This window comes from Streptomyces sp. NPDC001568, from assembly GCF_042893755.1.
Lineage (GTDB): Bacteria > Actinomycetota > Actinomycetes > Streptomycetales > Streptomycetaceae > Streptomyces.
In genome coordinates, this window is the sequence record NZ_JBIAVF010000003.1 from 250,578 (window position 1) to 307,800 (window position 57,223).

General features: G+C 69.9%; 50 protein-coding genes, 3 tRNA genes and 3 pseudogenes (2 of these 56 only partly in view). 21 read left to right on the forward strand and 35 right to left on the reverse strand.

The window, feature by feature from the left end; genetic code table 11:
* On the reverse strand, positions 1–730 hold the start of the coding sequence (locus ACFY0I_RS06935) for a sensor histidine kinase (protein ID WP_388891231.1). It extends 962 nt beyond the left edge of the window; the window shows 730 of its 1,692 coding nt (coding positions 1–730); its start codon is at positions 728–730; the stop codon falls past the left edge of the window.
* A 245-nt stretch (positions 731–975) separates the two neighbouring features.
* Positions 976–1,058, reverse strand: a tRNA-Leu gene (locus ACFY0I_RS06940).
* Between the two features lie 293 nt (positions 1,059–1,351).
* On the opposite strand from ACFY0I_RS06940, the gene ACFY0I_RS06945 reads away from it, so the two are divergent.
* The 6 genes from ACFY0I_RS06945 to pknB all read left to right on the forward strand — a co-directional run bounded on the left by ACFY0I_RS06945 (position 1,352) and on the right by pknB (position 9,393).
* On the forward strand, positions 1,352–2,173 hold the full coding sequence (locus ACFY0I_RS06945; RefSeq protein WP_388891234.1) for an FhaA domain-containing protein: 822 nt from the start codon (positions 1,352–1,354) through the stop codon (positions 2,171–2,173).
* Between the two features lie 10 nt (positions 2,174–2,183).
* Positions 2,184–2,681 carry an FHA domain-containing protein gene (locus tag ACFY0I_RS06950; RefSeq protein WP_266575716.1) on the forward strand — a complete coding sequence of 166 codons (498 nt, stop codon included), beginning with the start codon at positions 2,184–2,186 and terminating at the stop codon, positions 2,679–2,681.
* Between the two features lie 144 nt (positions 2,682–2,825).
* Entirely contained in the window at positions 2,826–4,289 is a 1,464-nt protein-coding gene (locus tag ACFY0I_RS06955) for a PP2C family protein-serine/threonine phosphatase (RefSeq protein WP_388891237.1), read from the forward strand.
* Between the two features lie 31 nt (positions 4,290–4,320).
* Complete coding sequence (locus ACFY0I_RS06960; protein WP_388891239.1) at positions 4,321–5,745, forward strand: FtsW/RodA/SpoVE family cell cycle protein; 1,425 nt, start codon at positions 4,321–4,323, stop codon at positions 5,743–5,745.
* Positions 5,742–7,205, forward strand: coding sequence for a peptidoglycan D,D-transpeptidase FtsI family protein (locus ACFY0I_RS06965; protein ID WP_388891241.1), 1,464 nt, complete (start codon positions 5,742–5,744; stop codon positions 7,203–7,205). Before ACFY0I_RS06960 ends, ACFY0I_RS06965 begins: the two co-directional genes overlap by 4 nt.
* A gap of 157 nt (positions 7,206–7,362) precedes the next feature.
* The gene (gene pknB / locus ACFY0I_RS06970) at positions 7,363–9,393 is read left to right on the forward strand and encodes a Stk1 family PASTA domain-containing Ser/Thr kinase (protein WP_388891244.1); all 2,031 of its coding nucleotides are present in this window, start codon (positions 7,363–7,365) and stop codon (positions 9,391–9,393) included.
* Between the two features lie 197 nt (positions 9,394–9,590).
* Here the strand turns inward: pknB and ACFY0I_RS06975 are convergent, their stop codons facing one another.
* The 6 genes and pseudogenes from ACFY0I_RS06975 to ACFY0I_RS07000 all read right to left on the reverse strand — a co-directional run bounded on the left by ACFY0I_RS06975 (position 9,591) and on the right by ACFY0I_RS07000 (position 13,572).
* On the reverse strand, positions 9,591–10,325 hold the full coding sequence (locus ACFY0I_RS06975) for a class E sortase (RefSeq protein ID WP_388891246.1): 735 nt from the start codon (positions 10,323–10,325) through the stop codon (positions 9,591–9,593).
* Positions 10,326–10,338: 13 nt separating this feature from the next.
* Positions 10,339–11,028, reverse strand: a pseudogene (locus ACFY0I_RS06980) (class E sortase); the annotation flags it as partial.
* Positions 11,029–11,174: 146 nt separating this feature from the next.
* The gene (locus ACFY0I_RS06985; RefSeq protein ID WP_388891248.1) at positions 11,175–11,813 is read right to left on the reverse strand and encodes an aminodeoxychorismate/anthranilate synthase component II; all 639 of its coding nucleotides are present in this window, start codon (positions 11,811–11,813) and stop codon (positions 11,175–11,177) included.
* The gene (locus ACFY0I_RS06990; RefSeq protein WP_362875158.1) at positions 11,810–11,986 is read right to left on the reverse strand and encodes a hypothetical protein; all 177 of its coding nucleotides are present in this window, start codon (positions 11,984–11,986) and stop codon (positions 11,810–11,812) included. Before ACFY0I_RS06990 ends, ACFY0I_RS06985 begins: the two co-directional genes overlap by 4 nt.
* A gap of 79 nt (positions 11,987–12,065) precedes the next feature.
* Positions 12,066–12,827, reverse strand: a complete 762-nt coding sequence (locus ACFY0I_RS06995; protein ID WP_388891252.1) for a class E sortase — start codon at positions 12,825–12,827, stop codon at positions 12,066–12,068.
* Positions 12,796–13,572 (reverse strand): DUF881 domain-containing protein, encoded by a 777-nt coding sequence (locus ACFY0I_RS07000; protein WP_388891255.1) that lies wholly within the window; start codon positions 13,570–13,572, stop codon positions 12,796–12,798. The genes ACFY0I_RS06995 and ACFY0I_RS07000 overlap by 32 nt, the downstream gene beginning before the upstream one ends.
* Before the next feature lie 91 nt (positions 13,573–13,663).
* On the opposite strand from ACFY0I_RS07000, the gene crgA reads away from it, so the two are divergent.
* Positions 13,664–13,921: a cell division protein CrgA gene (gene crgA / locus ACFY0I_RS07005; protein WP_388891258.1), complete on the forward strand. Its 258-nt coding sequence runs from the start codon at positions 13,664–13,666 to the stop codon at positions 13,919–13,921.
* A 139-nt stretch (positions 13,922–14,060) separates the two neighbouring features.
* Here crgA and ACFY0I_RS07010 read toward each other — a convergent pair whose 3' ends face one another.
* The gene (locus ACFY0I_RS07010; protein ID WP_388891261.1) at positions 14,061–14,936 is read right to left on the reverse strand and encodes a rhomboid family intramembrane serine protease; all 876 of its coding nucleotides are present in this window, start codon (positions 14,934–14,936) and stop codon (positions 14,061–14,063) included.
* A gap of 108 nt (positions 14,937–15,044) precedes the next feature.
* Positions 15,045–15,593, reverse strand: a complete 549-nt coding sequence (locus tag ACFY0I_RS07015) for a peptidylprolyl isomerase (RefSeq protein WP_388891812.1) — start codon at positions 15,591–15,593, stop codon at positions 15,045–15,047.
* Positions 15,594–15,767: 174 nt separating this feature from the next.
* On the opposite strand from ACFY0I_RS07015, the gene ACFY0I_RS07020 reads away from it, so the two are divergent.
* Positions 15,768–16,469: a DUF5324 family protein gene (locus ACFY0I_RS07020; protein WP_388891264.1), complete on the forward strand. Its 702-nt coding sequence runs from the start codon at positions 15,768–15,770 to the stop codon at positions 16,467–16,469.
* Between the two features lie 133 nt (positions 16,470–16,602).
* Here ACFY0I_RS07020 and ACFY0I_RS07025 read toward each other — a convergent pair whose 3' ends face one another.
* Both ACFY0I_RS07025 and ACFY0I_RS07030 read right to left on the reverse strand, forming a co-directional pair.
* Positions 16,603–17,181: a LysM peptidoglycan-binding domain-containing protein gene (locus tag ACFY0I_RS07025; protein ID WP_388891267.1), complete on the reverse strand. Its 579-nt coding sequence runs from the start codon at positions 17,179–17,181 to the stop codon at positions 16,603–16,605.
* A gap of 114 nt (positions 17,182–17,295) precedes the next feature.
* Positions 17,296–17,775: a MarR family winged helix-turn-helix transcriptional regulator gene (locus ACFY0I_RS07030; protein ID WP_388891268.1), complete on the reverse strand. Its 480-nt coding sequence runs from the start codon at positions 17,773–17,775 to the stop codon at positions 17,296–17,298.
* A 157-nt stretch (positions 17,776–17,932) separates the two neighbouring features.
* Between ACFY0I_RS07030 and ACFY0I_RS07035 the strand changes: the two genes are divergently transcribed.
* Positions 17,933–19,387: an MFS transporter gene (locus ACFY0I_RS07035; RefSeq protein WP_388891271.1), complete on the forward strand. Its 1,455-nt coding sequence runs from the start codon at positions 17,933–17,935 to the stop codon at positions 19,385–19,387.
* Between the two features lie 138 nt (positions 19,388–19,525).
* Here the strand turns inward: ACFY0I_RS07035 and ACFY0I_RS07040 are convergent.
* A tRNA-Ala gene (locus tag ACFY0I_RS07040) sits at positions 19,526–19,598 on the reverse strand.
* A 161-nt stretch (positions 19,599–19,759) separates the two neighbouring features.
* Between ACFY0I_RS07040 and ACFY0I_RS07045 the strand changes: the two genes are divergently transcribed.
* Positions 19,760–20,308, forward strand: a complete 549-nt coding sequence (locus ACFY0I_RS07045; RefSeq protein ID WP_362875149.1) for a DNA-binding protein — start codon at positions 19,760–19,762, stop codon at positions 20,306–20,308.
* Between the two features lie 31 nt (positions 20,309–20,339).
* Positions 20,340–21,668 (forward strand): protein kinase, encoded by a 1,329-nt coding sequence (locus ACFY0I_RS07050; RefSeq protein ID WP_388891274.1) that lies wholly within the window; start codon positions 20,340–20,342, stop codon positions 21,666–21,668.
* A gap of 112 nt (positions 21,669–21,780) precedes the next feature.
* Here ACFY0I_RS07050 and ACFY0I_RS07055 read toward each other — a convergent pair whose 3' ends face one another.
* The 12 genes and pseudogenes from ACFY0I_RS07055 to dnaA (ACFY0I_RS07110) all read right to left on the reverse strand — a co-directional run.
* Complete coding sequence (locus ACFY0I_RS07055; protein ID WP_388891816.1) at positions 21,781–23,094, reverse strand: hypothetical protein; 1,314 nt, start codon at positions 23,092–23,094, stop codon at positions 21,781–21,783.
* Positions 23,095–23,216: 122 nt separating this feature from the next.
* Positions 23,217–23,351, reverse strand: coding sequence for a DLW-39 family protein (locus tag ACFY0I_RS07060; RefSeq protein ID WP_208809277.1), 135 nt, complete (start codon positions 23,349–23,351; stop codon positions 23,217–23,219).
* Positions 23,352–23,508: 157 nt separating this feature from the next.
* A tRNA-Ile gene (locus tag ACFY0I_RS07065) sits at positions 23,509–23,582 on the reverse strand.
* A 118-nt stretch (positions 23,583–23,700) separates the two neighbouring features.
* The gene (locus ACFY0I_RS07070; RefSeq protein ID WP_362875145.1) at positions 23,701–24,330 is read right to left on the reverse strand and encodes a DUF3566 domain-containing protein; all 630 of its coding nucleotides are present in this window, start codon (positions 24,328–24,330) and stop codon (positions 23,701–23,703) included.
* A 2-nt stretch (positions 24,331–24,332) separates the two neighbouring features.
* Positions 24,333–26,957: a DNA gyrase subunit A gene (gene gyrA, locus ACFY0I_RS07075; RefSeq protein WP_388891277.1), complete on the reverse strand. Its 2,625-nt coding sequence runs from the start codon at positions 26,955–26,957 to the stop codon at positions 24,333–24,335.
* Between the two features lie 40 nt (positions 26,958–26,997).
* Positions 26,998–29,067, reverse strand: a complete 2,070-nt coding sequence (gene gyrB, locus ACFY0I_RS07080; RefSeq protein ID WP_388891280.1) for a DNA topoisomerase (ATP-hydrolyzing) subunit B — start codon at positions 29,065–29,067, stop codon at positions 26,998–27,000.
* Positions 29,068–29,463: 396 nt separating this feature from the next.
* Positions 29,464–29,991 carry a DUF721 domain-containing protein gene (locus ACFY0I_RS07085; RefSeq protein ID WP_388891283.1) on the reverse strand — a complete coding sequence of 176 codons (528 nt, stop codon included), beginning with the start codon at positions 29,989–29,991 and terminating at the stop codon, positions 29,464–29,466.
* Positions 29,988–31,124 carry a DNA replication/repair protein RecF gene (gene recF, locus ACFY0I_RS07090; protein WP_388891286.1) on the reverse strand — a complete coding sequence of 379 codons (1,137 nt, stop codon included), beginning with the start codon at positions 31,122–31,124 and terminating at the stop codon, positions 29,988–29,990. Before recF ends, ACFY0I_RS07085 begins: the two co-directional genes overlap by 4 nt.
* A 92-nt stretch (positions 31,125–31,216) precedes the next feature.
* The gene (gene gnd / locus ACFY0I_RS07095; protein WP_388891290.1) at positions 31,217–32,092 is read right to left on the reverse strand and encodes a phosphogluconate dehydrogenase (NAD(+)-dependent, decarboxylating); all 876 of its coding nucleotides are present in this window, start codon (positions 32,090–32,092) and stop codon (positions 31,217–31,219) included.
* A 220-nt stretch (positions 32,093–32,312) separates the two neighbouring features.
* The gene (gene dnaN, locus ACFY0I_RS07100) at positions 32,313–33,443 is read right to left on the reverse strand and encodes a DNA polymerase III subunit beta (RefSeq protein ID WP_281210588.1); all 1,131 of its coding nucleotides are present in this window, start codon (positions 33,441–33,443) and stop codon (positions 32,313–32,315) included.
* A gap of 865 nt (positions 33,444–34,308) precedes the next feature.
* Positions 34,309–35,445 (reverse strand): annotated as a pseudogene (gene dnaA / locus ACFY0I_RS07105) (chromosomal replication initiator protein DnaA); the annotation flags it as partial.
* A 137-nt stretch (positions 35,446–35,582) separates the two neighbouring features.
* Positions 35,583–36,090: pseudogene (gene dnaA / locus ACFY0I_RS07110) on the reverse strand (chromosomal replication initiator protein DnaA); the annotation flags it as partial.
* Between the two features lie 357 nt (positions 36,091–36,447).
* Between dnaA (ACFY0I_RS07110) and rpmH the strand changes: the two are divergent.
* The 9 genes from rpmH (at position 36,448) to ACFY0I_RS07155 (ending at position 42,978) form a co-directional block, all read left to right on the forward strand.
* The gene (gene rpmH / locus ACFY0I_RS07115; protein ID WP_008741645.1) at positions 36,448–36,585 is read left to right on the forward strand and encodes a 50S ribosomal protein L34; all 138 of its coding nucleotides are present in this window, start codon (positions 36,448–36,450) and stop codon (positions 36,583–36,585) included.
* A 21-nt stretch (positions 36,586–36,606) separates the two neighbouring features.
* A complete protein-coding gene (gene rnpA, locus ACFY0I_RS07120; RefSeq protein WP_388891293.1) occupies positions 36,607–36,981 on the forward strand; it encodes a ribonuclease P protein component in 375 nt (124 codons plus the stop codon).
* Positions 36,978–37,259: a membrane protein insertion efficiency factor YidD gene (yidD, locus tag ACFY0I_RS07125; protein ID WP_383987261.1), complete on the forward strand. Its 282-nt coding sequence runs from the start codon at positions 36,978–36,980 to the stop codon at positions 37,257–37,259. The genes rnpA and yidD overlap by 4 nt, the downstream gene beginning before the upstream one ends.
* Before the next feature lie 3 nt (positions 37,260–37,262).
* Positions 37,263–38,369: a membrane protein insertase YidC gene (yidC, locus tag ACFY0I_RS07130; RefSeq protein ID WP_388891296.1), complete on the forward strand. Its 1,107-nt coding sequence runs from the start codon at positions 37,263–37,265 to the stop codon at positions 38,367–38,369.
* A gap of 15 nt (positions 38,370–38,384) precedes the next feature.
* Positions 38,385–38,897, forward strand: a complete 513-nt coding sequence (locus ACFY0I_RS07135) for a protein jag (protein WP_385572844.1) — start codon at positions 38,385–38,387, stop codon at positions 38,895–38,897.
* A gap of 116 nt (positions 38,898–39,013) precedes the next feature.
* On the forward strand, positions 39,014–39,730 hold the full coding sequence (gene rsmG, locus ACFY0I_RS07140) for a 16S rRNA (guanine(527)-N(7))-methyltransferase RsmG (RefSeq protein ID WP_388891299.1): 717 nt from the start codon (positions 39,014–39,016) through the stop codon (positions 39,728–39,730).
* A 276-nt stretch (positions 39,731–40,006) separates the two neighbouring features.
* Positions 40,007–41,104: a ParA family protein gene (locus ACFY0I_RS07145; protein ID WP_388891302.1), complete on the forward strand. Its 1,098-nt coding sequence runs from the start codon at positions 40,007–40,009 to the stop codon at positions 41,102–41,104.
* Complete coding sequence (locus ACFY0I_RS07150) at positions 41,101–42,201, forward strand: ParB/RepB/Spo0J family partition protein (RefSeq protein WP_388891305.1); 1,101 nt, start codon at positions 41,101–41,103, stop codon at positions 42,199–42,201. The genes ACFY0I_RS07145 and ACFY0I_RS07150 overlap by 4 nt, the downstream gene beginning before the upstream one ends.
* 159 nt (positions 42,202–42,360) lie before the next feature.
* Positions 42,361–42,978, forward strand: a complete 618-nt coding sequence (locus tag ACFY0I_RS07155; RefSeq protein WP_388891308.1) for a GNAT family N-acetyltransferase — start codon at positions 42,361–42,363, stop codon at positions 42,976–42,978.
* Positions 42,979–43,090: 112 nt separating this feature from the next.
* On the opposite strand, the gene trxA is transcribed toward ACFY0I_RS07155, so the two are convergent.
* From trxA to ACFY0I_RS07190, 7 genes are all read right to left on the reverse strand, one after another.
* On the reverse strand, positions 43,091–43,435 hold the full coding sequence (trxA, locus tag ACFY0I_RS07160; protein ID WP_356882853.1) for a thioredoxin: 345 nt from the start codon (positions 43,433–43,435) through the stop codon (positions 43,091–43,093).
* 51 nt (positions 43,436–43,486) lie between these two features.
* Positions 43,487–44,446, reverse strand: coding sequence for a thioredoxin-disulfide reductase (trxB, locus tag ACFY0I_RS07165; protein ID WP_388891311.1), 960 nt, complete (start codon positions 44,444–44,446; stop codon positions 43,487–43,489).
* A gap of 124 nt (positions 44,447–44,570) precedes the next feature.
* Positions 44,571–45,644 carry a hypothetical protein gene (locus tag ACFY0I_RS07170; protein WP_388891314.1) on the reverse strand — a complete coding sequence of 358 codons (1,074 nt, stop codon included), beginning with the start codon at positions 45,642–45,644 and terminating at the stop codon, positions 44,571–44,573.
* A complete protein-coding gene (gene sigM, locus ACFY0I_RS07175; protein ID WP_388891317.1) occupies positions 45,641–46,336 on the reverse strand; it encodes an RNA polymerase sigma factor SigM in 696 nt (231 codons plus the stop codon). Before sigM ends, ACFY0I_RS07170 begins: the two co-directional genes overlap by 4 nt.
* Before the next feature lie 24 nt (positions 46,337–46,360).
* The gene (locus ACFY0I_RS07180; protein WP_388891319.1) at positions 46,361–48,085 is read right to left on the reverse strand and encodes a protein kinase family protein; all 1,725 of its coding nucleotides are present in this window, start codon (positions 48,083–48,085) and stop codon (positions 46,361–46,363) included.
* A 126-nt stretch (positions 48,086–48,211) separates the two neighbouring features.
* Positions 48,212–50,389, reverse strand: coding sequence for a murein biosynthesis integral membrane protein MurJ (murJ, locus tag ACFY0I_RS07185; RefSeq protein WP_388891322.1), 2,178 nt, complete (start codon positions 50,387–50,389; stop codon positions 48,212–48,214).
* Positions 50,390–50,435: 46 nt separating this feature from the next.
* Entirely contained in the window at positions 50,436–52,703 is a 2,268-nt protein-coding gene (locus ACFY0I_RS07190; protein ID WP_388891325.1) for a DUF6049 family protein, read from the reverse strand.
* A gap of 185 nt (positions 52,704–52,888) precedes the next feature.
* Here ACFY0I_RS07190 and ACFY0I_RS07195 point away from each other — a divergent pair, with 185 nt between their 5' ends.
* Complete coding sequence (locus tag ACFY0I_RS07195) at positions 52,889–54,340, forward strand: CCA tRNA nucleotidyltransferase (RefSeq protein WP_388891327.1); 1,452 nt, start codon at positions 52,889–52,891, stop codon at positions 54,338–54,340.
* 108 nt (positions 54,341–54,448) lie between these two features.
* Here the strand turns inward: ACFY0I_RS07195 and ACFY0I_RS07200 are convergent, their stop codons facing one another.
* From ACFY0I_RS07200 to ACFY0I_RS07210, 3 genes are all read right to left on the reverse strand, one after another.
* Complete coding sequence (locus ACFY0I_RS07200; protein WP_388891330.1) at positions 54,449–55,717, reverse strand: MFS transporter; 1,269 nt, start codon at positions 55,715–55,717, stop codon at positions 54,449–54,451.
* Between the two features lie 104 nt (positions 55,718–55,821).
* On the reverse strand, positions 55,822–56,904 hold the full coding sequence (locus tag ACFY0I_RS07205; RefSeq protein ID WP_388891332.1) for an inositol-3-phosphate synthase: 1,083 nt from the start codon (positions 56,902–56,904) through the stop codon (positions 55,822–55,824).
* Between the two features lie 50 nt (positions 56,905–56,954).
* On the reverse strand, positions 56,955–57,223 hold the 3' portion of the coding sequence (locus tag ACFY0I_RS07210; protein ID WP_281204955.1) for a PadR family transcriptional regulator. 334 nt of this gene lie beyond the right edge of the window; 269 of the gene's 603 nt are visible here — the last part of the coding sequence; the start codon falls outside the window, past its right edge — the gene reads right to left on this strand; it ends in the stop codon at positions 56,955–56,957.

Consider the following 57,223-nt stretch of genomic DNA (forward strand, 5'->3'; position numbering starts at 1 on the left):
CGTGCATCGCCGCCACCGAGGCCTGCCGCAGCACCCCGACGGCCTCGCGCTGCCGCTCGGTGATCGCGGGATCCACCTCCAGCGCCCCCGTGTGCACGGAGATCAGCGCCAGCTGGTGGCCGAGGCTGTCGTGCATGTCCTGGGCGATCCGCTGCCGCTCCCGCAGCCGGGCCTGCCCGGCCACCATCGTCCGCTCGCGCACGAGCTGGGCGTTGCGTTCCTGAAGTGCGCTCAGCAAGGTCCGGCGCTGGTGCCAGTAGCGGCTGGCCAGACCCGGCATGACCGTCGACGCCAGGAACATCAGCGTGGAGAACACGATCACCAACAGCGGACGCAGCTGCGACCACTGGTCGATGAGGCTGATGCCCACTTCCGCGACGAACGCGACGACGAAGACGCTCAGCGCCCGGCCGACGCCGACGATCCGCCGGCCCGCGGACCAACCGAGCACGATCGTCACGAGGAACACACCGGGCAACAGCCCGCTCGCCGCGGCGCCCACGATCAGGGTCGTCGCGGGCAACCGCCGGCGCAGCAGTGTGAGAGCGATCACGAGCACGGCGGCCGCGGTCGTCTTCAGTCCGGAGCTCTGGCTGAGTTCGTCGACGCCCACGCCGAGCAGCGCTATCGCCGCGGCGATCGTCAGGTCCCCCGCGAACGCGCCCCGGGACCAGGGCTCCGGCCCTTTCAGCCAGTCCCAGCCCGCCCGCGCCCTCGCCCTCGTATCCACCCGAGCGACCCTAGACACCCGCCACACCTCCGGTCAGCCTCCTTTCGTCGCGCACCGCGCGACGAAAGTCGGACGGTGGACGGACCGCAGCCGACGAACGGAAAACCGAAGGAGGTTGGGGCGGCCCGGAACCCGCGCGGCGAACCCACCGCCGTCGCTCGGCCGCGCCCTCCTCCACGGGAGGCCGCGATGGCCGATAATGCAGGAAGCCCCGATCCGGATTCCGGATCGAGGCTTCCTCGATGTGGGCGAGGGGGGATTTGAACCCCCACGTCCCGAAGGACACTGGCACCTGAAGCCAGCGCGTCTGCCGTTCCGCCACTCGCCCGAGCAGCTCTCCAGTGGATCTTCCCTTTCGGGCCGTTCCCCTGGCGACGTCGAAAGATTAGCACGTCGGACGGGGTGGATTCACATCGCTTTTTCGGCACCCCCGCAGGGCGTCCGGGACGGCCCCTCCCGCACTCCCCTCCGGGTGCGGGACACTGTCACCGGAGCACCCCTACGATCCCTTGTGAGCACCAACACTCCTGCGCACGGGACCGAAGGGGAACCAGCCGAATCCGCCACGCGTGGATACGATCAGTAAGCAGTACAGGGCGACAACGACGGAGGAGGTGCCCCATGGGAGTTCTGAAGCGGTTCGAGCAGCGACTCGAAGGTCTGGTGAACGGCACCTTCGCCAAGGTGTTCAAGTCCGAGGTCCAGCCGGTGGAGATCGCCGGAGCCCTCCAGCGGGAGTGCGACAACAACGCCACCATCTGGAACCGCGAGCGGACCGTCGTCCCGAACGACTTCATCGTGGAGCTCAGCACGGGCGACTACGAGCGCCTGAGCCCCTACTCCGGCCAGCTCGGCGACGAGCTCGCGGGCCTCGTCCGCGACTACGCCAAGCAGCAGCGGTACAGCTTCATGGGACCGATCAAGGTGCACCTGGAGAAGGCCGACGACCTCGACACCGGTCTGTACCGGGTTCGCAGTCGTACGCTGGCTTCCAGCACCTCCCAGGACGGACCGCAGGCAGGGCAGCAACAGCAGCAGGGACAGCAGGGCGGATACGGCTATCCGCCGGTCTCCGCCCCGCCCATGCCCTCGGGACCGCCCCCGGGCGGACCCGGCAACCGCCCGGCACCGGGCGGACCGGCTCCCACCGGCGCCCCCGGCACCACGCGCCGGTGGATCGAGATCAATGGCACACGCCACCAGATCTCGCGCTCCACGCTCGTACTCGGCCGAAGCACCGAGGCCGATGTGCGGATCGACGACCCCGGCGTATCGCGCCGGCACTGTGAGATCCGGACCGGAACACCCCCGACGATCCAGGATCTCGGGTCCACCAACGGCATCGTGGTGGACGGACAGCACACCACCCGCGCTACGCTCCGCGACGGCTCGCGGATCGTCGTGGGCAGCACCACCATCATTTACCGGCAAGCCGAAGGGTGAAGCGGGGGCAATGTCAGAGCTGACCCTGACGGTCATGCGGTTGGGTTTCCTGGCCGTTCTGTGGCTGTTCGTCATCGTGGCCGTTCAGGTCATCCGCAGCGACCTGTTCGGCACGAGAGTGACGCAACGCGGCTCGCGCCGCGGCGGCGCCACCAGTGCGCCGCAGCAGACCGGGCGGCAGTCCGCGCCACCCCAGCAGCGCCAGCGCCGGGGTGCGCCGACCAAACTCGTCGTCTCCGAAGGCACCCTCACGGGCACCACGGTGGCCCTCGCCGGCCAGACGATCACGCTGGGCCGCGCCCATGACTCCACGATCGTGCTGGACGACGACTACGCCTCCAGCAGGCATGCCAGGATCTACCCGGACCGTGACGGCCAGTGGATCGTCGAGGATCTCGGGTCCACCAACGGCACGTATCTCGACCGGACCCGGCTTACCACCCCGACGCCCATTCCGCCGGGCGCCCCGATCCGCATCGGCAAGACCGTCATCGAGCTGCGGAAGTAGTACGAGAATGAGCGAGCGGAGCGAGCGAGCCGCGGCGGTCCGTCCCACCGGGGACACGGACCCGAGCGCGCTCCCGACCGGAGGGTGGGCAGTGTGGCTCGAGACCGGTTGTACCCGGACGCAGCGTCGACAGGGCAGGTGCGCATGAGTCTGTCCCTGCGTTTCGCCGCCGGATCGCACAAGGGCATGATCCGCGAGGGCAACGAGGACTCCGGCTACGCCGGTCCTCGGCTCCTCGCGATCGCCGACGGCATGGGCGGCCAAGCCGCCGGCGAGGTCGCCAGCTCCGAGGTGATCTCGACCCTCGTGCAGCTCGACGACGACGTCCCGGGCTCCGACATCCTCACCGCGCTCAGCGTGGCCGTGCAGCGCGCGAACGACCAGCTGCGCGTCATGGTCGAGGAGGACCCCCAGCTGGAGGGCATGGGCACCACGCTCACCGCCCTGCTGTGGACCGGTCAGCGGCTCGGGCTCGTCCACGTCGGCGATTCGCGCGCCTACCTGCTCCGCGACGGCGTCCTCACCCAGATCACCCAGGACCACACCTGGGTGCAGCGCCTCGTGGACGAGGGGCGCATCACGGAAGAGGAAGCCACCACCCACCCGCAGCGCTCGCTCCTCATGCGGGCGCTCGGCAGCGGCGACATCGTGGAACCCGACCTCTCGATCCGCGAGGTCCGGGCCGGTGACCGCTACCTCATCTGCTCCGACGGACTGTCCGGCGTCGTCTCCCACCAGACCATGGAGGAGACCCTCGCCGACTACCACGGCCCCAACGAGACGGTGCAGTCCCTGATCCAGCTCGCCCTGCGCGGCGGCGGTCCGGACAACATCACCTGCATCGTCGCGGACGTCCTCGACACCGACAGCGGCGACACCCTCGCCGCCCAGCTGAACGACACCCCGATCGTCGTCGGCGCGGTGGCCGAGAACCAGCACCAGCTCTTCGACGGCGGCAACGCCATGCAGACCCCGGCCGGGCGCGCCTCGGGCCTCGGCCGGCAGGCCGCTCCGCCCGCCGGTTCCTTCGGCCCTCCCGGCAGCGGCGAGGCCCAGGGTTACGGATACCCCGACCAGAACCCGGGCGGCGGCGGTTACGGCAGCTTCGGCGAACCCGACGCCTACGAAGCCGACGCGCAGTACGAGGACACGTACGACCACCCGCGCAGGCGCCGCAGCAAAGGGCGCAAGTGGACCACCCGGACCCTGATCCTGCTGATCGTGGCCGGTGTCGTCGGTGGCGGGGTGTACGCGGCGCACCGCTGGACGCAGACCCAGTACTACGTCGGTGTCAAGGGTGAACACGTCGCGCTGTACCGCGGCATCAGCCAGAACCTGGCCTGGATCCACCTCTCCAAGGTGGAGACGGATCACCCCGACATCGAACTGAAGTACCTGCCGTCCTTCAAGCGCAAGCAGGTCGAGGCCACCATCACCGAAGGCAGTCTCGACGGCGCCCGCAAAAAGGTCGACGAACTGGGCACCCAGGTCGCCGCCTGCAAGAAGGACGAGGCCCGCCGCGCCGCCGAGGCGCAGAACAACCAGACGCCCGGCCCCGTCCTGACTCCCACGGAGCAGACGATGGCCGGTCTGTGCGAAAAGCAGTAGAGATACGCGGGCACAGGGGGCCTGCCACACCATGAGCGTTGTCACCAACACGACCACCATCGGCGCCATCGAGGCGCCGAGCCGGCGGAACACCGAGCTCATGCTGCTCGTCTTCGCCGTGGTCATCCCGATCTTCGCGTACGCCAACGTCGGTCTGGCGATCCACGACGAACTCCCTCCGGGCATGCTGCTGTACGGGCTCGCCCTCGCCGTGCTCGCCGGCATCGCGCACTTCATCGTGCGCCGCTACGCGAAGTACGCCGACCCGCTGCTACTGCCCATCGCCACCCTGCTCAACGGTCTGGGTCTCGTCCTGATCTGGCGGCTCGACCAGTCGGAGCGGCTGCAGAAGCTCGCCAAGAACAACTTCGGCGCCTTCTCGGAGTCCGCGCCGCGGCAGATGATGTACACGGCGATGGCCATCGCCCTGTTCGCCGTGGTGCTGCTGGTCCTCAAGGACCACCGCGTGCTCCAGCGGTTCACGTACATCTCCATGGCGGGCGCGCTGGTCCTGCTGATCCTGCCGGTCATCCCGGGTCTGGGCGCGGACGTCTTCGGCGCCAAGATCTGGATCAGCGTCGGTGGTTTCTCCATCCAGCCCGGCGAGTTCGCGAAGATCGTCATCGCGGTGTTCTTCGCGGGCTACCTCATGGTCAAGCGCGACGCCCTGGCCCTGGCCAGCCGCCGGTTCATGGGCCTCTACCTGCCGCGCGGTCGCGACCTCGGCCCGATCCTGATGATCTGGGCGATGAGCCTGCTCGTCCTCGTCTTCGAGAACGACCTCGGCACCTCGCTGCTGTTCTTCGGCATGTTCGTGATCATGCTGTACGTGGCCACCGAGCGGACCAGCTGGATCGTCATCGGTCTACTCATGTCCATCGGCGGGGCCGTGGTCGTCGCGTCCTTCGCGAGCCACGTCCAGGCCCGTGTCGACGCCTGGCTCGACCCCTTCGGCTGCTACGCGACCTCAGGGGCCTGTGAGCAGGTCGGCCAGTCGATCATGAGCTTCGGTTCCGGCGGGGTCCTCGGCACCGGCTGGGGACAGGGCAATTCCGACCTCATCGGCTTCGCCGCGAACTCCGACTTCATCTTCTCGACCGTCGGCGAGGAACTCGGCCTCACCGGCGTCATGGCCTTCCTCCTGCTCTACGGCCTGATCATCGAGCGGGGCGTCCGCACAGCCCTCGCCGCCCGCGACCCCTTCGGCAAGCTCTTCGCCATCGGGCTCTCCGGCGCCTTCGCCCTGCAGATCTTCGTCGTCGCCGGCGGCGTCATGGGCCTCATTCCGCTCACCGGCATGACCATGCCGTTCCTCGCGTCGGGCGGTTCCTCGGTCCTCGCGAACTGGGTGCTCATCGCGATCCTCATCCGGATCAGCGACACCGCACGCCGACCCGCCCCGGCCCCCGCGCCGTCCCCCGACTCCGAGATGACCCAGGTGGTCCGCCCGTCATGAACAAGCCCCTGCGCCGCATCTCGCTGTTCTGCGGGCTGCTCGTCCTCGCGCTGCTCATCCGGACCAACTGGCTGCAGTACGTCCAGGCCGAGGACCTCAGCACCCGCAAGGAGAACCGCCGGGTCCTGATCGCCCAGTACGCCACCGAACGCGGCAACATCATCATCCAGGGCGGGCAGCCCATCACGGGTTCCGCGGAGACCCCCGGCAGCGACTTCAAGTTCAAGCGGACCTACGTCGACGGCCCCCTGTGGGCGCCCGTCACCGGTTACGCCTCGCAGGTCTTCGGCTCCACCCAGCTGGAGAACATCGACGACGGCATCCTCACCGGCAACGACGACCGGCTGTTCTTCGACCGCACCATCGGCATGTTCACCGGCGAGAAGAAGCAGGGCGGCAACGTCGTCACCACCCTGAACGCGGCCGCCCAGAAGGCGGCCTTCAGCGGTCTCGGCAACCGCAAGGGCGCCGTCGCCGCCATCGACCCGCGCACCGGCGCCATCCTGGCCCTGGCGAGCACCCCGTCGTACGACCCGTCCAGCTTCGCCGGGTTCTCCAAGGCCGACGGCAAGGCCTGGAACGACCTGAACGCCAGCCCGGACAAGAACCTGGTCAACCGCGCCCTGCGCGAGACCTACCCGCCGGGTTCCACCTTCAAGGTCGTCACCGCCGCCGCCGCGCTGGAGAACAACGTCGTCACCGACGTCAACGCGCCGACCGACACCCCCGAGCCGTACATCCTGCCCGGCACCCGCACCCCGATGGTCAACCACGCGAGCGGATGCGAAAAGGCCAGCCTCAACGAAGCGCTCCGGGTGTCCTGCAACTCGGTCTTCGCGAACCTGGGCGACAAGGTCACCCGCGACAAGATGGTGCAGACCGCCGAGAAGTTCGGCTTCAACGACACCGTCGACACCCCGGTGCGTGCCTTCGCCAGCGTCTACGACAAGACCATGGGCCGGGACGGCAACGCCCAGAGCTCCATCGGCCAGTTCAACACCGCCGCCACCCCCCTCCAGATGGCCATGGTCTCCGCTGCCATCGCCAACGACGGCAAGCTGATGAAGCCGTACATGGTCGACCAGCTGACCTCGCCCAACCTCGACGTGATCGAGAAGCACGAGCCGCAGGAGATGAGCCGGCCCCTCTCCGCGGCGAACGCGCAGAAGCTCCAGCAGATGATGGTCAACGTCGTCGACAAGGGCACCGGCAGCAACGCCGGCATCAAGGGCACCGTCGTCGGCGGCAAGACCGGTACCGCCCAGCACGGCGAGAAGAACGCCAAGCGCCCCTACGCCTGGTTCATCTCCTACGCCGAGAACCCCGACGGCACCTCGCCGGTCGCGGTCGCCGTGGTCATCGAGGACAGCAGCGCCGACCGCGAGGACATCAGCGGCGGCGGTCAGGCGGCTCCCGTCGCCAAGGCCGTCATGGAAGCCGTACTGAAGAACAAGGGATGACGAGCGGGGGCGGGGTCCGAGCACCCGGTACCGGTCCGATATCAGCCTGTGGTCACGAACGGATCACCGACGATCGGCCGGTAGCCTTGCCGCGAACAGCACACCGCCGGACCACACACCGGTGCGGTCGGGACTGACGGAGAGGGCTGCAAACGTTATGGAAGAGCCGCGTCGCCTCGGCGGCCGGTACGAGCTGAGCCACGTGCTCGGCCGTGGTGGCATGGCCGAGGTCTACCTCGGTCACGACACCCGGCTCGGCCGTACCGTCGCCGTCAAGACCCTGCGCGCCGACCTCGCCCGCGACCCGTCCTTCCAGGCCCGGTTCCGCCGCGAGGCCCAGTCGGCCGCATCGCTCAACCACCCGGCGATCGTCGCCGTGTACGACACCGGCGAGGACTACGTCGACAACATCTCCATCCCGTACATCGTGATGGAGTACGTCGACGGCTCGACCCTGCGCGAGCTGCTGCACTCCGGCCGCAAGCTGCTGCCCGAGCGGACCCTGGAGATGTGCATCGGCATCCTCCAGGCCCTGGAGTACTCGCACCGCGCCGGCATCGTGCACCGCGACATCAAGCCCGCCAACGTGATGCTGACCCGGACCGGACAGGTCAAGGTCATGGACTTCGGCATCGCCCGCGCCATGGGCGACTCCGGCATGACGATGACGCAGACGGCCGCCGTGATCGGCACCGCCCAGTACCTCTCCCCGGAGCAGGCCAAGGGCGAGCAGGTCGACGCGCGCTCGGACCTCTACTCCGCGGGCTGCCTGCTGTACGAGCTGCTGTGCGTCCGGCCGCCGTTCGTCGGGGACTCCCCGGTGGCCGTGGCCTACCAGCACGTCCGCGAGGAACCGCAGCCCCCGTCGAACTTCGACCCCGAGATCACGCCCACGATGGACGCCATCGTCCTCAAGGCACTGGTCAAGGACCCCGACTACCGCTACCAGTCCGCCGACGAGATGCGGGCCGACATCGAGGCCTGCCTCGAAGGCCAGCCCGTCGCCGCCACCGCCTCCATGGGCGCGGCCGGGTACGGCTACCCCGACCAGGGCGGCTACGGACACCAGGGCTACGACCAGCCCACCACCGCTCTGCGCTCCGCCGACTCCGGCCAGACCTCGATGCTGCCGCCGATGCCCCCGGGCGACAACGGCTACGGGGACCAGGGCCACGGCGGCGGCTACGACCAGAACGGCCACGGCCGCCGCCAGAAGAAGAGCCGGGCCTCCACGGTCCTGCTCGTCCTCGCCGGCGTGCTGGTCCTGGTCGGCGCGATCCTGATCGGCCAGGCCCTGTCCAGCAATACCGCCGACAACCGGCCCACCGTGCCGAAGTTCATCGGCGACACCCTCCAATCGGCCCAGGGCCGTGCCCAGAGCGTGGGCCTCAAGGTGGTCAAGGAAGCCGACGAGCCCTGCGACAACCAGCCGAAGGGCAACATCTGCTCCCAGGTCCCGGCCGCCGACCTGAAGGTGGACAAGGGCACCGAGGTCAAGGTGAAGGTCTCCGCGGGCGCCCCCAAGGTCCCGGTGGTCGACGTGGTGCGCATGAAGTACGAGCTCGCCGAGTCCACGCTGAAGGCCAAGAACTTCCAGGTCGAAAAGGAACTCAGGGAGTCGTCCGACGCCAGCCCGGGCATCGTCCTGGAGCAGAGCCCCAAGAGCGGAACCGAGGCCGAGAAGGGCTCGGTCATCAAGCTGATCGTCTCCAAGGAGATCTCCAAGGGCACCGTCCCGGACCTCACCGGGAAGACCAAGGAAGAAGCGATCAAGTTGCTCACGGGCGCCAAGCTCAAGCTCGGCAGCACCACCGAGGTCGACCGGCCCGGCGCGGCACCCAAGACGATCGTCGATCAGCAGTACCAGCCGGGTGAGCAGCTCGCCAAGGACACTCCGGTCAACGTCAGCATCGCCAAGGCGGCCGCGGCCCCGACCCCGGTGCCGCTGCTCTTCGGCCGGACCGTGGCCCAGGCCAAGGACGACCTCAAGCGGGCCGGCCTGGTCTTCGGGTCGGTCCTGTCCGGCCCGGCCGACGACAACGCCACGATCCTGCAGTCCGACCCCACGGCCGGTACCCCGCAGCCGGCGGGCACCGTCATCAACGTCCACACCTCGCCCGGCAGTGGCCAGGGCGGCGGGAACAACGGTGGCGGCGGCGGCTTCATCGGCGGCCTCGGCGGCCGCTGACCGCCCGACCCCACCCCGTACGAACGAAAGCCCGGCCCCTCTCCACGGAGAGGGGCCGGGCCTGTTTCACGTGAAACGCGAGCGGCTGTTTCACGTGAAACTCGGGCGGTTGCCTCGCGTGGAACAACCGGGGACCTGTTTCACGTGAAACGACCGCTGACCGGCCGTGTTTCACGTGAAACGCGGACCGACACGGCTCAGCGCAGCTCCGCCGGCAGCGTCCGCTTGTCGTCCACCTTTTCCGTCCGCACGAGCTCGCCCCACACGATGTACCGGTACTTCGAGGTGTACACGGGCGTGCAGGTGGTCAACGTGATGAAGCGCCCGGGGGCCGTCCTGCCCGATTCCTTGGGGACCGGGCTGATGACGTCCACGTTGTACTTCGAGGTCTGCCGCAGCTCGGCGAACACCTTGTACACGTACCAGGTGTCCCGGGTCTCGAAGACGATCGCGTCGCCGCTCTTCATCCTGTCGATGTTGTGGAACTTCGCCCCGTGCCCGTCGCGGTGCGCGGCCAGCGAGAAGTTGCCCTTGGCGTCCCAGGGCAGGGCGGACTTCACCGGCTCCGTGTAGTACCCGGCCACCCCGTCGTCCAGGATGTCCGGCGCGGTACCCGGCTTGACCAGTACCTCGCCGTTCTTCATCGCCGGTACGTGCAGGAAGCCGATGCCGTCCCCGGTGTCGAGGGCGCCGGGCTCGGCGGGCGCGCCCGCCGCGGGAGCCGGGCTCTCCTGCCACAGCTGTCGGACCTCGTCGCCGCGCGCCGAAGCCTCACGGTCCGCGAGGACGTTCGTCCACCACAGCGAGTACGCCACGAACAGGGCGAGGACCAGGCCCGTCGTGATCAGGAGCTCCCCCAGCAGGCTCAGGAACCCGGCGATCACGCTGCGGTTTCGGGGCGGCGGTGCGGAGCGGCGGCGGGCACGAGACACTGCGGATTCGTCCTTACGGGCTGTTCAGCGCGGGCGGTGCGCCCTGACTGCGGGGGCGTTCTTCGGTCATCCTGCCCCATACGATCATCCGGTAGGTGCTCGTGAACTCGGGAGTGCAGGTCGTGAGGGTGATGTACCGGCCCGGGCCGGTGAATCCGGAGCCCTCGGGCACCGGCTTGATCACGGAGACGTTCGTCGGGGGAGTCTGCGGCAGGATCGAGGTCATCTCGTACGTGTAGAACGCGTCCCGCGTCTCCACGACGATCGGATCGCCCGGCGCCAACCTGTTGATGAAGCGGAAGGGCTCGCCGTGCGTGTTCCGGTGCCCGGCCACCGCGAAGTTCCCCTGCGGGTCGGACGGCATCGCCGTCTTCAACGCGCCTTCGCCGTAGTGCCCCACCATGCCCCGGTCCAGCACCTTCGGCTTGCTGATGCCCTCGGCGACCGGCACCTTCAGGTCGAGCTTCGGGATGTGGAGGATCGCGAACCCCTGCCCCGGTTCGAAGGCGGCCACGGGGGGCGCGCCCTGGCCGGCCGTCGCCGGGTCCGGGGCGCGTTCCCAGGTCTGCCGCAGGGAGCCGGCGGCCCCGTTCGCGGTGCGCTGCGCCAGCAGGTTCGTGTACCAGAGCTGGTAGGTGACGAACAGCAGCATCACCAGGCCGACGGTGATGAACAGCTCACCGACCGCGCGGCTCAGCACCACGACCGGGCCGCCGGAGCGCGGGCGGGCGCGTCTGCGGCCCCGCCCACCCCGGCGGCGTGTCCGTGCCTGGGAGCGCTTCGCGGCCTCCTGAGCGGCCTTGCGCCGCGCGGCCCGGCCCTCGGTGGGCGCGGACGGCGCGACCGTCGTCACGCGACGGCCTTGCCCACCACCGGGGCCAGCCCCACCGAGCGCTCGACGGCTCCCGCGTCCCCGCAGCGGACCAGCCAGTTCGCGAGCATCCGGTGCCCCCACTCGGTCAGTACCGACTCGGGGTGGAACTGCACGCCCTCGACGTCGTGCTCCCGGTGCCGCAGTCCCATGATGATCCCGTCCTCGGTGCGCGCGGTGACCTCCAGCGCGTCGGGGAGGGTGAGGGGCTCGGCCGCGAGCGAGTGGTAGCGGGTGGCGGTGAAGGGGGAGGGCAGCCCTGCGAATACGCCCAGGCCGTCGTGCACCACGGGCGAGGTCTTGCCGTGCAGCAGCTCGGGGGCCCGGCCGACGACGCCGCCGTAGGCGACCGCCATCGACTGCATGCCGAGACAGACCCCGAACACCGGGACGCCGGTGTCGGCGCAGTGGCGGACCATGTCGACGCAGACGCCCGCCTCCTCCGGGGTGCCCGGTCCGGGGGAGAGGAGCACGCCGTCGAAGCCGTCCTGGGCGTGGGCGAGTTCGACCTCGTCGTTGCGCAGCACCTCGCATTCGGCGCCGAGCTGGTAGAGGTACTGGACCAGATTGAAGACAAAGCTGTCGTAGTTGTCGACAACCAGAATGCGCGCGCTCACGGAGTGGCTCCCGATCCCTCGTCCACCGTCACATCGTTGAACGGAAGGAGCGGCTCGGCCCACGGGAAGACGTACTGGAACAGCACGTACACCACCGCCAGGACCAGTACGAGTGAGATCAGCGCGCGCAGCCACGCATTGCCCGGCAGGTGCCGCCAGATCCAGCCGTACATTCCGTCCGCGTCCCTTTCGCTCCACGCACCGCGGGGGCGGTACCGCAACAGCCTAAAGGCAGCGGCCCCGCGGGGTGGGTCACCCGGGCGATCCCCCTGCTCGGGCGGGCTCCGCGGAGCGGGTGTCCGTGAGTTCCGCCCAGACGACGAGGCGGTGGCTGTGGCCCCATTCCGGCTCGCAGGTGGTCAGGGTCAGGTACTTGCCGGGGGCGGTGAAGGGGGACTTCTCCGGTATCGCGTCCACGACCCCCGTCTCGGTGGGCAGGACCCGCAGGGCCGGCGCGCGGACGGTGTACGTGTACCGGTGCGTGGCGTCCCGGACCTCCACGGTGTCCCCCGGACGCAGCTTCGGGACGTCCTTGAAGGGGTCTCCGTACGTCCGCCGGTGCCCGGCGACGGCGAAGTTCCCGGTGGTGCCGGGCCGGGCCGAGCCCGCGTAGTGGCCGAGGCCCTTCTTCAGCAGTTCGGGATCCGTGCCCTCCAGGACGGGCTTGGTCCAGCCGGCGCCGAAGCGCGGGACGGTCATCTCGGCGAAGGCCCGGCCCGTCGGGTAGGGGGTGGGGGCGGCCGGGTCCGTCGCGGGGGCCGCGGTGGGCGCCCCGGGCCGCTGGGAGGGCGGGGACGGGGCCGAGGGGGCCCCCGGGGCGGCGGCGACCCAGCCGGCGCGCAGCCGGTCCCGTTCGCCGTCCATGGCCCGGTCTGCCTTCACCCCGGTCCACAGCAGCACGTAGGCGACGAAGAGCACGATGAGCGTGCCGACCGTCAGGCACACCTCGCTGAACGTCCGTACCACCAGGCGCAGTACGACGTCAGGGCGCGGCGGACTCCAGCGGCTTCGCATAGTGGAGGTCCACTGTGCCGGAGTAGCCGGGCAGTGTCAGCTTCTTCTCCTCGTCCACTTTCCAGCCCAACCCGTAGGCGTTGACGTACAGCTGGTAGTTCTGCAGCGCGGGGGAGTCCGCCAGCGCCTTGCGCAACGCGCCCGGGTCGCCGACCGCCGACACCTTGTAGGGGGGCGAGTACACGCGGCCCTGGAGGATGAGGGTGTTGCCCACGCAGCGCACCGCGCTGGTGGAGATCAGCCGCTGGCCCATGACCTCGATGCCCTGGGCGCCACCGAGCCAGAGGGCGTTCACCACGGCCTGGAGGTCCTGCTGGTGGATCACGAGGTCGTTCGGCTGCGGTTCCGGCACGCCCGGGACGCGGGCCGTGGCGTTCGGCGGCGCGTCGTTGAGAGTGACCGTCAGGCCCTTGCCGGTGAGCTCCTCGGTGCCCGAGGCTGTGCGCAGGGCGGCCAGCTTGGCGTCCTCGGCCTTGGTGCTGCCGTCGTCGCGGTCGGCGAGGGCGTCGACCTGGCGGCGCAGGGTCGCGGCGCTCTTCTCCAGCTCGGCGTTGTCGGCGCTGCGCTCGTGGATGAGGTCGGACAGCTTCAGCAGTGACGTGTCCGTGCGGATGTTCGTACCCTTGGACGTGTTGAAGCTGGTGACGAAAATGAGGCCGGCCAGGGCGAAAACGGCGGCCGTCAGCAGCCGGACCGGTCTGGCCCGCAGACGGGGACCCGCGGAGGAGTCGTCGGAATTGCTCAACGTACCCTTCTCCTTCAACGCCACAGGTCCACTACGCTAACGGACGCCCGGGGCAGGCAAGGTCCCCAGCGCATCGACAGGAGAGCCCCTCGTGCCGAAGTCACGTATCCGCAAGAAGGACGACTACACACCGCCGCCGGCGGGGAAGCAGGCGCAGTCGATCAGGCTGACGAACCGCAGCTGGGTCGCGCCGGTCATGCTGGCGTTCTTCCTCATCGGTCTCGCGTGGATCGTCGTCTTCTACGTGACCGATACCCAGCTGCCGATCGAGGCCCTGGGCAACTGGAACATCGTGGTCGGTTTCGGCTTCATCGCAGCGGGGTTCGGCGTCTCCACGCAGTGGAAGTAGGACGCGTCCGGCGCCGGCCCGAGGCGCATCCGGCGCCGGAACGCAAGCTCTCCCCATGAGTTATCCACAGCGTCATCCACACCTGAGGAAAAGACAGAAGATCTGTGGATAACTCTGTGGAGAGTTGACGCCGGTGTGATCAGGTGAGTGCGGCCGTCCGGACCAGGACCAGCGCCGCTGCCAGGAGGAACACCGCCGCGCACGTACCCCACTGGATGAGTGTGCGCTTGCGTCCCGTGGCCGGGCCGAGCAGGCCCAGCGCGACCAGCGCACCGGTCACCAGCCCGCCGATGTGGGCCTGCCAGGACACCGACCAGCTGCCGCCGAACGGTACGAAGGTCACCACGAGCATCAGTACCAACGTCACCATCACCGGCCGCATCTCGTAGCGCAGCCTGCGGGCGAGGACGACGGTGGCGCCGAGGAGCCCGCAGATGGCGCCGGAGGCGCCGAGCGTCGGGGTGTTCGGCGCGGTCAGCAGGTAGACGAGCGCGCTGCCGCCGAGCCCGGACAGCAGGTAGAGCGCCAGGTAGCGGACGCGGCCCAGGGCCGCTTCCAGCGGGCCGCCGATCACCCACAGGGCCAGCATGTTGCCGATGATGTGCCACCACTCGACGTGCAGGAACGTCGAGGTCAGCAGCCGGTGGTACTGGCCGGTGGCGACCCCTTCGACGGGGGCTCCGTAGTACTCGACGTAGCGGCCCAGCAGCTCCAGCTGGATGGCCAGCCCCGGAACCAGGAACGCCGCGAGGAAGACGGCCGCGTTGATCCCGATCAGGACCTTGGTGACGAGCACGGGATCGCCGGCGACGATCCCGCCCGCGACGGTGCGCGGGGCGTTGGCCGCGGCCGCGTGCCCCGTTCCCGAGCCGCCGCGCACGCACTCGGGGCACTGGAAGCCCACCGAGGCGCTGATCATGCACTCCGGGCAGATCGGGCGCTCACAGCGGGTGCACGTGATGCCCGTGTCACGGTCCGGGTGGCGGTAGCAGCCCGGCAGACGGTCGGTGTCCATCGGTCCCCTCGGTCGGCGGCGGGACAGCGGCGCCCCGCCGGTCCGGTACACAACCAGGACGGACGGGCGGGGCGGAAAGGTTCCCGGGAGACCGGGTCGGGGAGGCGGTCAGCCCTTGTCGAGGCTCGCGCCGCGCTTCTCGATGACGACGGACTGGATGATCACGTCGTCGAGCGGCCGTTCGGTGCGCGGGTTCGTCGCGCCGGCGGCGATGGCGTCCACGACCTTGCGGCCGGCCGCGCTGCTGACCTCGCCGAAGATGGTGTGCTTGCGGGTCAGCCAGGCGGTCGGGGCGACCGTGATGAAGAATTGGGAGCCGTTGGTCCCCGGCCCGGCGTTGGCCATGGCGAGCAGGTAGGGCTTCGTGAAGGCCAGGTCCGGGTGGAACTCGTCGGCGAACTGGTAGCCGGGGCCGCCGGTGCCGTTTCCGAGCGGGTCACCGCCCTGGATCATGAAGCCGCTGATGACGCGGTGGAAGACGGTGCCGTCGTAGAGCGGAGCCGTGGTCTTCTGGCCGTCCGTGGGCCGGGTCCACTCGCGGGCGCCCGTCGCGAGCTCCACGAAGTTGCGGACGGTCTTCGGGGCGAAGTTCGGCAGCAGCTCGATCTCGATGTCGCCGTGGTTGGTCTTCAGGGTGGCGTAGAGCTTCTCGGCCACGAGCCTGCCTTCCATAGTCATCACTGTCAGTCCCGATCCTCCCACGGAGGGCAGCGCCGCACAGAAATCCTCCACCCGTATGCCCTGTCACGCATGCCCGGCAGCGTCAGGGCAGGCATGATCCGACAAAGGGTGGAAAGGTGAACTGTGTCCGCCACCGAGGAGGAGAATCCCGTGACCCGCAAGGACAGCGTGCGCCTGGCCGCCGAAAGCGCCAGGGATACCGTCCGGCACGCAGCGGAAGTGGTGGCGCCGTACGCAGAAACCGCCAAGGACGCGGCTGTGCACTACGCACACGAGGCGAATGAGCGACTGGCGCCGATGATGTCGAGCGCGGCCAACGAGGCCGCCCGGCAAGCCCGTACGACGTACGACAGCCATGTGCATCCACGCCTGAAGCAGGCGCGCACCCACGTACCGCCGGGCGTTGACCGGGCCGCGACGCAGGCCGTGGTCTCCACGCGCCACGCGGCGCGGCAGGCCGCCGACTACACCCAGCCGAGGATCGAGAGCGCCATCGCGGCCGCCACGCCCGTGGCGGAAGAGGCCGCTTCCAGGTCGACCGCCGCCTTCGCGGCGCTGCGCGGCCAGGTGTCGGCGAAGGAGGTCCAGAAGCTGGTGCGCCGCCACGAGCGGCGCGCGAAGTGCGGCCGAGCGGCGCGCGGCGTCGCCCTGGTCGGCGTCGTGGCCCTGGGCGCCTTCGCGGCGTGGAAGTGGTGGGACCGCCAGTCCAACCCGGACTGGCTCGTGGAGCCCCCGGCGGCCACCGAGGTGTCGGACCGCGAAGCCGGCCCGGCCGCTTTCGACGAGGAACTGGCGCAGAAGGAGCGCGAGGCGGGGGCCGGCCCGGAGGGCTCCCCCGACAAGCAGCTCTGACAGACGGCTCCGAAGGCGTCGGCCCCCGAACGGGAGCGGCTCCGAGGAACGGCGGTACACGGGAAGGGGCCCGGATCCTGATGGATCCGGGCCCCTTCCCGTGTACCGGCATCACCTTTCCCGCGTACCGGCATCAGCCCGGGAGGGTGAGCACCATGCCCGGGTGGATGAGGTCCGGGTTGGGGCCGACGACGCCCCGGTTCATGGCGTAGAGCTCGCGCCAGCGGCCCTCGTTGCCGAGCTCGCGGCGGGCGATGGCGGACAGCGAGTCCCCGGCCCGGACCGTGTAGGTGCGCTTCGCCACCGGCTTGGGCGAGGCCGCGGGCTTGGGCGACACCGGAACGGCCTTGTGCGCGGCCGAAGTCGGGCTGGGCGCCGCGGGAGCCCCGGGCGCGGTGCTCCTGGGCGGCGCCGTGGCGGGCCGGGGCGTGCCCGCGGGCCTGGGCGCCACGGGCACCGCCTTGTGAGCGGCGGACGTCGGGCTGGGCGCGGCGGGGGCCGCGGCCGGCTTCGGCGGCGCGGCGGCGGCCATCCGGTCGGCGGCAGCCTTGGTGGCCGCCGCCGCGTCGGTGTACTTGGAGCCGATGTCCACCGGCGCGTTCGGCGCCGCGGGCGGGGAAGCCGCCGCGGACCGTTGTTCCACCTGTTCCCGCGTCTTCTGCGCCTCGTGTTCCTTCTGCTTGTCGGACTTCAGGAAATCGAAGAGTCCCATGTGCGTGCGCCTCCGGCGTGTGTGGCCCCCTGGCTCGGTGCCTGCCCCCCACTCTCGGACACGCCGGGCCCGGCGGCCCTGTGACTGGGCCGTACGGGGGACACCCGCGGGCCCCTACTGACGGGCCCGGCGGGCCGGGCGCGGGCTCTCCGACGGGGTGCCCAGGGAGCCCCCGACGAGCAGCTTCAGCCCGCGCAGGAGGGCTTCGCGGTCGGTCTCGGCGAGGGACCCGAGGGCCTCGGAATGCACCCGGTCGACGATCCGGGTGCTCTCGGCGGCCACGGCGGCGCCGCGCTCGGTGACCGCGATGACGCGGGCCCGGCGGTCGGTCGCGGAGGGCCTGCGCTCGGCCAGTCCGGCCTTCTCCAGCGCATCGACGGTGACGACCATCGTCGTCTTGTCCATGTCCCCGATCTCCGCGAGCTGGATCTGGGTGCGCTCCTCCTCCAACGCGTGCACCAGGACGCAGTGCATCCGGGCGGTGAGGCCGATCTCGTCCAGGGCAGCGGCCATGCGGGTGCGCAGGACGTGGCTGGTGTGGTCCAGGAGGAAGGAGAGGTCGGGCTCGGTCCGGGTGGGCGCCATCGCAGTCATGGGTCCAGGGTACAACTCGATCCGAAAAATATAGTCTGCAACAAAACTATCTGCTACGGTCGCACCAGTCGCCGAGCGCCGCACCACTCGGCATCCCGCACCACTCGGCACCCCGCACCGCCCCGCACCCCGCGCCACCTCACGACCGGAGAGACCGATGCCCGCCGCCACCGCCACCGCCGCCGCCCGCACCTCCCCCGCCGCCCCACCCGCCGGCGGCCTCCGCTCCCGCTGGACCGCCCTCGCCGTGCTCTCCACCGGCATGCTGATGACGATCCTCGACGGCAGCATCGTCACCGTGGCGATGCCCGCCATCCAGAGCGACCTGGGCTTCACTCCCGCCGGCCTCAGCTGGGTCGTGAACGCCTACCTGATCGCCTTCGGCAGCCTCCTGCTGCTGGCCGGCCGACTCGGCGACCTGATCGGCCGCAAGCGGATGTTCCTCGCCGGCACCGCCGTCTTCACCGCCGCGTCGCTGCTCGCCGGCTTCGCGACCTCCCCCGGGATGCTGATCGCCGCCCGGTTCCTCCAGGGCGTGGGCAGCGCCATGGCCTCCGCCGTGAGCCTCGGCATCCTGGTCACCCTCTTCACCGAACCCCGCGAACGCGCCCGGGCCATCGCCGTCTTCTCCTTCACCGGAGCCGCCGGGGCCTCGCTGGGCCAGGTCCTCGGCGGGGTGCTCACCGACGCCCTCGACTGGCACTGGATCTTCTTCATCAACCTGCCCATCGGGGCCGCCGCGCTCGCCCTGGCCCTGCCCGCGCTGCCCGCCGTACGGGGCCTGGGGCTGCGCGCCGGAGCCGACGTACTGGGCGCCGTACTGGTCACCTCGGGGCTGATGACGGGGATCTACGCCGTCGTCAAGGTCGAGGAGCACGGCTGGACCTCCGCGCACACCCTCGGACTCGGGACCCTCGCGGCCGCCCTGCTGGCCGGCTTCGTCGTCCGGCAGGCCAGGACCCGCAACCCGCTGATGCCGCTGCGGATCTTCCGCTCCCGCACCGTGACCGGCGCGAACCTGGTGCAGATGCTGATGGTGGCCGCGCTGTTCTCCTTCCAGATCCTGGTCGCCCTCCACCTCCAGCGGGTCCAGGGCTACGGCGCGGCCGAGACCGGCCTCGCGATGCTGCCCGCCGCCCTGGCGATCGGCGCCGTGTCCCTCGGCGTCTCGGCGCGGCTGAACGCCCGCTTCGGCGAGCGGACCGTCCTGCTCGCGGGGCTCGCCCTGCTCGTCGTCGGACTCGCCCTGCTCACCCGGCTGCCGGTCGACGCCGACTACGTCACCGACCTGCTGCCCGTGATGCTGTTGGCCTCCGGCTTCGGCCTGGCGCTGCCCGCGCTCACCACCCTGGGGATGTCCGGCGCCGGCGAGGAGGACGCCGGCCTCGCGTCGGGTCTGTTCAACACCACCCAGCAGATCGGCATGGCCCTCGGCGTCGCGGTCCTCTCCACCCTGGCCGCCTCCCGCACCGAGGCCCTGACGGCCTCCGGACACGGCCCCGCCGAAGCCCTGACCGGTGGCTACCACCTCGGTTTCGCCGTCGGCGCGGGCCTGCTGATCGTCGCCACCGCCCTCGCGGCCGGCCTCCTGCGCACGGGCCGACGCTCCTGAGCCCCGCGCGGCGCGACCCCCGAACAGGGCCGCCCCCCGGGCCCGTTCGGCCCGTACGAGCCCGGACCCGCCCGGAGCGGCCGTACGAAAAAAGGTCCCCTGACCAGCGTTTCCGCAGGTCAGGGGACCTTTCACATGTGGAGCCTAGGAGATTCGAACTCCTGACATCTGCCTTGCAAAGGCAGCGCTCTACCAACTGAGCTAAGGCCCCGAACGACGCAACGCGCCGCTCCCCCGAAAGGGAGAGGTCGTTCCGCAGGACAGAGTACCCGGTGTACCCCCTCATCCCGCAAAATGATAGGGACTCCCGCCCCGCGACCACGCTCCGTAAGATGCTCGCGAGGTTCGCACCAGCGAAGGGGAGTAGTAAGAGTGGACGCAGTACAGCAAGAGGCCACGGCCAGAGCCAGAGAGCTTCAGCGCAGTTGGTACGGGGAGCCGCTGGGCGCGCTGTTCCGACGGCTCATAGATGACCTCGGTCTCAACCAGGCCCGCCTCGCTGCCGTCCTCGGCCTGTCGGCGCCGATGCTGTCCCAGCTGATGAGCGGCCAGCGCGCCAAGATCGGCAATCCGGCCGTCGTCCAGCGGGTCCAGGCCCTCCAGGACCTCGCCGGCCAGGTGGCGGACGGAAGCGTCAGCGCGGCGGAGGCCACGGACCGGATGGACGAGATCAAGAACACCCAGGGAGGCTCCGTCCTCAGCAACAGCGGTCAGACCACGACGAGTTCCGGCGCTCCCACCGTCAAGCGCGTCGTCCGCGAGATCCAGTCGCTGCTGCGCTCGGTCTCCGCGGCCGGCGACATCATCGACGCGGCGGACACCCTCGCCCCCAGCCACCCGGAACTGGCAGAGTTCCTCAGGGTGTACGGCGCGGGCCGCACCGCGGAGGCGGTGGCCCACTACGAGGCCCACCAGAACTGACGCACGAGGATGACGGGGGACGGGCACAGCAATGGGTGAGGTCTTCGCCGGCCGGTACGAACTGGTCGACCCGATCGGACGCGGTGGCGCGGGCGCCGTCTGGCGGGCGTGGGACCACCGGCGGCGCCGCTACGTCGCCGCGAAGGTGCTGCTGCAGAGCGACGCCCACACCCTGCTGCGGTTCGTGCGCGAGCAGGCGCTGCGCATCGACCACCCGCACGTGCTGGCCCCCGCCAGCTGGGCGGCGGACGACGACAAGGTCCTGTTCACCATGGACCTCGTCGGCGGCGGCTCCCTCGCCCATGTGATCGGGGACTACGGCCCGTTGCCGCCCCGGTTCGTGTGCGCACTGCTCGACCAGCTCCTGTCGGGGCTGGCGGCGGTGCACGCGGAGGGCGTCGTCCACCGCGACATCAAACCGGCCAACATCCTGATGGAGGCCACCGGAACCGGGCGGCCGCACCTGCGGCTGTCCGACTTCGGCATCTCGATGCGCAAGGGCGAGCCCCGGCTGACCGAGACCAACTACGTGGTCGGCACGCCCGGTTACTTCGCCCCGGAACAACTCATGGGCGCCGAGCCCGACTTCCCCGCCGACCTCTACGCGGTCGGACTGGTCGCCCTGTACCTGCTGCAGGGCCGTAAGCCCGACTCCCAGGCCCTGGTGGACCACTTCCTGGCCCACGGCACCCCGGACGCCCCCGAGGGCGTCCCCGCGCCGCTGTGGGACGTCGTCGCGAACCTCCTGCACCCCGACCCCCAGGCGCGGTTCCGGACCGCCACGGGGGCCCGCAAGGCCCTCGCCGAAGCCGTCGAGCTGCTGCCGGCGCCCTCCCCCGAGCCGGACCCGGTCGAGGTGTTCGACCAACTCGGCCCGCTCCCAGCCGGTTTCGACCCCGAGGGCCCCCGGGCCCCCTCCGGCATCACGGCCCCCGGAGCCCCCACGGGCCCCCAGGCCGCGCCGGAGCCGTACGCGGCGACCGCCGCCCCCTCCGGGTCCGCAACGGGCCCCACGGCCGCTCCGGGCCCCGCCACGGCCCCCACCGCGGGCGCCGCCGGCGGGCCCACCCGGGCCGACGACCCGCGCGGTACGCCCCCGGCCGGCGCCACCGCCGGCTTCGGACCGCCGCCCGGCCACGGGCCCTCGGAGACGGGCAGCTTCCACCTGCCGCCCCCGGTCCACCCGGGCACGCCGACCGGGCCGGCCACCGCCCCGCACCCGCAACCGGTCCCGCACTCCGTCCCCGCACCGGCCCGCCGGGGCCGGGTCGCCCCGCCGCCGACCAAGGTCACCGCCGGCATCCTCACGGCGGCACTCCTCTGCTTCGCCCTGGGCATCTGGGCCCTGACCCAGGTCTGACCCCGGACCCCGGACCTCAAGCCCCGGACCCCGGGGCCCCGGACCCCAGGCCCCGGAACCCCGCACCGCACCGCACCGCACCCGCACCGCACCCGCACCGCATCCCGGGGCCCTAGACCGCCCTGCCTCCCCCGCCCCGCCGCGCCAGCAGCATCCACGCGCCGAGCCCGAGGAGCAGGACCGTCCCGGTCCCGAAGCCCGCGCCCGCCACGATCCGCATCACGGAGCGGTCGCCCTCCGCCGCGGCCGCCTCCGGAGCGGTGAGCCCCTCCTTCGCCGCCGTCCGGTCGGCGCCGCCGACCCCGAACCCGGCCGCGGTGAGGCTCTCCTTGTACGCCGGTCCCGAACGCGGGGTACCCGTCACCTCCAGCCGCAGCGTCAGCGGCACCGGGGTGGCGTCCTCGGTGAACTCCCCCACCTTCCCGCCCATGGTGACGGCGAGGTAGTACCACCCGGCCAGCCGCACGGGCCGCTGCTCGGTGTCGTCGGCGAAACGGTTCTCGTACGCCACCGGCGCGGTCTTCGCCAGCGTGACGGCCGCCTGCTTGCCGTCGTAGGAGGTGTCCTTGGAGTCCACGAGGGCTCGGTAGGGCGTGTAGAGCGAGACGGTGAGGCCGTTGGAGGCGGAGCCGTACTGCTTCGTCATCCTGGCCGCCGCGATCTCCGCGCCGACCCCCAGCTGTTGCCCCCAGTCCAGCGGCACCCGGTAGAAGCGCGTCTGTCCGGGGCGCAGGTCGTCGCGCCACACCCCGGAGTCCAGCGCCCGGGCATCGTTGAAACCGGTGCCGCCGGTACGGGCGACCGGGTCCGTGCCGGGCAGCGTCGGCGACGCCGAGGGCCAGACACTGGCGGCGGCGCTCGGCGCGGTCCCGGCGACGGGGGCCGGTTCGCGCTGGATCCGGATCTCGACCGGCCACGCGGCCCGGTCGGAGTCCTTCGCCGCGGACCGGGTGAGCTTGGCGTAGTAGGTCCCCCCGGCCTGGCAGTCGGCGTCCTCCTCCAGCCGCCGGGAGCCGACCGCCGCGACGGGCACCGCGTCGTAACCGAACGAGACCCTGCCCGGGTTGGCGGGGCAGGCCTTGCCGCCGGCGGTCATGATCTCGACCTCCAGACCGTCGCCGTAGCCCACCTTGGCGCCCGCGGGCGGGCGCAGCACCGCGGAGACGTACACGGTGGAGGTGCTGTCGAGACCGAGCCGGTAGACGCGTTCGCCGGGGGCGAGGGTGTCCTCGTAGACCGCGCCGACCTCCAGCAGCGGGGCGTCCGCCGTGGAGGGCTTGCCCGCGACCGGGACGGCGCCGTCCGCCACCCGGTACTCCGGCAGCGGCGGGGATCCGGGGCCGGCCGCGTACGCGGCTCCCGGCAGCCAGGCCAGCAACCCGAGGGCTGTCGCCCCGGCCAGCACCGTCTTGCGCACGCGCACCATCAGACCCACCCCGAGTTTGCTAACGCAAGCCAAATCTTTGCATACCCGAACAATTGCTCACAGAACAGCACGAAGCCCCGGCAGCAGCGGCAGCCGGGGCTTCATGAGATCAACCGTGGGTCTCACACACCGGAACCAGAGGGCACGGAGTCAGTTGCCTCCGTCCACAGGTCCTGCTCGGCGCGATCCGCCTGGATCTGGCGGTACACGAGGAGCCCGCCGATGGCGGCCAGTGCGACCAGGAGCAGCTTCTTCACCGCGCGACCTCGTCCTTCGTTGACGTTGGGGACTTCTGGCCGCCAACAATACACACCGACCGATATCCGACCGGTGCCCGTCGGCCGGCACCGAACCCCTCGACCGGCCCAACGAAGAAGGACCCCCAGGCCTTGGCCTGGGGGTCCTTCTTCACTGTGGGGCTAACAGGATTTGAACCTGTGGCCTCATCCTTATCAGGGATGCGCTCTAACCAACTGAGCTATAGCCCCATCCGCGCCGCGCGCTGACTCCTGAAGATTAGCGCACAGAGCGGGTCGAGCCAAAATCCGTTCCCACGGGCCTCTCCGCGGGCTTCCCCGCAGGTCAGTCAGTGGGTCTCTCAGCGGGTCATTCGTCCTCGGCCAGCGTGAGTTCCACGCCGCCCACGAAGCCCGCCGACAGGTTGTAGATGAACGAACCCAGCGTCGCCAGCGCCGTCATCAGCACCACGTCGATCACCGAGATCACCGAGGTGAAGATCAGCACCCGCGGCAGCGACAGGAACGACTGGAGGTCGAACCCGTTGCTCTCGTTCGATCCGGTCGCCTCGCTGATCGTGCCGCCGACGGTCGAGAAGATGCCCATGGCATCCATGACCATCCACAGCACGGCCGCCGCGACGATCGTGCACACGCCCAGCGCGATGGACAGCAGGAAGCTGACCTTCATCACCGACCACGGATCCGCCTTGGCGACCCGCAGCCGCGCCTTGCGCGTCCTCGGCGCCGTACGGACCCCCGGTCGGGCCCCGCGCTGCGCACCCGGGCCCGCCGGCGCCGCGTAGGCCTGCGGGGGCTGGTACGGCTGTCCGTCCCGGTCCTGGCCCTTGTCCGTCGGTGCCTTCGGCTGGGCCTTGGACTGCGCCTTCGACTTAGGTTCTCGGGTGTCCGTCACGGTTCCCCCCTGGGAGTCCGCGGCGGGGCCACGGGCACCGTTCGCTCCAGTTTTGGCCGGTCCGGCGCCCGTGGCTCCACTCACGCTTACTCCTCGTGCTCCCCTGCCGAGGGCTCCGTGCCCTCGGCGGCCTCGGCGGCCTGTCCGTCGACTGCCCCGGCCTCGATGTCCGAGTCGATGTCCGACTCGATCTCATCGGCCTCGTCAGCTTCCTGACCCGCCTCGGCGTTACGAGCGATGCCCACCACGGCATCGCGCTTGCCCAGGTTGATCAGCTGGACGCCCATGGTGTCACGGCCGGTCTCCCTGACTTCGTTGACTCGCGTGCGAATCACACCACCGCTGAGCGTGATGGCGAGAATCTCGTCCGTTTCGTCGACCACCAGCGCGCCGACGAGCGACCCGCGGTCCTCGACGATCTTCGCTGCCTTGATGCCCAAACCACCACGTCCTTGGACGCGGTACTCGTCGACCGGCGTCCGCTTGGCGTAGCCGCCGTCGGTCGCGGTGAAGACGAAAGTACCCGGCCGGACCACGCTCATCGACAGCAGCTCGTCGCCCTCGCGGAAGCTCATGCCCTTCACGCCCGAGGTCGCGCGGCCCATCGGACGCAGCGCGTCGTCGGTCGCGGTGAACCGGATCGACTGCGCCTTCTTGCTGATGAGCAGCAGGTCGTCCTCGGCGGACACCAGCTCCGCGCCGATCAGCTCGTCGTCGGCGCCGCTCTCCGTCTCGCGGAGGTTGATCGCGATGACGCCACCCGATCGGGGCGAGTCGTAGTCCTTGAGCGCCGTCTTCTTCACCAGGCCGCCCTTGGTGGCCAGGATCAGGTAGGGCGCCGCCTCGTAGTCGCGGATCGCGAGGATCTGGGCGATCTTCTCGTCCGGCTGGAAGGCCAGCAGGTTCGCCACGTGCTGACCGCGGGCGTCGCGGCCGGCGTCCGGCAGCTCGTACGCCTTGGACCGGTAGACGCGGCCCTTGTTCGTGAAGAACAGCAGCCAGTGGTGCGTGGTGGAGACGAAGAAGTGGTCGACCAGGTCGTCCTGCTTCAGCTTCGTGCCGCGCACGCCCTTGCCGCCGCGCTTCTGCGAGCGGTAGTCCTCGGTCTTGGTGCGCTTGACGTACCCGCCGTGCGTGATCGTGACGACGATGTCCTCTTCGGCGATCAGGTCCTCCATGGACATGTCGCCGTCGAAGGGCACCAGCTTGGAACGCCGGTCGTCGCCGAACTTCTCGACGATGACCGCGAGTTCCTCGCTGACGATCTGCCGCTGGCGCTCCTCGGAGGCCAGGATCGCGTTGTACTCGTTGATCTTCGACTGGAGCTCGTCGTGCTCGGCGACGATCTTCTGCCGCTCCAGGGCCGCCAGGCGCCGCAGCTGCATCTCGAGGATCGCGTTGGCCTGGATCTCGTCGATCTCCAGGAGGCCCATCAGGCCCTCGCGCGCGATCTCGACGGTGTTGCTGCGCCGGATGAGGGCGATGACCTCGTCGATGGCGTCCAGGGCCTTGAGCAGACCGCGCAGGATGTGGGCGCGCTCCTCCGCCTTGCGCAGGCGGAAGCGCGTGCGCCGGACGATGACCTCGATCTGGTGCTGCACCCAGTGGCGGATGAAGGCGTCGATCGACAGGGTGCGCGGCACGCCGTCCACCAGGGCCAGCATGTTGGCGCTGAAGTTCGACTGCAGGTCGGTGTGCTTGTACAGGTTGTTCAGCACGACCTTGGCGACCGCGTCGCGCTTCAGGACGATCACCAGGCGCTGGCCGGTCCGGGACGAGGTCTCGTCGCGGACGTCGGCGATGCCGCCGACGCGGCCGTCCTTCACCAGGTCGGCGATCTTCTGCGCGAGGTTGTCGGGGTTGGTCTGGTACGGGAGCTCCGTGACCACCAGGCACTGGCGGTTCTGGATCTCCTCGACCTCCACCACCGCGCGCATCGTGATGGAGCCGCGACCGGTGCGGTACGCCTCCTCGATGCCCTTGCGGCCCACGACCAGGGCGCCGGACGGGAAGTCCGGACCCTTGATGCGCTCGATGAGCGCGTCCTGGAGCTCCTCGTGCGTGGACTCCGGGTGCTCCAGCGCCCACTGGGCGCCGGCCGCGACCTCGCGCAGGTTGTGCGGCGGGATGTTGGTCGCCATGCCGACCGCGATGCCCGCGGAGCCGTTGACCAGCAGGTTCGGGAAGCGCGCCGGCAGGACCGTCGGCTCCTGGTTGCGGCCGTCGTAGTTGTCCGTGAAGTCGACGGTCTCCTCGTCGATGTCCCGGAGCATCTCCATGGCCAGCGGCATCAGCTTGCACTCGGTGTAGCGCATCGCGGCCGCCGGGTCGTTGCCCGGGGAGCCGAAGTTGCCGTTGCTGTCCACGAGCGGCATGCGAAGCGACCACGGCTGGGCCAGGCGGACCAGGGCGTCGTAGATCGAGGAGTCGCCGTGCGGGTGGTACGTACCCATGACGTCACCGACGACGCGGGCGCACTTGTAGAAGCCCTTCTCGGGCCGGTAGCCGCCGTCGTACATCGCGTACAGCACGCGACGGTGGACCGGCTTGAGGCCGTCCCGTACGTCGGGCAGCGCGCGGGACACGATGACGGACATCGCGTAGTCGAGGTAGGAGCGCTGCATCTCCGTCTCGAGCCCGACGGGCTCGATCCGCAGCACGGGCTGCTCCTCCGCGGGATTCTCGGCAGTGGGGGTGGTTTCGTCGGCCATTGCTGGTCAGAAGTCCTTTCAGGCGGTCATGGGAGCCGACTCAGATGTCGAGGAACCGAACGTCCTTGGCGTTGCGCTGGATGAAGGAGCGTCGGGCCTCGACGTCCTCTCCCATCAGCACCGAGAACAGGTCGTCGGCCTGCGCCGCGTCGTCCAGGGTGACCTGGCCGAGCACGCGGTGGTCGACGTCCATGGTGGTGACGCGCAGCTCCTCGGCGTTCATCTCGCCCAGACCCTTGAAGCGCTGGATCGAGTCTTCCTTGATCCGCTTGCCGTTCTGCTTGCCGAGCTCGACCAGGGCGTCGCGCTCGCGGTCCGAGTACGCGTACTCGAAGTCGTCGCGGCCCCACTTGATCTTGTAGAGCGGCGGGCGCGAGAGGTACACGTGCCCGGCCTCGACCAGCGGCCGCATGAAGCGGAACAGGAAGGTCAGCAGCAGGGTGTTGATGTGCTGGCCGTCGACGTCGGCGTCCGCCATCAGGATGATCTTGTGATAGCGGAGCTTCTCGATGTCGAAGTCCTCGTGCACACCGGTACCGAAGGCGCTGATCAGCGCCTGGACCTCGGTGTTCTGGAGGATCTTGTCGATCCGGGCCTTCTCGACGTTCAGGATCTTGCCGCGGATCGGCAGGATGGCCTGGTACATCGGGTTGCGGCCGGACTTCGCGCTACCGCCGGCGGAGTCACCCTCGACGATGAAGATCTCGCACTTGGTCGGGTCGTTCGACTGGCAGTCGGACAGCTTGCCCGGCAGCGAGGCGCTCTCCAGCAGGCCCTTGCGGCGCGTCAGGTCGCGGGCCTTGCGGGCCGCGACGCGGGCGGTGGCCGCCTGGATCGACTTGCGGATGATGTCCGCGGCCTCGACCGGGTTGCGGTCGAACCAGTCGTTCAGGTGCTGGTGGACGACCTTCTGCACGAAGGTCTTGGCCTCCGTGTTGCCCAGCTTGGTCTTCGTCTGGCCCTCGAACTGGGGCTCGCCCAGCTTCACCGAGATGATCGCCGTCAGACCCTCGCGGATGTCCTCGCCGGCGAGGTTGTCGTCCTTCTCGCGCAGGAACTTCTTCTCGCGCGCGTAGCGGTTGACCAGGCCGGTCAGCGCCGCGCGGAAGCCCTCTTCGTGGGTGCCGCCCTCGTGCGTGTGGATCGTGTTCGCGAAGGAGTAGACGCCCTCGGTGTACTGCGAGTTCCACTGCATCGCGATCTCGACCGAGAGCATGCGCTCCTTGTCCTCGGCCTCGACGTCGATGACGGTCGGGTGGATCAGCTCGCCCTTGCGCGAGTTGAGGTACTTCACGAAGTCGACGATGCCGCCCTCGTAGTAGTACTTCACCGTGCGCGCCGCGGGCTCGGTGACGTCCGCGTCGGGGTCGTCCGCGCCGACCGTGGCCTTCGCCGACTCGCGCTCGTCGGTCAGCGACAGGGTCAGGCCCTTGTTGAGGAAGGCCATCTCCTGGAAGCGCCGCGAGAGCGTCTCGAAGGAGTACTCGGTCGTCTCGAAGATGTCGGGGTCGGCCCAGAAGGTGACCGAGGTCCCGTGCTCGTCGGTCTCCTCGTTCTTGGCGAGGGCGGCCGTCGGGGCGCCGAGCTTGTAGTCCTGGGTCCAGCGGAAGCCGTCGCGCCTGACCTCGACCGCGACCTTCGTCGACAGGGCGTTCACGACGGAGACGCCGACACCGTGCAGACCACCGGAGACGGCGTAGCCGCCGCCGCCGAACTTGCCGCCGGCGTGCAGGACGGTCAGCACGACCTCGAGGGCCGGCTTGCCCTCGGAGGGGACGATGTCGACCGGGATGCCTCGGCCGTTGTCGATGACCCGGACCCCGCCGTCGGCGAGGATCGTCACGTCGATGGTGTCCGCGTGCCCGGCCAGCGCCTCGTCGACCGAGTTGTCGACCACCTCGTAGACGAGGTGGTGCAGACCGCGCTCACCCGTCGATCCGATGTACATGCCGGGCCGCTTGCGGACCGCGTCCAGGCCCTCCAGGACCTGGATGTTGCTTCCGGTATACGAAGATCCACCGGCCTCGGCGGCCTCGCCGCCGGCGGTGGACTCGTTCTTGTCGTTGGAGTTGCCGGAATCGGCCACGAAGCGCCCTTTCTGGCACAGCACAGGCCGTACTCCGGGCCAGCAGGCATGCAAGCAGGAGCGGCTGCGTCGATCTGCGTTGTCAGCGTTTGTCACCGGTACTCGACTGGTGATCCCGCAACTGGGCGGGATTGTCTCCAGTCTACCGGTACCACTGACATGAATGGGGGTTTGCCGGTACCTGAGTACGCATGTGCCGCCCTGAACCTCCTCTCTCCGACTCCCCATATCCGGGGAGGGGCTCAAAGTGGCTCACACGGGCATCCAGAGCTTCGGCCTGTCAACCCGCGACTACCGTGAGGGACACCACCCGCGACCGGGTCCCGCCGGCCCCGTCGGGGACGGGCCGCAACAGGCCGGAAGCCGCCGCTCCCGGGGGAACGACGGCTTCGGGAAGTGCGCGGGCGGCGGACGCCCGGGTCACCCGTAGGTGTCGCCCGGGCCCGTGCTGCCCGGGCTGCGCCAGGGTCCGTACCGCTTCGGCCGGCCACCCGGCCCCTGCACCTTGATCAGCCGGACGGTGCCCTGCCCCAGGTCGGCGTTGAGCCGCGCCACCAGCTGCGGGGCCAACAGCTTCAGCTGCGCCGCCCACGCCGAGGAATCGCAGCGCACGACCAGCTCGCGGTCCTCGTACCGCTCCGGTACGCAGTGCGCCGCGATCTCCGGGCCGACGATCTCGGGCCAGCGCTCCATCACCCCGGCCACCGCCATCGGCATCTCCCAGCCGCGTTCGGTGCGCAGCCGGTCCAGCGCCGCCATCAGCGGCATCGGGTCCCGGCCGTCCGCCCGGGCGCCCGAGCGGAGCCCCGGCTGGTAGGGGCGCTTCTTCCCGCTGACCGCGTTGCCCCGGGCCCGGGCCTGCTCCCGGGCGGCGGCGAGGGCCTGGCGCGCCAGGTCCACCCCGGAGGGTTCCGGGGTCCTGCGCTCCTCCTGCCCGCCGGCGTTCACAGTCGGGTCACCTCGCCGCCGGAGACCGCGAAGCGCGTCCCCGTCAGTACGGACGGCACGTCGTCGTCCACCGCCGCCGTCACCAGGACCTGCTCGCCCGGAGAGACCAGCTCCGCGAGCCGCTCGCGGCGCCGGACGTCGAGCTCCGCGAACACGTCGTCGAGGACCAGCACCGGCTCGGCGCCCTCCGAGCGCAGCAGCTCGTAAGAGGCCAGCCGCAGCGCGAGCGCGTACGACCAGGACTCGCCGTGGCTGGCGTAGCCCTTGGCGGGCAGCTCGCCGAGGCGCAGCAGTACGTCGTCGCGGTGCGGGCCCACGAGGGTGACGCCGCGCTCGATCTCCTGTTTGCGGACTCCGGTCAGCGCGGCCAGCAGGACCTCGTGGAGCGCCTCGCGGGTGCGTGCGTCGCCGCTGTCGACCGGTTCGCCGGCCGAGGACTTGTAGCTGAGGCCGAGGGGGCCGCCGCCGGGCGCGAGCTGTTCGTAGGCCTTGTCGGCGAGCGGCAGCAGCGTCCCGATCAGGTCGAGCCGCTGGGCCAGCAGCTCCGCGCCGACGCGGGCCAGGTGCTGGTCCCACACGTCGAGGGTGGAGAGGTCCATGGAGCGTCCGCCGTGCCGGCGGGCCATCGCCGCGGATTTCAGGAGGGTGTTGCGCTGTTTGAGCACCCGCTCGTAGTCGGAGCGGACGGCAGCCATCCGCGGCGACCGGGCGGTGACCAGGTCGTCCAGGAAGCGGCGGCGCTCGCCGGGGTCGCCCTTGACCAGGGCGAGGTCCTCGGGGGCGAACAGCACGGTCCGTACGATCCCCAGCACGTCCCGGGGCCTGACCTGCGAGGACCGGTTGATGCGGGCCCGGTTCGCGCGGCCCGGGTTCAGCTCCAGCTCCACCAGCTGTTGGCGCTCGCCCTGGGTGACGGCGGCCCGGATGACGGCGCGTTCCGCGCCCATCCGGACGAGGGGGGCGTCCGAGGAGACCCGGTGGCTGCCGAGCGTGGCGAGGTAGCCGATGGCCTCGACGAGGTTCGTCTTGCCCTGCCCGTTGGGCCCCACGAAAGCCGTGACGCCCGGACCGAGGGGTACCTCGGCCCGGGCGTACGAGCGGAAGTCGGCCAGGGAGAGATGCGATACGTGCATTCGGCGCCGACCTCCCCCGGCTTCCTGCTGTCGTGCTCTTGGTACTGGTGGTACTGGTGGTGCTGGTCCTGCTCGTGGTGCCGGTGCGGTCGCTACTTCTTCTCGACCGCGTGGCCGCCGAACTGGTTGCGCAGCGCGGCGATCATCTTCATCTGCGGGGAGTCGTCCTGGCGGGACGCGAACCGCGCGAACAGCGACGCGGTGATCGCCGGGAGCGGCACCGCGTTGTCGATGGCCGCCTCGACCGTCCAGCGGCCCTCGCCCGAGTCCTGCGCGAAACCGCGCAGCTGCTCCAGGTGCTCGTCCTCGTCCAGCGCGTTGACGGCCAGGTCCAGGAGCCAGGAACGGATGACCGTGCCCTCCTGCCAGGACCGGAAGACCTCGCGGACGTCGGTGACGGAGTCGACCTTCTCCAGGAGCTCCCAGCCCTCGGCGTAGGCCTGCATCATGGCGTACTCGATGCCGTTGTGGACCATCTTCGCGAAGTGGCCCGCGCCGACCTTGCCCGCGTGCACGGCGCCGAAGTCACCCTCGGGCTTGAGGGCGTCGAACACCGGCTGGACGGCCGCGACGTGCTTCTCGTCGCCGCCGTACATGAGCGCGTAGCCGTTCTCCAGACCCCAGACGCCGCCGGAGACGCCGCAGTCGACGAAGCCGATGCCCTTGGCCTTCAGCTCCTCGGCGTGCTTCTCGTCGTCCGTCCAGCGCGAGTTGCCGCCGTCCACGACGATGTCGCCGGGCGAGAGCAGCTCGCCCAGCTCGTCGACGGTGGACTGGGTCGCCGCGCCGGCGGGGACCATCACCCACACCACACGGGGGGCCGGCAGGCTGTCCACAAGTTCCCGCAGGCTGTGGACATCCGCGAGGTCCGGGTTGCGGTCGTATCCGATGACGGTGTGGCCTGCGCGGCGGATGCGCTCGCGCATGTTGCCGCCCATCTTGCCGAGACCGACGAGACCAAGCTCCATCAACTGGTTCCTTACGCGTTGTGGCCGTCGTTGCCGCGGGCTCCCCGGCCTACCGGGTCACCCACCGGATCCGAGCCTACGCCGGGGCGTGCGGGGCGGCCCCACGGGCCGTGGCGTCCGTCCAGGAAGTCCCCAGGCGTTCTGGACTCCCCGGAGCATGTCCTGTGGACGCCGTCGGGCCCGGTCCCGCGGCATGCGAGAACGGGCCCGACGGGGAGACTCAGCCGGACAGGCGCACCGGCATGATCAGGTACTTGTAGGCCTCGTCGGCCTCCGCGTCGACCGCGGGGCGGCCACTGAGCAGCGCCGGCTTCGTCGAGGTGGTGAAGCTCAGCTGCGCGGCCGGCGAGTCGATCGCGCTGAGGCCGTCCAGCAGGAAGGTCGGGTTGAAGGCGATCGAGATGTCGTCGCCATCGAGCTTCGCGTCGACGCGCTCCACAGCCTGTGCGTCGTCGCTGGAACCGGCCTCCAGGATCAGGACGCCCTGCTCGAAGCTCAGCCGGACCGGCGTGTTGCGCTCGGCGACCAGGGCCACGCGCTTGACGGCCTCGACGAACGGGGCGGTCTCGATCACCGCGATGGAGTTGAACTCCGTCGGGAAGAGCGTGCGGTACTTCGGCAGGTCGCCTTCGAGCAGCCGGGTGGTGGTGCGGCGGCCGGCGCCCTCGAAGCCGATGAGGCCCTCGCCCGCGCCGGAGCCCGAGAGCGCCAGCGTGACGGTGTCGCCGCTGGTGAGGGACTTGGCGGTGTCCAGGAGCGTCTTCGCCGGCACCAGGGCCACGGCGGAGGCGTCCGGGTTCTCCGGCTTCCACAGGAACTCGCGGACCGCGAAGCGGTAGCGGTCGGTGGAGGCCAGGGTGACGCGGTCGCCCTCGATCTCGATGCGGACACCGGTCAGCACGGGCAGCGTGTCGTCGCGGCCGGCGGCGATGGCGACCTGGGCGGCGGCGGACGCGAAGACCTCACCGGGCACGGTGCCGGTCGCGGTCGGCATCTGCGGCAGCGCCGGGTACTCCTCCACAGGCAGGGTGTGGAGTGTGAATCGTGAGGAGCCGCAGACCACGGTCGCCCGTACACCGTCTGTGGAAATCTCCACCGGACGGTTCGGCAGGGCGCGGCAGATGTCGGCGAGCAGGCGGCCGGACACCAGGACGGTGCCGTCCTCCTCGACGTCCGCCTCGACGGAGACCCGGGCCGAGACCTCGTAGTCGAAGCCGGAGAGGGACAGCGTGCCCTCCTCGGCCTTCAGCAGCAGGCCCGCGAGTACCGGCACCGGCGGCCGGGCCGGGAGGCTGCGGGCAGCCCAGGCCACCGCCTCTGCGAGTACGTCGCGCTCCACCCGGATCTTCACCGGAACCGCCTCCTGCTGTTGCTCGCTCGTCTGCCGGCCTTCGTCGTCGGCTCGTCGGTGCCTCGACCGGTTGCCGGGGACCAGTCTGACGTACGGCGCCGACAGTCGTTGCGGCCGGCGGTCAAGTCGGGGACGAGGCGGCGGCGAGCTCGATCGACGAGTTGTGCACAGGACCTGCTTGAAAACCGAAACCGGCCTAACTCTCCATGGGGGTAGTAGTAGGGCCTGTGGAAACGGTGGATAAGCCCGTTCTCGCAGGTCAGCCCCTGTTTTTTATCCCCACACCCTGTGGGTGGCACCGGTGGACAACACGGTGTCTCTGTGGAGAACGAAAACTTCTGCACAGGCCGTCCCCAGACGACCCCCACTACTCCACAGGTGTGTCCCCAGCTTTTCCCCAGTGCTCCACAGACCAAACGTCGACATCCGTGTGACGGCTTTCACTCGGGGCGGTGACGGGAGGTGCCGGGTTGCCGAACAGTGGACAACGGTGTGGAGAACCCCGCGGATCCTGTGCACAGGGTGCGGGAACCTGTGGGCCGCCGGTGGACGGAGCCGTGGATGAGCCTGTGGATGAATTTTTTGTCCACAGGCTGTGGATCGGGCTTGCGCACAATTCCACAGGCGACTGACCTGCCCTGATGGGCCCTCAACCTGCGGCCCTGTGGACAGATTGTGGGCGGCGAGAACTGTCCTCAGGCTGTGGACGGAAGAAAGTCGGCCAATCTGTGGATGAGTTGCTCCCCAGGGGGCGTATTCGAACAGAGCAGGGGCGCACGGTCGGAAAAGGGCGCCCCCGGTTAAGCCCGGAAGCGCCCCTGTCCTGGCGTTTGAAGGGTCCTGGCACGGCTGCCCGGAGCCCGCGTCAGGCGTTCTTGATGCGGTTGGTGAGCTCCGTGACCTGGTTGTAGATGGACCGTCGTTCCGCCATCAGGGCCCGGATCTTGCGGTCCGCGTGCATGACGGTGGTGTGGTCGCGGCCGCCGAACTGGGCCCCGATCTTGGGCAGCGACAGGTCCGTCAGCTCCCGGCACAGGTACATGGCGATCTGCCGCGCGGTGACCAGCACCCGGCTCCGCGAGGAGCCGCACAGGTCGTCCACGGTCAGCCCGAAGTAGTCGGCGGTGGCGGCCATGATGTCGGAGGCGGTGATCTCCGGCGCGCTGTCCTCGCCGCCCGGGATCAGGTTCTTCAGCACGTCCTCGGTCAGCCCGAGGTCGACCGGCTGCCGGTTGAGGCTTGCGAACGCCGTCACCCGGATCAGCGCCCCCTCCAGCTCGCGGATGTTGCGCGAGATGCGGGAGGCGATGAACTCCAGTACCTCCGGCGGGGCGTTGAGCTGCTCCTGGACGGCCTTCTTGCGCAGGATCGCGATGCGGGTCTCCAGCTCGGGCGGCTGGACGTCGGTGATCAGGCCCCACTCGAAGCGGTTGCGGAGCCGGTCCTCAAGGGTGACGAGCTGCTTGGGCGGCCGGTCCGAGGACAGCACGATCTGCTTGTTGGCGTTGTGCAGCGTGTTGAAGGTGTGGAAGAACTCCTCCTGCGTCGACTCCTTGCTCGCGAGGAACTGGATGTCGTCGACCAGCAGGATGTCCATCTCGCGGTAGCGCTTGCGGAAGGCGTCGCCCTTGCCGTCGCGGATGGAGTTGATGAACTCGTTGGTGAACTCCTCGGAGCTCACGTACCGCACCCGGGTGCCGGGGTAGAGGCTCCGCGCGTAGTGCCCGATGGCGTGCAGCAGGTGCGTCTTGCCGAGGCCCGACTCCCCGTAGATGAACAGGGGGTTGTACGCCTTCGCCGGCGCCTCGGCGACGGCCACCGCGGCGGCGTGCGCGAAGCGGTTGGAGGCGCCGATGACGAAGGTGTCGAAGAGGTACTTCGGGTTCAGTCGGGCGGTCGGCTCCAGCGGTCCCGACGTGGAACCACCGGACGGGGCCGGCGGCGGCGCGGGGCGTCCGGGTGCCGGGCGCGGCGAGGGCTGCTCGTACTGCTGGTTCTCGTACTTCTGCTGCTCGTACTTCTGTTGCTCGTAGGAGGACTGGTCCCCGTACTTGGACTGCTCGTAGGAGCCCTGGTCGTAGCCGCCGGGGTCGGGCTGCTGGAGGTAGCCCGGCTGGGGGGAGGCGTACGGGTCGCGCTCGGGGAAGCCGCCGAGCCGCTGCTGCTGCCAGCCGTAGTCGTCCTGCTGGCCGCCGCGGGGCCAGGCGCCGGGCTCCGGCCGCTGCTGCTGGTAGTCCGGATAGGCGGGGCGGGCCGTGGGGAGGTCGTCGCCCGGGCCGGTGTGACCGGTATGACCTCCGGGGCGCTGGCCGCCGTACGGTTCGTAGCCCTCGCGCTGCGCGGAGGGGGGCGGGGAGGACGGCGCGGGCTCGCCCGCGGAGTCGTCGACGGTGATGGCGATGCGGATGGGCCGGCCGCACTCACGGCTCAGCGCGTCGCTGATCAGCGGGGCGAGGCGGCCTTCGAGGACGCGCTTGCCCCACTCGTTGGGGACGGCGAGCAACGCGGTGTCGGCGACCAGGGCCAGCGGCTGGCATCGTTCGACCCACTGCTTGTCCTTGGGCTCGATGCCTTGCTGGCCCTCGCCGAGCAGCTTCTCGAGCACGCGTGGCCACACTGCGGCAAGATCGGCAGGTACGTCAGCCACAGAGCACGCTCTCTCACAGGGGTCCCGTCCCACGAAGGTGTGGTTCTTTGGGACGGTCGGGACAAAAAACAGGGATCAGGCAACGGTAGTCAGGCCGGTGGCCACGGTTCAAGTCGTTGTCCACAGCCTGTGCACAGTGTGCGGCAGACGAGCTCGGTTTGACCGGATGGCGTAGCCGCGCGTACCGTGACGAGGTCGAATTGTCGATGGCTGCTGCCGCCTGCCTACCGATGGGCGAAGGTCACGTCAGTGATCATTTAGCGGTGTCCACTCGGGCGAACACGCGAGTTCCTCGTGGGCGCACGGTGACAGCCAGGCGATGTACCGCCATAACGATTCATTCTCTGGAGCCCCCGAGTGAGCAAGCGCACCTTCCAGCCGAACAACCGCCGTCGTGCCAAGACCCACGGCTTCCGCCTGCGGATGCGTACCCGTGCCGGTCGCGCGATCCTCGCGAACCGTCGTGGCAAGGGCCGCGCCGCCCTTTCCGCGTAACAACGCGCAGGTCGTGACGTCGTGCTGTCTCCCGAAAATCGGCTGAGGCGGCGTGAGGACTTCGCGAGCGCGGTGCGCCGAGGCCGGCGGGCAGGACGCCCGCTCCTCGTCGTCCACCTAAGAGCAAGCGGTGCAACGGACCCGCACGCGCCGGGGGAGATCGATCCCTCGCCGCGTGCGGGTTTCGTCGTCAGCAAGGCCGTGGGCGTCGCTGTCGTCCGTAACCGGGTGAAGCGTCGTCTGCGTCATCTTGTCCGCGATCGGCTGGCCCAGCTGCCCGCCGGTAGCCTGGTGGTAGTGCGGGCCTTGCCCGGATCGGGCGATGCCGGCCACGACGAGCTGGCCCGTGACCTGGACGCCGCCTTGGCGCGGCTGCTGGGAGGCGTGGCTCGATGAAGTACCCGCTGCTCGCTTTGATCAAGCTGTACCAGTGGACGATCAGTCCGCTGCTCGGGCCGGTGTGCCGCTATTACCCCTCGTGCTCGCACTACGGGTTCGCGGCCATCGACCGGCATGGTGCGGTGAAGGGGACGGTTCTAACCGCCTGGCGGATCCTGCGGTGCAATCCGTGGTCCCCGGGTGGTGTGGATCATGTCCCACCCCGGAAACGCCCGCGTTGGCACGAGCAGCTGCGCAGTGCGTTGCGTAGATCTCGCAATGCTCAAGGAGCCTGATTAGTGGACACGATTGCCAGTCTGTTCAGCTTTATCACCACACCCGTTTCGTGGATCATCGTCCAGTTCCACTCCCTGTACGGGGCGATCTTCGGTGCGGACAGTGGATGGGCCTGGGGCCTGTCCATCGTGTCCCTGGTGGTCCTGATCCGTATCTGTCTGATCCCGCTCTTCGTGAAGCAGATCAAGGCGACGCGGGGCATGCAGGCGCTCCAGCCGAAGATGAAGGCGATCCAGGAGCGCTACAAGAACGACAAGCAGCGTCAGTCCGAAGAGATGATGAAGCTGTACAAGGAGACGGGTACCAACCCGCTCTCCTCGTGCCTTCCCATCCTGGCGCAGTCGCCGTTCTTCTTCGCGCTGTACCACGTGCTCGCGAGCATCGCCAACGGCGAGACCATCGGCGTCATCAACCAGTCGCTGCTGGAGAGCGCCCGTCAGGCGCACATCTTCGGCGCCCCGCTGGCGGCGAAGTTCACGGACAGCGCCTCGAAGGTCGCCGAGCTGGACGCCTCGATCACCAATGTGCGGATCGTCACCGCCATCATGATCGTCCTGATGTCGCTGTCGCAGTTCTACACCCAGCGCCAGCTGATGCAGAAGAACGTCGACCTCTCGGTCAAGACCCCCTTCATGCAGCAGCAGAAGATGCTGATGTACATCTTCCCCGTGATCTTCGCGGTCATGGGCATCAACTTCCCCGTCGGTGTCCTCGTCTACTGGCTGACCACGAACGTGTGGACCATGGGCCAGCAGATGTACGTGATCAACCAGAACCCGACGCCGGGCAGCAAGGCGCAGGACGAGTACCTGACCCGCCTGCTGAAGCGGGTCGGCGTGCACGGCACCGTCAAGGGCCGCAGCAAGAAGAAGATCGTCGCTGCGATCGTGGCCAAGGGCCCGGAGCGCAACGACAACGAGCGGAAGTTCATCACCGCGCTCACCAAGCAGGGCATGGCCGCGCAGCCGGACGGCTCTGTGATCAAGAGTACTGAGGCCACCGCGGATGCGGATGCGGCGAGCGGTGGTGTCGCGACGAAGCGGCAGCAGCCGAAGCGGCAGACGAAGGCGAAGCGTCAGACGCCCCCCAGCAAGCCCTCCAAGAAGTAAGAAGGAGTCCCTCCCGTGACGGAAGGCACCACCACCGCCGCCGCTGAGAGTGGCGACACCCTGACCCGCCTCGAGCAGGAGGGTGAGATCGCGGCCGATTACCTCGAGGGTCTGCTGGACATCGCCGACCTGGACGGCGACATCGACATGGACGTCGAAGCCGACCGTGCCGCCGTCTCCATCGTCAGTGACTCCTCGGGCCGCGAGCTGCAGAAGCTCGTGGGCCGTGACGGCGAGGTCCTGGAGGCCCTGCAGGAGCTGACGCGGCTGGCCGTGCACCGGGAGACCGGGGACCGCAGCCGGCTGATGCTGGACATCGCCGGCTTCCGGGCGAAGAAGCGCGAGGAGCTCACGGCCCTGGGTGCCCAGGCCGCGGCGGACGTGAAGGGTTCGGGCGAGCCGCTGAAGCTGGCTCCGATGACCCCGTTCGAGCGCAAGGTCGTCCACGACGCCGTGGCGGCCGCCGGTCTCAAGAGCGAGTCCGAGGGTGAGGAGCCGCAGCGCTTCGTCGTTGTGCTCCCGGCCTGACCGGAAGATCATGTGGTCGGCCCCGTCTGTGTCGCAGGCGGGGCCGATGTTTGTAAGCCTGACAGTTGAACGGCACGGTTTTGGCGTGAGCGGTTCTGTACGGAAGGACGGTCCCCGTGACGGAGGCAGCTGAGCTTCCCCCGGCGCCTGAAGAGGCGCGCGCGGTGTTCGGTGAATTTTTCCCGGAAGCTGTGCGGTATGCGGAGCTGCTGGCGGACGCAGGAGTCCAGCGCGGTCTGATCGGACCGCGCGAGGTGCCCCGGTTGTGGGAGCGGCACCTGCTGAACTGCGCGGTCCTCTCGGAGGTGGTGCCCGAGGGCGTCACCGTCTGCGACGTGGGCTCGGGTGCGGGTCTGCCGGGCATCCCGCTCGCCCTGGTCCGCCGGGATCTCAAGATCACCCTGCTGGAGCCCCTGCTCCGCCGCACGAACTTCCTTCAGGAAGCGGTGGAGCTGCTGGGGCTGGACCACGTGACGGTGGTGCGCGGACGGGCCGAGGAGATGCTCGGCAAGGTCCAGCCGGTGCACGTGGTGACGGCCCGCGCGGTGGCGCCCCTGGACCGCCTGGCGGGCTGGGGCGTTCCGCTGCTGCGGCCGTACGGCGAAATGCTGGCACTCAAGGGCGACACCGCGGAGGAGGAGCTGGTGGCGGCCAAGGTCGCGCTGGCCAAGCTCGGCGTCGTGAAGACCTCGGTGCTCCAGGTCGGCGAGGGCATCGTGGATCCCCTGTCCACGGTCGTACGCGTCGAGGTCGGGGAAAGCCCCGGCGGGGTGCGGTTTGCGGCCAAGCGGGCTAAGGCCGCGCGGACGAGCAGGACGCGTCGGCGCCGCTGAGTCCTGCTGAGCGCCGCTCGGTGCGCGGGCGAGGTCGGGGATTTCGGGCGTGTTGGGCCCTATAGGTCTGGGTTGCGGAGTGTCGTGACGGCCTGAAGAGCCCGCCCGGGCATCGTGTTTCACGTGAAACGTCGCTCTCTGCTGCACGGAATCATCAGCCGCGGCCGTGCGGCTGCCGCCCCCCGTTCCCGCAAGGAAGCGGGGGGTACGGAGTTGTCCACAACGGTGGATTCATCCACAGGAGTACGGGCCCCGCTGGTTCGCGACCCCGGTGACATGGCAGGCTCTGTTCATCGCGAGCCCGCTGCCGAGGAGAGTGACACCGTGCGGTCCGACGCCAACCTCGCGGGGCCGATGACCGATCCGGTCCCAGGTCCCCGCTCTGAATCGCCAGGCGATGTTTCACGTGAAACATCGCCACCGCCCCTCGTCGACAACGACGACATCAGTGAGAGCCCCATCGGTCGTGCCGCGCAGGCGGGCATCGAGGCCCTGGGGCGGTCCGGCGCCGCGCTGCCGAGGCCCGCGGACACCCGCGTCATGGTGGTGGCCAACCAGAAGGGCGGCGTGGGCAAGACCACGACGACCGTGAACCTGGCCGCCTCGCTGGCCCTGCACGGTGCCCGGGTCCTCGTCATCGACCTCGACCCGCAGGGCAACGCGTCCACCGCTCTGGGCATCGACCACCACGCCGAGGTCCCGTCGATCTACGACGTCCTGGTGGACAGCCGTCCGCTGATGGAAGTCGTTCAGCCCGTGGTCGACGTCGAGGGCCTCTTCTGTGCCCCCGCCACGATCGACCTGGCCGGCGCCGAGATCGAGCTGGTCTCGCTGGTGGCCCGCGAGAGCCGGCTCCAGCGGGCGATCCAGGCGTACGAGCAGCCGCTCGACTACATCCTGATCGACTGCCCGCCCTCCCTGGGCCTGCTGACCGTGAACGCCATGGTCGCCGGCGCGGAGGTGCTGATCCCGATCCAGTGCGAGTACTACGCGCTCGAAGGTCTCGGTCAGCTGCTGCGCAACGTCGACCTGGTGCGCTCCCACTTGAACCCGACGCTGCACGTGTCGACCATCCTGCTGACGATGTACGACGGTAGGACGCGGCTGGCCTCGCAGGTGGCGGAGGAAGTGCGCACGCACTTCGGCAAGGAGGTGCTGCGCACGAGCATCCCGCGCTCGGTGCGCATCTCTGAGGCTCCGAGCTACGGTCAGACCGTGCTCACGTACGACCCGGGTTCCAGCGGCGCGCTCTCCTATCTCGAGGCGGCGCGGGAGATCGCGATGCGCGGTGCCGGAATCCACTACGACGCCCGGAACGCCCATGCGGGCGCGGGCACGAACAGCACGCAGAGTGTGGCGGAGGGGATCCAATGAGTGAGCGACGTAGGGGGCTGGGGCGGGGGCTCGCAGCGCTGATCCCGGCTGCTCCGCAGGAGAAGACGCCGGCGGGCACGGGCTCGACGTCACCGTCGGCGATGCCGGTGCTGACGTCGGAGCGCGGCATTGCCGCGGCGAAGCTGGCTTCGCTGTCGCAGGCGACGGTTTCACGTGAAACACCGGAGCCCGAGCCGGCAGTGGACCAGGTGGCGAAGAGCGCTGTCGAGTCCACGGATCCGGAGGCCGGCGGGGCGCCGGTGGCGATGTTCGCCGAGCTGCCTCTGGACAGGATCAAGCCCAACCCGCGCCAGCCGCGCGAGGTGTTCGATGTGGACGCCTTGGCGGAACTGGTGGCCTCCATCCAGGAGGTGGGTCTCCTCCAGCCGGTGGTCGTCCGGCAATCCGGCCCCGACGCCTATGAGCTGATCATGGGCGAGCGGCGCCTGCGGGCCTGCAAGGAGGCTGGACTGGAGCGGATCCCCGCGATCGTCCGGGCGACGGAGGACGACAAGCTCCTGCTCGACGCCCTCCTGGAGAACCTGCACCGGGCGCAGTTGAATCCCTTGGAGGAGGCGGAGGCGTACGACCAGCTGCTGCACGACTTCAAGTGCACCCACGACCAGCTGGCGGACCGGATCGGGCGCTCCCGTCCGCAGGTCTCGAACACGCTACGACTGCTGAAGCTGCCGCCCAAGGTGAGGCTCAAGGTGGCGGCGGGCGTGCTGTCGGCGGGACACGCACGAGCGCTGTTGCCGGTGGAGGACGCCGAGCAGCAGGAGCTGCTGGCGACCAGGATCGTGGAAGAGGGCCTCTCGGTGCGCACGGTCGAGGAGATCGTGTTCCTGATGGGCTCGGAGCCCGCCGGCCCGGTCAAGCCGAAGGGCCCGCGGGCCGGTGCCCGGGTGGCTCCGGCGCTCAGCGAACTGGCGACGCGCCTCTCGGATCGGTTCGAGACCCGGGTGAAGGTGGACCTGGGTCAGAAGAAGGGCAAGATCACCGTCGAGTTCGCGTCCATGGAGGACCTGGAGCGGATTCTGGGCACCCTGGCGCCGGGTGAGGGACGGGTACTGGAGCAGGGGCAGTCCGGGGAGTAGCCCGGATGGCCCAGGAGCGGGCCGTGCCGGCGCAAGCCGGTGCGGCCCGCCTGCTTTTCAGCCCCCGTTTTCAGCCCCTTTTGCGCAGCGGTGCTTTTGCCTGGCCACCGGCAGCCGTCCGCACTCGAAGGGCGAGGGGGCTGTGGATACGATGCCGTCATGGGTCGTCGGCTGGTACCGCTCACGCTGGACAACCTCCAGGACCTGCCCGAGCGTTGCCGGAACTGCGTGTTCTGGGAGCTGGATCCCGTCAGCGGTGAGGCCGCGGTCAAGGCGGGTACGTCGGAGGTCCGGAAGGAGGCCTGGATCTCCGCCGTCCTGCTGGACTGGGGCTCCTGCGGCCGGGTGGTCTACGTGGACGAGGTCCCGGTGGGCTTCGTCCTCTACGCCCCGCCGGCTTACGTGCCCAGGGCGGCCTCGTTCCCGACGAGCCCGGTGTCCCCGGACGCCGTGCAGCTGATCACGGCATGGATCATGCCGGGGTATCAGGGACAGGGCTTGGGCCGCGTGATGGTGCAGACGGTCGCGAAGGACCTGCTGCGTCGGGGCTTCAAGGCGATCGAGGCGTTCGGCGACGCGCGGTGGCAGCGGCCCGCGTGCCTGCTGCCGGCCGACCACCTGCTCGCCGTGGGCTTCAAGACGGTCCGTCCGCATCCCGCGCACCCGAGGTTGCGCCTGGAGCTGCGCACCACCTTGTCCTGGAAGGAAGACGTGGAGATGGCCCTGGATCGTCTGCTCGGTGGGGCGCGCAAGGAACCGGCGCTGCGTCCGCTGTGAGGGCTACCTGAGCGAGCGGGCGGGACCTGAGCTCGTCGGACGGGACCTGAGCATGCGAAACGGGGCCGCCCCTTGAAGGGGACGGCCCCGTTTCACGTGAAACACCGCTGGGTCAGCCGGCGGCCTTGACCTCGACGAAGTCCGAGAGGTCACGCAGGATGGCGGCCTTCGGCTTGGCGCCGACGATGGTCTTGGCGACCTCGCCGCCCTGGTAGACGTTCAGGGTCGGGATGGACATGACCCCGTACTTGGCGGCCGTGTCCGGGTTCTGGTCGATGTTGAGCTTGACGATCTCGATCTGATCGCCGTACTCGGCGGCAATGGCCTCGAGCGAGGGCGCGATCTGGCGGCACGGACCGCACCACTCGGCCCAGAAGTCCACCAGCACGGGCTTGTCGCTGGCGAGGACGACGGTGTCGAAGTCGGCGTCGGTCACGTTCTTCAGGTTGCCGGCCACAGCGGGCTCCTTCTTCCTGCGGGGTGTGGGGTGTGGGGTTGGAACAGCGGGTCAGACGGCCGCGTGCGCGTGCTCGGAGTCCGAGAGGGCGGCCAGGAAGCGCTCCGCGTCGAGGGCGGCGGAGCAGCCGGTGCCGGCCGCGGTGATCGCCTGACGGTAGGTGTGGTCCACCACGTCGCCCGCACCGAAGACACCGGTGACGTTCGTACGGGTGGAGGGCGCGGCCACCTTGAGGTAGCCCTCGTCGTCCAGGTCCAGCTGGCCGGTGAAGAGCTCGGTCCGCGGGTCGTGGCCGACGGCGATGAAGAGGCCGGTCACGGGCAGCTCGGAGGTCTCACCGGTCTTGGTGTTGCGCAGCGTGAGACCGGACAGCTTCTGCTCGCCGTGGATCTCAGCGACCTCGCTGTCCCAGGCGAACTTGATCTTCGGGTCGGCGAAGGCCCGGTCCTGCATGGTCTTGGAGGCACGCAGGCTGTCGCGACGGTGGACGATGGTGACCGACTTGGCGAAGCGGGAGAGGAAGGTCGCCTCCTCCATCGCGGTGTCGCCACCGCCGACCACGGCGATGTCCTGGTCCTTGAAGAAGAAGCCGTCACAGGTGGCGCACCAGGAGACACCGCGACCGGAGAGGGCGTCCTCGTTGGGCAGGCCCAGCTTGCGGTGCTGCGAACCGGTGGTGACGATGACGGCCTTGGCGCGGTGCACCGTACCGGCGGTGTCGGTGACCGTCTTGATCTCACCGGTGAGGTCCACGGAGACGATGTCGTCCGGGATGAGCTCGGCGCCGAAACGCTCGGCCTGGTCACGCATGTTGTCCATGAGGTCCGGGCCCATGATCCCGTCCCGGAAGCCGGGGAAGTTCTCGACCTCGGTGGTGTTCATCAGCGCGCCACCGGCGGTGACGGCACCTTCGAAGACCAGGGGGTTGAGCGAAGCGCGTGCGGTGTACAGGGCGGCCGTGTAACCGGCCGGCCCGGAGCCGATGATGATCACGTTTCGTACGTCGCTCACGGGTTCTTTCCTCGTCTCTGCGGACTGCGTGTTGCCTACCGGGGGCCGGTGCGGACTCTCACCCCACCCAACGGATCCTACGGCGCGCGCATTCCCCGCTTGTCCAGCAAGGAACCGGAACGGGTCAGCCGCGCGGATAGGTGCGCGTCAGGAGCGGCGTTCCCGGAGCCTTCGGCGGGGTGTCCGCGCAGGCGGCCGGCACCACGTACGCGTCCACGAGGGCGGGGTCGCCGGGATGCGGCAGAACGACGAGGTAGACGTCCGTGCCCTCGTAGGTCCCGCGGTCGCCGGCGAGCGGGGCATCGGCGCGGCCGGTGGCCTGCTGGACGCAGGGCGGTACGGGATTCGCTTCCGCGGCGCCCTGGCGGTCGGACGGGGCCAGCCCCGGGGTGTTCTCCAACCCCATCGTCTTGTTGGTCGCGGCCGGCGGGGACTGTACGGCGTCGCCCGTCTTCGCGGTGTTCCCGGTGTTCCCCGTGTCTCCGGCGGCCAGGAGCCGGCGGACGCTGTCCTGGAGTCCCTGGGCGGTGTACCCCGTGCCCGGCGAGCGCTCCGCGGCGGCCGAGGAGTCGCCGCGAGCTGCGGTGGCGGGGTTGTCGGAGGGGTTCCCGGTGAGCCCGTTCACGAGGAAGACGGCCAAGGCGCAGGCGGCTGCCCCGGTCAGCCCCGCGAAGATCGCGATCCGGCGGCGGGCCCGGCGGCGGCCGGGTCCGGTGGAGCCGGAGGGGTGGCCGGAAGGGCGTCGGCCCGGGGTGTGATCGGAGCCCTCGGGCGGTGTTTCACGTGAAACACCGGTCGGCGTCGTCCCAGCGGTTCGCGCCTCAGCGATCCGTTCCTCAGTGATCCGTGTCTCATCGCTCGGGGTTTCACGTGGAACATCGGCATTGCTGCGGGATCGGCCGGACGGCGGGGCGGAGGCAGGGCCGGCCGTGCGGGATCCGGTCGAGTCGAGCAGGGCCTCGGCGGCCAGGGCCGCGTCGATCCGGCCGGCGATGGCGGAGGGCATCCTCGGCGGCCCGGGAAGGGTGCCGAGGAGCCCGCGGATCTCCTGGAGCGAGGCCAGGACGTCCGCGCACAGGGAGCACTCGCCGAGATGGCGGCGCACCTCGGCGCCGCGCGACGGGGAGAGCAGTCCTTCGGTCAGGTCGGAGATCTCCGAGACCTCCGGGTGCCGGATCGTTCCGGTTGTGGGGTTCACGGTCGTCCACCTCCGCCCTTCACAGCGTCTGGGTCTGGGTCCCGGGGTTCTGCCGCTGGTGGGACGGGCGTCCCCGGCGTCCGGTTCCTTCCCCGCTCCGAGGTGCTGTTATCCACGGCATTCGTGCGCAGATGAGTGAGCATCGGGACGAGTTTCGCCCGGCCGCGCGCGCATCGGCTCTTCACGGTGCCGGTGGGGACGTCCAGGATCCGTGCGGCTTCGGCGACGGCGTATCCCTGCATGTCGACGAGGACGAGGGCGGCCCGCTGATCGGCCGGGAGGGTGCTGAGAGCGGCCAGCAGCTGCCGATGGAGGTCCTCGCGCTCCGCAGGAGCCTCGGCGGACTCGTGCGGCTCCAGGAGCCGCTCCAGGCGGTCCGTGTCGTTGAGGGGGGAGGTTCGGCGGGAGGCGGCCTTACGGGCCCTGTCGAGACAGGCGTTCACGGTGATGCGGTGCAGCCAGGTGGTGACGGCCGACTCCCCGCGGAAGGTGTGGGCGGCCCGGTAGGCGGAGACGAGGGCGTCCTGCACGGCGTCGGCGGCCTCCTCGCGGTCGCCGAGGGTGCGCAGGGCCACGGCCCACAGCCGGTCGCGATGGCGGCGCACGATCTCACCGAAGGCGTCGGGGTCGCCGGCGACGTGCAGCGCCAGGAGTTCCTGGTCGCTGTGGTCGCCGGTCGTGGCGTGGTCCAACGGTGAGCCCTCCCCTGCCGTCCGTCAGCCCGCGAACTTCACATCCGTGATGCCCTGCTTGTAGCCGGCGCTGCTGAATTCGTCGAGCTCGGCCTTCGGCACGGCGGTGATCCACAGCAGTACGTAGCGGGACTTGACCGGCTTCTCGAGGGTCAGGCGCACGTCCCGATCGTTCGTCGTGGTGCCCGCGATCTTCTTCATGGACGAGACGGACTCGTTCGGGTTCAGGGAGTTGGTCGCGTAGAGCGCCAAGGTGGTGTGGTCACCGGCGAACCGCAGCGCTATCGAAGCCTCGCGGATCTCGTGCTCGTCCCCGAGGTCGTAGACGATGCCGACGCCGCTCTTGATCGTCAGCTTCGGGCCTTCGAAATAGCTCTTGGTCCGCCAGTACGTGGAGGCGTCACCGTCGTACGTCTTGGAGACGTCGGTGGCGTTCTGGGCGGCGCCCTCCGCGACGTGCTCGGCGGCCTTCTTGATGGAGAGCGGTACGGGATCCTTCTTGACCGGTGCGTCGTCGCTCTTGGGCTGCTGCTGTTGCTCGGTGCCGTTGTTGCCGTTGCCCCGGTTGAGGTGGTCCAGGAGGGTGTCGGCGAGCTGCCAGCTGCCCAGGCCGAGGGCGGCGATCAGCAGCGCGGCGACGGCCCACTTCAGCGCCCGGCCGGTACGGCTCTGCAACGGCGGCGGTGGCGGAATCGTAGCGACCTGCACGGTGGGGCCACCGGGCGGCAGGGGACGGCCGTAACTGCCCTGCTGGTACGTGGTGTGCTGGTACTCCGGCGGCGCGGTGAAGGCGGGCTCCGGCGGCCGGATGCGGGGCATCGCGGCGACGGCCTTGGCCAGCTCCTCCGGCGTGGTGCAGGCGGGGTCCTGACGGGACGCGGTGGCCCCGTCGTTGGCGAGGGCGCGCATGGCGAGCTCGCCGAGGCCGCGGTGGACTCCGGCACGGACCTGGTCGGGTGCGATCAGGCCGACGCCCTTGGGCAGACCGGCGAGGCCGTAGGCGTCCGCCTCGTACGGCCAGCGCTGGGTCAGCGCGGCGTACAGCAGGGCGCCGATGGCCTCCGTGTCCGCACGCTGCGGGGTCTCGCTGGTGATGCCGCGCAGCGCGGCGTTCACCGCGAGGCCGCGGATGCGGTACTGGCCCGAGGAGGTGCGCAGTATCGCGCTGGGCGTCAGCCGCAGGTGGGCCAGGCCCTCGCGATGGGCGGCGGTCATGGCCTGGGAGACCTGGCTGACGAGCTGGTAGGCCTCGTGGGGCTCCAGCGGTCCGGCCGCGAGGATGGCGGTGAGTTCGGTGGCGTCGGGCAGCCACTCGTGGACGACGTAGACGAGGTCGTTCTCCTCCACGGCGTCGAGGACCTGGACGAACCGGGGGTCGCCGAGCAGGGCGGAGGAGCGGGCGGCGGCCAGAACCGTACGGGCCCTCGGGTGATCGGCGGGCAGCAGGTGGACGCCGACCGCACGACGGAGCTTCTCGTCCATCGCGCGCCAGCTGCTGAATCCGTCCAGACGGGTGACGCACTCTTCGAGGCGGTAGCGTCTGGCGAGCTTGTGGCCGCTGTGGAGTTCCGGCGCGGCCAGGGGGGCCGCGTGCGTGCGTTCGCCGTCCTTGTCGGGCATGGGTCCGTCCGCGGCTCGTCCGTTCTGGGTGTCCACCCCGTCGGCCGTGGCCTTGACCGCTCCTGCGGCCAGCGGCTCATCGCCGCTGTTGTCGGCCACGTCGACGGCAGCCGTGCTACGTTCCGCCACCGTCGTCCCTGCCTCCCCATCCGTTACGCGCTGTCGGCCAGTCTGCGAAGCCATGCCAATTGTGCCCACAGTCCGGCGCTCTGCACGACACGCCAGGGAGGTCAGGTCCTGCGGTGGGCGTTCGCATCAGCGCCCCAGACGTCCGCGGACCATCCCGACCATGGAGTTGAGCTCTTCGATCCGCATCCGCTTGGCGGCGATGAGGAACACCGCGCCCAGTGCGATGGCGCCGGCGACGAGAGCGGCGAGGGAACCGACGACTCCGCTGCCCAGCCACTGGGTGACCCCGTAGGCCACGCCTCCCGCGACGGCGGCGGCCGGCACGCAGGCGCCGATCAACCGCGTGTAGGTGCGCATGACGTGGGCGCCGTCGAGGTCGCCGCCGAGACGGTTCTTGAGGCGGCGCCAGGCCACACCGACGCCCACCGCGTAGCCGAGTCCGTACGCGGCGGCCATGCCGACGACGGCCCAGCGGGCCGGGAGGACGAAGAAGGCGATGGTCGAGGCACCGGCGTTGACGGCGGCGACGATGACCGTGTTGAAGAACGGGGTCCGGGTGTCCTCGTAGGCGTAGAAGCCGCGCAGGACGACGTACTGGACGGAGTACGGGATCAGGCCCAGACCGAAGGCCATGAGGACGAAGCCGATGTTGCGGGCGTCGTCAGCACCGGAACCGGCGTACAGCAGGGTGGCCATCGGGACGCCGAGCGAGAGGAACGCGAAGGCGCAGGGCACGATCGCGACGGCCGAGGTGCGCAGGCCGTAGGAGATGTCGTCACGGACCGCGGCGGCGTCCCCGTCGTGCGCGGAGCGGGAGATGCGGGGCAGGACCGCCGTCATGACGGAGACGGTGATGATCGCCTGCGGCATCTGCCACAGCAGCAGGGCGTAGTTGTAGGCGGTGATGCCGGTACCGCCGTGGCCCTGCGTACCGGCGAGCGATCCGGCGGTGGTGGCGAGCTGGGTGACGACGATCAGGCCGAGCTGGTTGACGAGGACGAAGAAGAAGGTCCACTTGGCGAGGCCGGCGGCCTTCCCGAGGCCGTGGCCCTTCCAGTCGAAGCGCAGGCGCGGCTTGAACCCGGCGTCGCGCAGGTAGGGCAGCATCGCGAGGGACTGGACGACCAGCCCCAGCAGGGTGCCGATGCCGAGCAGTCGGACGCCCTCGGGCGTGATGCTCCCCTCCGTCATGCCCGTGGAGGTGAAGCCGCCGAAGGCCCAGATGAAGGCGCCGAAGGTGGCGATGACGACGATGTTGTTGAGGACCGGGGTCCACATCATGGCGCCGAACCGGCCGCGCGCGTTGAGGATCTGACCGAGGACCACGTGCACGCCCATGAAGAACATGGTGGGCAGGCAGTAGCGGGCGAAGGCCACGGCCACGTCGAGCCGCTCGGGGTTGTCCGCGATGTCCTGCGACATCATCCCGATCAACAGCGGTGCGGCCAGGACGCAGACGGTGGTGACCGCGCCCAGGAGGACCACGACGAGGGTCAGCAGTCGGTTGGCGTAGGCCTCGCCGCCGTCGTCGTCGTTCTTCATGGCCCGGACGAGCTGGGGGATGAAGACCGCGTTGAGGGCGCCGCCGCCGACGAGCACGTAGATCATCGTCGGCAGGGTGTTGGCGACCTGGTAGGAGTCGTTGAGGACGGCGACGCCGATGGCGCCGGCGATCACCAGGGTGCGGGCGAAGCCGGTGAGGCGGGAGACGATCGTGCCGGCGGCCATCAACGCGCTCGACTTGAGCAGGCTGGAGGCGCGTCCGGCGGGCTTGGCGGGGGCCGGGGCGGCCACGGGGGCCTCCTCGACCGGGGTGCGGGGGGCCGCCTGCTGGTCCCGGTACAGGTGGGCGAAGGCGTCCGGCTCCGGCTCGTCCTCGGCCGCCCGCGTCACCAGCGAGTCCACGCCGACGAACTGCGTGGTGGTGGCGTGGTCCCCGTACGGGAGGTGACGGGAGGGGCCGTCCGGCTCGGGCGGCGGCGTCTGGGCCCAGACGCGCGGGTCGGGGCCGTGGGAGGGAGTCTGCGGAGCCGCGTAGAGCGGGGCCCCCTCCTGGTAGGTGCCGGGGGGCGGCGGCGGGTGGGACGCCCGGTCGTACAGGACCTCGGCGACCGGATCCTGAGCCGACAGGTCCTGCGCCCGGTACGGGTCGTAGGCGTAGGCGTCCTGGACATAAGGGTCGTGGTCCGGCGCGGGCCCGGGCGCCGGAACCTGCCCGGGCACGGGAGTGCCCGGGGCAGTGCCCTGGGAGGGCGTCTGCCCACCAGCGCCCTGCGCGCGGTCACCGTCGTACGGCGCGTTCATCGCAACCCCACCTCATCGTCCCCAGGCCGACCGGCCACGGCATCGCTCAACGGTCCACTGTCTCACTCGGGCCGGACCCCTCGGTGCTTTGCGGTCCGGTGTCCGGGGACTCGTCACTCGGCTGCGTGCTCTCCTCCGCGGCCGTGCGGGCCGCGACACGCTTGCGGCTCGCGTACATCTTGATGCCTGCGAGGACCAGCAACAGCACGCCGCCCGCCATGACCAGCATGACCGTGGGCGTGATCTCCGTCGCATCGACGGTGAAGGTGCGTTCCTTGCCGTACGGCACGCCGTCCTTGGTGAAGAGCTGCGCGGTGACTTCGACGGGTCCGCTCGCGGTGGCGTTGGCGGTGAACTTCACCGTCTGGCTGTGCCCGCCCTGGACGTTGACCTCCTGCTGCGCCTCCCCGCTGTCGTCGAACATCAGGCGGGTGGGGTTGGCGGACTTCACGCGGAGCACGAGGTTGTGCACGTCCTGGACGAGGCTGTTCTGGACGCTGACGGGGATCGTCGCGCTGTGCCCGGACAGGGTCGCGTCGGACTTGGGGATGACCTTGACCTTCTCGGTGAGCCCGATCAGGTACTGCTGGACCTGCTCCCGGTAGAGGCGGCCCTCCTCGGGGCGACCGCGCCAGGAAGTGGACATCTCCCGGTTGGTCGTGTTCCCGAAGGGGATCTCGACCCGGTCCGCCATCGTGAGGATGACCTTGAAGTGGTCGAGGGTGTTCTGGGTGGTGCGGATCGTCTCGAAGGCCGACACCGGGAGTTCCTGCTTGCTCAGGGACTCGGGGTACTGCCCGGCGCCCGGAACCTGGGTCGAGGCGCCGGGGTCGGGCTTGGCGGCGGCCGCGGCCTCCAGATCGGAGGGCTGGCTCCAGCGTGCGCCCTGCAGACCGCGCAGCGCGAGGGCCATCGAATCGGCCTGGCTGACCGTGGGCATGCGCTGGGGAGCGACCACGTAGCTGCGGGGCTCGTCGCCGTTGTGCAGGTTGAGCGCGAGGCTGTGGGCGAGGAACCGCTGCACGGCGAGCGTGGAGTTCCCGACGTGCGACATGTCGCCGTCGAAGGCGGTGGACAACTCGGCGTCGGCGACCACGGCTGTGGTGCCGGCGCCGATGGGCCGGGCGGCCGAGGGCGTGTACCCGAGGGCGCCGCTCTCCTGGAGGCTGTCGCTGCGCGTGAGGACGTTGTGGGCTCCGGCCGAGGTGGCGACGTTCACGATCGCGGGGTCGATCGCGCCTTCCACGGGCCAGGAGAAGTCGGTGGACGGGGTGACGTGCAGGACCGTCTCGACGGCCTGCTTCGCCTTGTCCGTGGCGGGTCGCAGCTGACCGAGGGTGCCCGAGACGTCCTTGCCGTGGTGGGCCAGCGAGGCGATGTCCGGGTCGGCGAAGGGCAGCGCGACGACCTTCTTGCCCTGGACGGCGTTCTCCAGGTCGCTCAGCCAGCGCTCGGCGACGGCCTTGTTCTTGCCCTGGACGGGCTTGCCGCCGGGTTCGGGGCTGCGGACCCGGTAGCCCTTGGTCATCGCGTCGACGGTGGCCAGCAGGTCGGGGTCGATGACCCAGGTGACGGGCAGGTCCTTGCCGAGCGCGACCATCCGCTCCAGCCGGCCGCCCGGCGCCAGCTCCTGGGCGAGTGAGTCGTCGAGGAACACCGGGGTCTGGAGCTCGTCCGAGCCGGTCTCCGCGGTGACGCGGGTCGTGGAGATCAGCGGCCACACGTAGGTGAGCGAGGAGCGCTTCGCGGCGGGGTCCGGCTGCCAGGGCAGGAACGTCCGCTGGATGCCGAGGACCCGGTCCGAGGGACGGCTGTCGGTGGTCCCGGAAACGGAGACCCCGAGCTGGTAGACCCCGTCCGCGCCCAGGTCCAGCTTGTTGACCGGCACCTTGATGGAGAACGGCTTGCCGACCTTGGAGGGGAGCGAGTCGAGTTTCACGGCGAAGGCGCTGTCGATCTCGCCGGGATCCACACCCGGGCGGAAGCCCTTGCGTTCCGCGACCTCGTCGATGGTCGACCGGTCACTCACCATCGGTCCGACCCGCAGACCGACGTGGGCGCCCTTGATCGTCTCCGCGCTGTTGTTGACCACGGTCCCGGAGATGGTCAGCGTGTCGCTCTTGACGGGAGCGCTGGGGCTCACCTCGTCCAGTTGGACGTCGACCGAGCCGTCGGCGGCCTGCGCCGGCGGGGCGGGAGCGTAGATCAGGGCGGCCAGCACCGGCGTCCCGGCGAGCAGGACCACCGCCCGCCGCAGCCAGCGGCGCCGGGCAGGGGTGGGAGTACCCCCCTGGATTTCTGCCGCCTCGGCCACGCGCTCGCCCGTCCTCGAAGTGTCAGTGGTCGTCGTTTCTGCGTCCACGCATGGTAACGAGGTGCGCTGTGCGCGAGTGCCGCGCCTTGCTCCACATGATCGGGGGCGGCCCCCGGGCACCCCGGCGCCGGGGTGCCGTAAAACGAGGGAGCCCGTGCCGGGTGGGCCACGTACCCTTTTCTGTTGTGCCGAATGCCAATGAAGACACCCCCAGTGCCCTGAATCAGGTGCAGCGCCGCGCGGTCAGTGAACTGCTGCGGGTCGCTCCTGTCGCCGACGAGCTCGGCCGCCGGTTCCAGCAGGCGGGCTTCCGCCTCGCCCTGGTCGGCGGGTCCGTCCGCGATGCGCTGCTCGGGCGTCTCGGCAATGACCTCGACTTCACCACGGACGCGCGTCCCGAGGACGTCCTGAAGATCATCCGCCCCTGGGCCGACTCCCTCTGGGACGTCGGCATCGCCTTCGGCACGGTGGGAGCACAGAAACAGGGCTTCCAGATCGAGGTGACGACGTACCGCTCCGAGGCGTACGACCGCACCTCCCGCAAGCCCGAGGTCTCCTACGGTGACTCGATCGAGGAGGACCTGGTTCGCCGCGACTTCACCGTCAACGCCATGGCCCTGGCCCTGCCGGAGCAGGAGTTCGTCGACCCGCACGGCGGCCTGGAGGACCTGGCCGAGGGCGTGCTGCGCACTCCTGGCACTCCGGAGGACTCCTTCTCCGACGACCCGCTGCGGATGCTGCGCGCCGCCCGGTTCGCCGCGCAGCTGGACTTCGAGGTCGCACCCGAGGTGGTGGCGGCGATGAAGGCGATGTCCGACCGGATCGAGATCGTCTCGGCGGAGCGGGTGCAGGGCGAGCTGAACAAGCTGCTGCTGTCGGCGCACCCCCGCAAGGGCCTGGGACTGCTCGTGGACACCGGTCTCGCGGACCGCGTGTTGCCCGAGCTGCCCGCGCTGCGGCTGGAGAGCGACGAGCACCACCGGCACAAGGACGTCTACGACCACTCCCTGATCGTGCTGGAACAGGCGATCGCGCTGGAGGAGGACGGCCCGGACCTGGTGCTGCGCCTGGCCGCCCTGCTGCACGACATCGGCAAGCCCCGCACCCGCCGGTTCGAGAACGACGGTCGGGTCTCCTTCCACCACCACGAGGTGGTGGGCGCGAAGATGACCAAGAAGCGCATGACCGCGCTGAAGTACTCCAACGACATGATCAAGGACGTGTCCCGGCTGGTGGAGCTGCACCTGCGCTTCCACGGCTACGGGGACGGCGAGTGGACCGACTCGGCGGTGCGGCGCTACGTCCGTGACGCGGGTCCGCTGCTCGGCCGGCTGCACAAGCTGACCCGCTCGGACTGCACCACGCGCAACAAGCGCAAGGCGAACGCCCTGTCGCGCACCTACGACGGGCTGGAGGAGCGCATCGCGCAGCTCCAGGAGCAGGAGCAGCTGGACGCGATCCGGCCCGACCTGGACGGCAACGAGATCCAGCAGGTGCTGGAGATCGGTCCCGGACCGGTGGTGGGCAAGGCCTACGCCTTCCTGCTGGAGCTCAGGCTGGAGAACGGCCCGATGGATCGCGACGCGGCGGTGGCGGCCCTCAAGGAGTGGTGGGCCGCTCAGGACGCGCAGGGCTGAGGGGCTCTCGTCGCTGTTTCACGTGGAACGGGCCGGCCGTTTCACGTGGAACGGCCCCGCTGTTTCACGTGAAACAGCGGGCCGGGGCGTCGGTACGAGGGCGGTGTTTCACGTGAAACACCGCCCTCGGCGTTGCAGGAGCACGGCCGTGGCGGCGTAGAGCAGGGCCACGGTGACGATCAGGGTGATCGAGCGGCCGTCGGCCGGGAGCATGAGCGAGGCCACGGCGGCCGCTCCGACGAACGCCACGTTGAACAGGACGTCGTAGACGGAGAAGACCCTCCCGCGGAACGCGTCGTCCACCCGGGACTGCACGACCGTGTCGGTGGAGATCTTGGCGCCCTGCGTGGCGAGGCCGAGGACGAACGCGGCGACGAGCATGGGGCCGGGCGCGAAGAAGAGCCCGAGCGCGGGGACGAGGACGGCCGCGCCGGCGGCGCAGACGGTGATGCACCCCAGGGTCCCCAGCCGGGCCACCAGCCAGGGCGTGATGACGGCGGCGACGAAGAACCCGGCCCCCGAGACTCCGACGGCGATGCCCAGCAGGGCCAGGCCGTCGGACTCGTTGTCCGACCAGGCGTAGCGGCAGAGCATCAGCAGCGTGACGGTCAGGGCCCCGTAGCAAAAGCGCATCAGCGTCATCGCGGTGAGGGCCAGGGCGGCCTCGCGCCGCTCGGCGAGGTGTCTGAGTCCCTCGGCCATGCCCCGCACGGTGAGGGTGGCTCCCTCGGCGAGCGACGGATGGCTTCGGCCGGGTGGGTGGTCGGGCCCGAGCAGGTCCACGGCCAGGCGCAAGGAGGCCAGGGCCGCGCACAGGTAGAGCCCGGCGCCGAGCAGCACGACGAGTGCGTTGCTGTCGGAGGCCAGGAGCCGCACGAGGAAGGCGAGGCCGCCCCCGCCCACGGCCGCGAGGGTTCCGGCGGTCGGGGACAGGGCGTTGGCCGTGACCAACTGGGCGGGTCCCACGACGCGGGGCAGTGAGGCGGCGAGGCCGGCGAGGACGAAGCGGTTCACCGCGGTGACGGACAGGGCCGACGCGTAGAACAGCCAGTCGGGTACCTGAGCGACGATCAGCATGCCGGTCACACAGGCGAGGAAGGCCCGCAGCAGGTTGCCGTAGAGGAAGACCTGTCGACGGCGCCACCGGTCCAGCAGCACCCCGGCGAAGGGTCCGATCACCGAATACGGCAGCAGGAGCACCGCCATGGCCGAGGCGATGGCCGCGGGCGAGGTCTGCTTCTCCGGCGAGAAGACCACGTAGGTGGCGAGCGCGACCTGGTAGACACCGTCGGCGGCCTGGGAGAGCAGCCGTACGGCGAGCAGGTTGCGGAAGTCCCTCAGGCGCAGGAGTACGCGCAGATCACGTACGACAGGCATGAGGGCAAGGGTCACACACGCCGAGGGTCCCCGGACACATTGTCCGGGGACCCTCGGCGGAAGAGCAGTCGAAGACCAGGTGTCCGAAGGACACGTGGGTGTGACTAGCGCTCGACCTCGCCCTTGATGAACTTCTCGACGTTCGCGTAGGCCTCGTCGTCGAAGTACTGCACCGGCGGGGACTTCATGAAGTAGCTCGACGCCGACAGGATCGGGCCGCCGACACCGCGGTCCTTGGCGATCTTCGCGGCGCGCAGGGCGTCGATGATGACACCGGCGGAGTTCGGGGAGTCCCACACCTCGAGCTTGTACTCAAGGTTCAGCGGGACGTCGCCGAAGGCGCGGCCTTCGAGGCGGACGTAGGCCCACTTGCGGTCGTCGAGCCACGCCACGTAGTCGGACGGGCCGATGTGGACGTTCTTCTCGCCGAGCTCACGGTCGGGGATCTGCGAGGTGACGGCCTGGGTCTTGGAGATCTTCTTCGACTCCAGGCGGTCGCGCTCCAGCATGTTCTTGAAGTCCATGTTGCCGCCGACGTTGAGCTGCATGGTGCGCTCGAGTCGGACGCCGCGGTCTTCGAACAGCTTCGCCATCACGCGGTGCGTGATGGTGGCGCCGACCTGGGACTTGATGTCGTCGCCGACGATCGGGACACCGGCCTCGGTGAACTTGTCAGCCCACTCCTTGGTGCCGGCGATGAAGACCGGGAGGGCGTTGACGAAGGCGACCTTGGCGTCGATGGCGCACTGCGCGTAGAACTTCGCAGCGGCCTCGGAGCCGACGGGGAGGTAGCAGATCAGGACGTCGACCTGACGGTCCTTGAGGACCTGGACGATGTCGACCGGGGTCTCGGCGGACTCCTCGATGGTCAGGCGGTAGTACTTGCCCAGACCGTCCAGGGTGTGGCCGCGCTGGACCGTGACGCCCGCGTTCGGGACGTCACAGATCTTGATGGTGTTGTTCTCGCTGGCGCCGATAGCGTCCGAGAGGTCGAGGCCGACCTTCTTCGCGTCGACGTCGAACGCGGCGACGAACTCGATGTCACTCACGTGGTAGTCGCCGAACTGGACGTGCATCAGACCGGGGACCTTGGCCGCCGGGTCGGCGTCCTTGTAGTACTCGACGCCCTGCACCAGCGAGGCGGCGCAGTTGCCCACGCCGACGATGGCTACGCGAACCGAACCCATTCCGGTTGCTCCCTGTTTGTTCTCGGAACGAGGCCTGCGAGATGCAGGCCTCACTTTGCAGTTTCGTCGGACGGTCCGGGTCGTCTCCGATCCCGTCCCGCCCGCTCGCTCTCGATGAGCTCGTTCAGCCAGCGCACTTCACGCTCCACGGATTCCATGCCGTGTCGCTGCAGCTCGAGCGTGTAGTCGTCGAGACGCTCCCGTGTGCGGGCGAGCGAGGCGCGCATCTTCTCCAGGCGCTCCTCGAGCCGGCTGCGGCGGCCCTCCAGTACCCGCATGCGTACCTCGCGTTCGGTCTGACCGAAGAAGGCGAAGCGGG

Excerpts from the sequence above, each read along its gene's own strand:
- ACFY0I_RS07010 (WP_388891261.1), bottom strand. The coding sequence starts at position 14,936 with ATGGACACCGACCGTCTGCCGGGCTGCTACCGCCACCCGGACCGTGAC.
- ACFY0I_RS06995 (WP_388891252.1), bottom strand. The coding sequence starts at position 12,827 with ATGCGAAGCCGCTGGAGTCCGCCGCGCCCTGACGTCGTACTGCGCCTG.
- ACFY0I_RS07155 (WP_388891308.1), top strand. The coding sequence starts at position 42,361 with ATGGGTCGTCGGCTGGTACCGCTCACGCTGGACAACCTCCAGGACCTG.
- ACFY0I_RS06960 (WP_388891239.1), top strand. The coding sequence starts at position 4,321 with ATGAGCGTTGTCACCAACACGACCACCATCGGCGCCATCGAGGCGCCG.
- ACFY0I_RS07050 (WP_388891274.1), top strand. The coding sequence starts at position 20,340 with ATGGGTGAGGTCTTCGCCGGCCGGTACGAACTGGTCGACCCGATCGGA.
- ACFY0I_RS06945 (WP_388891234.1), top strand. The coding sequence starts at position 1,352 with ATGGGAGTTCTGAAGCGGTTCGAGCAGCGACTCGAAGGTCTGGTGAAC.
- recF (WP_388891286.1), bottom strand. The coding sequence starts at position 31,124 with ATGCACGTATCGCATCTCTCCCTGGCCGACTTCCGCTCGTACGCCCGG.
- gnd (WP_388891290.1), bottom strand. The coding sequence starts at position 32,092 with ATGGAGCTTGGTCTCGTCGGTCTCGGCAAGATGGGCGGCAACATGCGC.
- gyrA (WP_388891277.1), bottom strand. The coding sequence starts at position 26,957 with ATGGCCGACGAAACCACCCCCACTGCCGAGAATCCCGCGGAGGAGCAG.
- ACFY0I_RS06955 (WP_388891237.1), top strand. The coding sequence starts at position 2,826 with ATGAGTCTGTCCCTGCGTTTCGCCGCCGGATCGCACAAGGGCATGATC.
- ACFY0I_RS06965 (WP_388891241.1), top strand. The coding sequence starts at position 5,742 with ATGAACAAGCCCCTGCGCCGCATCTCGCTGTTCTGCGGGCTGCTCGTC.
- pknB (WP_388891244.1), top strand. The coding sequence starts at position 7,363 with ATGGAAGAGCCGCGTCGCCTCGGCGGCCGGTACGAGCTGAGCCACGTG.
- ACFY0I_RS07200 (WP_388891330.1), bottom strand. The coding sequence starts at position 55,717 with ATGCCTGTCGTACGTGATCTGCGCGTACTCCTGCGCCTGAGGGACTTC.
- ACFY0I_RS07205 (WP_388891332.1), bottom strand. The coding sequence starts at position 56,904 with ATGGGTTCGGTTCGCGTAGCCATCGTCGGCGTGGGCAACTGCGCCGCC.
- ACFY0I_RS07150 (WP_388891305.1), top strand. The coding sequence starts at position 41,101 with ATGAGTGAGCGACGTAGGGGGCTGGGGCGGGGGCTCGCAGCGCTGATC.
- ACFY0I_RS06950 (WP_266575716.1), top strand. The coding sequence starts at position 2,184 with ATGTCAGAGCTGACCCTGACGGTCATGCGGTTGGGTTTCCTGGCCGTT.
- ACFY0I_RS06990 (WP_362875158.1), bottom strand. The coding sequence starts at position 11,986 with ATGTACGGCTGGATCTGGCGGCACCTGCCGGGCAATGCGTGGCTGCGC.
- ACFY0I_RS07145 (WP_388891302.1), top strand. The coding sequence starts at position 40,007 with ATGGCAGGCTCTGTTCATCGCGAGCCCGCTGCCGAGGAGAGTGACACC.
- murJ (WP_388891322.1), bottom strand. The coding sequence starts at position 50,389 with ATGAACGCGCCGTACGACGGTGACCGCGCGCAGGGCGCTGGTGGGCAG.
- ACFY0I_RS07030 (WP_388891268.1), bottom strand. The coding sequence starts at position 17,775 with ATGACTGCGATGGCGCCCACCCGGACCGAGCCCGACCTCTCCTTCCTC.
- ACFY0I_RS07035 (WP_388891271.1), top strand. The coding sequence starts at position 17,933 with ATGCCCGCCGCCACCGCCACCGCCGCCGCCCGCACCTCCCCCGCCGCC.
- yidD (WP_383987261.1), top strand. The coding sequence starts at position 36,978 with ATGAAGTACCCGCTGCTCGCTTTGATCAAGCTGTACCAGTGGACGATC.
- ACFY0I_RS07055 (WP_388891816.1), bottom strand. The coding sequence starts at position 23,094 with ATGGTGCGCGTGCGCAAGACGGTGCTGGCCGGGGCGACAGCCCTCGGG.
- ACFY0I_RS07025 (WP_388891267.1), bottom strand. The coding sequence starts at position 17,181 with ATGGGACTCTTCGATTTCCTGAAGTCCGACAAGCAGAAGGAACACGAG.